Here is a 57,016-nt window from a genome sequence, read left to right on the forward strand (position 1 = left end):
CAAGCACTCCAACCACAAACCACCACTTGACAGCTATAGGAGCATCCCACCAACCACATCCCGCCCGCACGCGCGGCTGATCCGTGCCCAAGGTCCCCGCGACGGATCACTTTGTGCGCGCACCGACCACGTTTCGCTGACGCGAGTGATCGAGCCGTGCTCAAGGTGGTCGCGAGGGGCGGAGTGGCGCGTGGCTAGTCGCCGAGGGCGTCTCGCATGGGGACTAGTTTGGCGTTGGTTTCGGCTAGTTCGGCTGTGGGGTCGGAGCCGGCGACTATGCCGGCGCCGGCGAAGAGGCGCATGCGGCGGGGGTCTTCGGGGTCGGCTTGGCCGCAGCGGAGGGCTATGCACCACTCGCCGTCGCCGGCGGCGTCCATCCAGCCGACCGGGCCGCTGAAGCGGCCGCGCTGCATACCTTCGATCTCGCCGATGAGGTCGCGCGCCACGGGCGTCGGCGTACCGCAGACTGCTGCTGACGGGTGGAGGGCGGCGGCGAGGCCTAGGGCGGAGGCTCCGTTGTTGGCGACGCCGGCGACGTCCGTGGCGAGGTGCATCACGTTCGGCAGGTGCAGGACGAACGGGGTCTCCGGCACGTTCATCGACTTGCAGTGCGGCTTCAAAGCATCAGCCACCGACCGTACGGCGAACTCGTGCTCCTCCAGGTCCTTCGACGACCGCGCCAGCGACGCCGCCAACGCCAAGTCGTGCGCGTCGTCCCCGGTACGGCGAATTGTCCCGGCCAGCACGCGGGACGTGATCAGACCCTTCTCCCGCCGTACCAGCAGCTCGGGCGTTGCGCCGATCAGGCCGTCAACCGAGAACGTCCAGCAGTTCGGGTACGCCGTCGCCAACCGCCGAAGCGGCCACCGCAGATCGATCGGTTGTTCGGCGATCGCGATCAGGTCGCGGGCGAGCACCACCTTGTCGAGCTCACCGGAGGTGATCCGCTTGATCGCGTCGGCCACGATGCTCGACCAGTCCGTCCCGGACCGCGCTCCGTCGGCGAACGTGACGTCGTACACGGGGGAGGCCTCGTGCGTGACCAGATCGGGAGGTGCGGCGAGCGAACTCGCGGGTGAGATCGTCGTCACCCAGGTGGTACCGCCACGGCGTCCGACGATCACCTCGGGGACGACCAGCTCACCCGGATCCTCGTCGGTGAAACCGAACGACCCGAAGCAGACCAGTCCGGAGCCTGGTACGCCGATCTCGTCCCGTACGACGGCGGATCCGACCAGCTCCTGCCACCAGAGCACGGCGTCCCGAAAGCGGTTGCCACCGGCAACGTCGAGGCGTGCCGCGACTCCCCAGCCGATGTGACCGTCGCCACGTCGTACCCAGCTCAGCCCACCCTCGGCCGGCAGGTGATCGATCAACTGCGCTGCGACCCCGCGCACCGGCTGGCTCCGAACCACCAACTGCGGTGCGGACTGATGACCGGATCGGACCGGCTCAGACAGACTCACGCATCCACTCCTCGCTAGCGCTCAGGCCCCGGATCACGACGGCCGCTAATGCACCCACGAGAGGCAAGCGTACGACCGTCCGATGTCCAGCGAATTTCAGCGCCTGTCGCACCAGTGACGAACCTCGCGTCCCACATGCTCCCCGCGCCCCCTCTCATGGGTTCACCCATCAGCTTGTGGGTTCCCCCATTGCATGCGGGTGGGGAACCCACAAGCTCGTGGGTCAACCCATCGGATGGGGCGGGGGAGGGGGTGCGGGAGACTGGGGTGGTGACGCGTGCAGATCTGAGTAAGGACCCGGCTGCTGTGGCCGCCATGTTCGACAACGTGGCGGAGGGGTACGACCGGACGAACGCGGTCGCCACGATGGGGCTGGAGAAGCTGGTCTGGCGGCCGGCGACGCTGGCCGAGATCGCGCCGCGGAAGGGGATGAAGATCCTGGATCTGGCGGCCGGGACCGGCGCGTCGAGTATCAAGTTGCGCGAGGCCGGGGCCGAGGTGGTGTCGTGCGACTTCTCGGTCGGGATGCTGCGGGTCGGGAAGCGGAACCACCCCGAGCTGGACCTGATCGCGGGGGACGCGCTGCGGTTGCCGTTCGCCGATGACACTTTCGACGTGGTGACGATCTCGTGGGCCCTGCGGAACGTGAACGACGTCACCGTCGCACTGCAGGAGATGCTCCGGGTGACCCGGCCGGGTGGTCGGCTCGTCATCCTCGAGCAGTCGCATCCGACCTGGAAGCCGTTCCGGGTGGTCTACCTCGAGTACATGATGCGCGCCGTACCGGTGGTGGCGAAGGTGGTGTCGAGCAACCCCGAGGCGTACGAGTACCTGGCTGAGTCGACCCGGGCCTGGCTGCCGCAGGAGCCGTTGGCCCGGACGATCGAGGCGGCCGGGTGGACGCGAGTGCACTGGGCCAATCTGACCGGTGGTCTGGTCGCCATCCACCGGGCGGTGAAACCGGCTTAATTACGCAACGAAAACGGCGCGTAATTTGCTTGCTGGCAAGGGGGTTGGGGCGAGTTTCGTGTCCGCGTCAGGCAGTCCTAGACTGTCGGATGACCAGGCTTAGTGAATCCCTTCACGAGCCCTGAGCCAGCCTATAGAGCCCCCAACTTCCAGGTCGGGATGAGATGAGCGAGAGCGTGCCGAGCGGGCAGCAGTCGGAGTCAGCCGATGTGATCGTCGTCGGCGCCGGACCCGCAGGTTCCTCCGCGGCGTACCACCTGGCCAACGCCGGCCTCGACGTCCTGCTGCTGGAGAAGACCGCGTTCCCGCGGGAGAAGGTCTGCGGCGACGGGCTCACCCCGCGCGGGACCAAGCAGCTCATCAACATGGGCATCGACATCTCCGAAGAAGCCGGCTGGATCCGCAACTACGGGCTGCGGATCCAGGGCGCCGGACATGTCCTCCAGCTCGACTGGCCGGATCTGGCCAGCCACCCGAACTACGGCCTGACCCGGAACCGGATGGACTTCGACGACCTGCTCGCGCGGCAGGCGGTCAAGGCCGGCGCGCAGTTGCGCGAGCGGACCAACGTGACCGGCCCGATCCTCGACGACAAGGGTCACATCGTCGGGGTCACCGCGAAGCCGGTCGACGACAACGGCCGCCGGGACGGCGCCGACATCGAGTTCCGGGCGCCACTGGTGATGGCGGCCGACGGCAACTCGTCGCGACTGAGCATCGGGATGGGCCTGCACAAGCGCGACGACCGGCCGATGGGCGTCGCCGTACGGACGTATTTCACCAGCCCGCGGCACGACGACGACTACCTGGAGTCCTGGCTCGAGCTGTGGGCCGACGACCCCAAGCAGACCGGCCAGAAGCTGCTGCTGCCCGGCTACGGCTGGATCTTCGGGATGGGCGACGGCACCGTGAACGTCGGCCTCGGCATCCTGAACACCTCCGATGCCTTCGGCAAGGTCGACTACGCCGACCTGCTGAAGGCGTGGCTGAAGAACACGCCGGAGGAGTGGCAGTTCCGCGACGAGTTCCAGACCATCCCGATCCGCGGGGCGGCGCTGCCGATGGGCTTCAACCGGCAGCCGCACTACACCCGCGGGCTGATGCTGCTCGGCGACGCCGGCGGCATGGTCAACCCGTTCAACGGCGAGGGCATCCCGTACGCGATGGAGTCCGGGATGTTCGCCGCCGAGGTCGCCGCCCAGGCCCTGCACCGGCAGCCGAACCAGCGCGAGCGCGCGCTGTCGGCGTACCCGAAGGCGCTGAAGCAGGAGTGGGGCGGCTACTACTCGCTGGGCCGGGTCTTCGTGAAGCTGATCGGAAATCCGGAGGTGATGCGGCTCTGCACGAAGTACGGTCTGCCGCGCACCACCTTGATGAAGTTCACCCTGAAGTTGCTGGCCAACCTCACCGACCCGCGCGACGGGGACGTGATGGACAAGATCATCAACGGGCTCACGAAGGTCGCCCCGGCCGCCTGATCGGCGGGGCGAGTGAGCTGAGTCACTCCGGTACTGATAACACAGTGCTGGCTGAAACGAACTGAAAAAGACACCGACCACCGGCTGTAAGGAAGGAGCCCAGAGCGATGCACCCCTACGTCCCGATCCTCGCTCTCGGTGTACTCGCGGCGCTCTTCGTGCTGGGCAGCATCACCGTGAGCGCGCTGGTCGGCCCGAAGCGTTACAACCGGGCCAAGCTCGACTCGTACGAGTGCGGGATCGAGCCGACCCCGCAGCCGGTCGGCGGTGGCCGCTTCCCGGTGAAGTACTACATCACCGCGATGCTCTTCATCGTGTTCGACATCGAGATCGTCTTCCTCTACCCGTGGGCGGTGGCCTTCGACCAGATGGCGCTGTTCGGGCTGATCGAGATGGTCATCTTCATCGTCACCGTCTTCATCGCGTACTCCTATGTGTGGCGTCGCGGTGGACTGGAGTGGGACTGATATGGGTCTAGAAGAACAGCTTCCGGCCGGCGTACTGCTGGGCACCGTCGAAGGTCTGCTCGGCTACATGCGGAAGGCCTCGCTGTGGCCGGCGACCTTCGGTCTGGCCTGCTGCGCGATCGAGATGATGACCACCGGCGCACCGCGGTACGACGCGGCCCGGTTCGGCATGGAGGTCTTCCGGGCGTCGCCGCGGCAGGCCGACCTGATGATCGTGGCCGGCCGGGTGAGTCAGAAGATGGCCCCGGTACTGCGCCAGATCTACGACCAGATGGCGGGCCCGAAGTGGGTGCTCGCGATGGGCGTCTGCGCCTCGTCCGGCGGCATGTTCAACAACTACGCCGTCGTCCAGGGTGTGGACCACGTGGTCCCGGTCGACATGTACCTGCCCGGCTGCCCGCCGCGGCCGGAGATGCTGCTGGACGCGTTCCTGAAGATCCACGACCAGATCCAGCACAGCAAGCTCGGCGCGCACAAGAAGGCGCTGCAGGCCGAGCAGGAGGCCGCCGCCCTGACGGCCGCTCCGACGCTTGAGATGAAGGGCTTGCTGCGGTGAGCGACACGCAACCCGAGAACCTTCCGGCGACGTCTGACGCTGGTGACGCACAGACGCCGGGCGCGGAGGTGATCGACCAGCGCGAGGGCATGTTCGGTGTCCGCGGGACCGGCGACACCTCCGGCTTCGGCGGCCTGCGCCGCCAGGTCGCACTCCCCGGCGGTACGCCGAAGCCGTACGGCTCGTGGTTCGACGGAGCCGTCGACCGGCTCGAGGGGCTGGTCGGTGGTGACGCGCTCGAGAAGGTCGTCGTCGACCGCAACGAGCTGACCCTGCACGTGGCCCGCGAGCAGCTGGTCGCGGTCTGCCAGCAGCTGCGGGACGACGAGGCGCTGCGCTTCGAGTTCTGCTCCGGCGTCAGCGGTGTGCACTACCCGCACGAGACCGGTCGCGAGCTGCACGCGGTCTACCACCTGTTCTCGATCACCCACAACCGGCGGATCCGGCTCGAGGTGTCCTGCCCGGACGCCGACCCGCACATCCCGTCGATCGTCTCGGTGTACCCGGCCAACGACTGGCACGAGCGCGAGACCTGGGACTTCTTCGGCATCATCTTCGACGGGCACCCGGCACTGACCCGGATCCAGATGCCCGACGACTGGCCGGGGCACCCGCAGCGCAAGGACTACCCGCTCGGCGGCATCGACGTCGAGTACAAGGGCGCCGTCATCCCGCCGCCCGACACGCGGAGGTCGTACAACTGATGACCGAAACACACGCAGACCCCTACGCGACGACGCGCGACACCACCGAGGGCAAGGTCTTCACCGTCACCGGTCAGGACTGGGACTCGGTGGTGGCCGGCCTCGGCGAGGAGCCCGAAGAGCGGGTCGTGGTCAACATGGGGCCGCAGCACCCGTCGACGCACGGCGTGCTCCGGCTGATTCTCGAGCTCGACGGTGAGACGGTCACCGAGGCCCGCTGCGGCATCGGCTACCTGCACACCGGTATCGAGAAGAACATGGAGTTCCGCTCCTGGACCCAGGGCGTCACCTTCGTGACCCGGATGGACTACCTCTCGCCGTTCTACAACGAGACGGCGTACTGCCTGGCGGTCGAGAAGCTGCTCGGTATCGAGGACCAGATCCCCGAGAAGGCCAACGTGCTCCGGGTGCTCCTGATGGAGCTCAACCGGATCAGCAGCCACCTGGTCTGTATCGCCACCGGCGGTATGGAGATCGGCGCGCTGACCGTGATGACGATCGGGTTCCGCGAGCGCGAGATGACGCTGGACCTGTTCGAGCTGATCACCGGCCTGCGGATGAACCACGCGTTCATCCGGCCCGGCGGGGTCGCCCAGGACCTGCCCCCGGGCGCCCTGGACAAGATCCGCGAGTACATCACCTGGATGAACAAGCACCTCCCGGAGTACGCCGAACTCTGCAACGCCAACCCGATCTTCAAGGCGCGGCTGAAGGACGTCGGCTACCTGGACCTGGCCGGCTGTATGGCGCTGGGCATCTCCGGACCGACGGTGCGTTCGACCGGCTACGCGCTGGACCTGCGCAAGACCCAGCCGTACTGCGGCTACGAGACCTACGACTTCGACGTACCGACCTGGGACAGCTCGGACTCGTACGGCCGCTTCCGGGTCCGGCTGCAGGAGATGTGGGAGTCGCTGAAGATCATCGAGCAGTGCGCCGACCGGCTGGAGAAGATGGACGGCGACCCGGTGATGGTGGCCGACAAGAAGATCGGCTGGCCGAGCCAGCTGGCGGTCGGCAGCGACGGGATGGGCAACTCGCTCGACCACATCAAGCACATCATGGGCGAGTCGATGGAAGCCCTGATCCATCACTTCAAGCTCGTCACCGAAGGGTTCCGGGTGCCGGCCGGTCAGGCCTACGTGGCGATCGAGTCGCCGCGCGGCGAGATGGGCTGTCACGTCGTCTCCGACGGCGGCACCAAGCCGTACCGGGTGCACTTCCGGGACCCGTCCTTCGCAAACCTGCAGGCGATGCCGATCATGTGTGAGGGCTCACAGGTGGCCGACGTGATCGTCGCCGTTGCCAGCCTTGACCCGGTAATGGGTGGAGTGGACCGATAGATGGCCAACGATCACGCGACTGCGACCAACGTCCCGGTCCCCTACAGCACCGGTGACTCGAACATCACCGAGACCACCATCGCGGAGATGCGCGAGCTGGCCGCCCGGTACCCGGTCGGCCGCTCGGCCCTGCTGCCGATGCTGCACCTGGTGCAGTCGGTCGAGGGCCGGGTCACCCCGGAGGGCATCGAGGCCTGTGCCGACGTGCTCGGGCTGACCGGCGCCGAGGTGTCCGCGGTGGCGACCTTCTACACGATGTACAAGCGCCGCCCGGTCGGCGAGTACCACGTCGGGGTCTGCACCAACACGCTCTGCGCGGTGATGGGCGGCGACCTGATCTTCGAGCGGCTGAAGAGCCACCTCGACGTCGGGAACGACGAGACCACCGAGGACGGCAAGATCACCCTCGAGCACATCGAGTGCAACGCCGCCTGCGACTACGCGCCGGTGATGACGGTGAATTGGGAGTTCTTCGACGACATGACGCCGGAGTCGGCCACCCAGCTGGTGGACGACCTGCGGGATGGCACCGAGGTGAAGTCGCCGCGAGGCGCCACCATCTGCTCCTGGCGCGAGGCCGAGCGCGTGCTGGCCGGCTTCCCCGACGGCCGCGCCGACGAGGGCCCGACCGGTGGCAAGGCCTCGCTGGCCGGCCTCCGCCTGGCCCGCGAGCGCAACTGGACCGCCCCGAACGGCAGCAGCAACGGCAGCGCGCCGGCCCCGCTGGACGCCGTACCGGGTCCGCGTCCGGAAGACCAGCCGGGCAAGGAATCCCAAGCGGTCAACGGCGACGATTCGCGGAAGGAGAACTGACCATGCTGACCCCGGTACTGTCCGACAACTGGGACCAGATCAACGCCTGGCAGCTCTCGTCGTACCAGCGCACGGGTGGGTACGACGCCCTTCGTACGGCGCTGGCGATGCAGCCGGCCGACGTGGTCACCGCCGTCAAGGACTCCGGTCTGCGCGGTCGTGGCGGCGCGGGCTTCCCGACCGGGATGAAGTGGTCGTTCATCCCGCAGGACAACCCGAAGCCGAAGTACCTGGTGGTGAACGCCGACGAGTCCGAGCCGGGCACCTGCAAGGACATCCCGCTGATGATGGCCTCGCCGCACACCCTGGTCGAGGGCGTCATCATCTCGTCGTACGCGATCCGCGCGAGTGTCGCCTTCATCTACGTCCGCGGTGAGGTCCTGCACGTGATCCGCCGGCTGCAGCAGGCGGTCCAGGAGGCCAAGGACGCCGGCTTCATCGGCACCAACATCCTCGGCACCGGCTACGACCTGGACGTCGTCGTGCACGCCGGCGCCGGCGCCTACATCTGTGGCGAGGAGACGGCGCTGCTCGACTCGCTGGAAGGGCGTCGTGGTCAACCTCGGCTGCGTCCCCCGTTCCCGGCGGTCGCCGGTCTGTACGGATGCCCCACAGTGATCAACAACGTCGAGTCGATCGCTTCTGTTCCCGCCGTGATCAAGAACGGCGCGGACTGGTTCTCCTCGATGGGCACCGAGAAGTCCAAGGGCATGACGCTGTACTCGCTGTCCGGGCACGTCACCCGCCCGGGCCAGTACGAGGCGCCGATGGGTATCACGCTGCGCCAGCTGATCGACCTGGCCGGTGGTATCCGCGAGGGCCACGAGCTGAAGTTCTGGACGCCGGGCGGTTCGTCGACACCGCTGCTGACCGCCGAACACCTCGACGTCCCGCTGGACTACGAAGGTGTCGGTGCGGTCGGCTCGATGCTGGGCACCAAGGCCCTGCAGATCTTCGACGAGACCGTGTGCGTGGTCCGCGCCGTACTGCGCTGGACCGAGTTCTACAAGCACGAGTCCTGTGGCAAGTGCACCCCGTGCCGTGAGGGCACCTGGTGGCTGGTGCAGATCCTCGAGCGGCTCGAGAAGGGCCAGGGGTCCGAGGCGGACCTGGAGACCCTGCTCGACCTGAGCGAGAACATCACCGGCCGCTCGTTCTGCGCGCTGGCCGACGGTGCGACCGCGCCGATCACCAGCTCGATCGCGCACTTCAAGGACGAGTATCTGGCGCACTTCACCCACGGCGGCTGCCCGTTGGACCCGATGGCAAGCACCGTCTTCGCGACTGCTGGAGCTAACGCATGACGACCGCTGAAGTGGAGCGGACCGACCTGATCACCGTCACCATCGACGACATCGAGGTCAAGGTTCCGAAGAACACCCTGCTGATCCGGGCCGCGGAGCAGATCGGGATCCAGATCCCGCGGTTCTGCGACCACCCGCTGCTCGACCCGGTCGGCGCCTGCCGCCAGTGCCTGGTCGAGATCACCGACGCCGGCAACGGCCGCGGGATGCCGAAGCCGCAGGCCTCCTGCACGATCACCGTCGCCGACGGCATGGTGGTCCGCACTCAGGTGAGCTCGCCGGTCGCGGACAAGGCCCAGCACGGTCAGATGGAATTCCTGCTGATCAACCACCCGCTGGACTGCCCGGTCTGCGACAAGGGCGGCGAGTGCCCGCTGCAGAACCAGGCGATGACGAACGGCCGCGGCGAGACCCGCTTCCACGAGATCAAGCGGACCTACCCGAAGCCGATCAACATCTCGGCCGAGGTGCTGCTGGACCGCGAGCGCTGCATCCTCTGCGCGCGCTGCACCCGCTTCTCCGAGCAGATCGCCGGTGACCCGTTCATCGCGCTGATCGAGCGGGGCGCGCTGCAGCAGGTCGGCATCTACGAGAAGGAGCCCTTCGAGAGCTACTTCTCCGGTAACACCATCCAGATCTGCCCGGTCGGCGCGCTGACCAGCGCGGCGTACCGGTTCCGGTCGCGGCCGTTCGACCTGGTCTCGGTGCCGTCGGTGGCCGAGCACGACGCGTCCGGTGCCGCGATCCGCGTCGACTACCGGCGCGGCAAGGTGATGCGCCGGCTGTCCGGTGACGACCCGCAGGTCAACGAGGAGTGGATCTCGGACAAGGACCGGTTCGCCTTCAACTACGCGAGCACCGGTGACCGGCTGACCCACCCGATGATCCGCGAGGACGGCGTACTGCGGCCTGCTTCGTGGCCGGAGGCGTTGTCCTTCACCGCGGAGAAGCTGACCGCGGCTCGTGGCAACGCGGCCGTCCTGACCGGTGGCCGGCTGACCCTCGAGGACGCCTACGCGTACTCGAAGTTCGCGCGGGTCGCCCTCGGCAGCAACAACATCGACTTCCGGGCTCGCCCGCACTCCGCCGAGGAGGCCGACTTCCTGGCCGCCGCGGTGGCCGGTAGCGGCCTCGGTACGACGTTCGCCGATCTCGAGAAGGCCGGATCCGTGCTGTTCGCCGGGTTCGAGCCGGAAGAGGAAGCGCCGTCGGTGTTCCTGCGGCTGCGCAAGGCCGTCAAGGCCCACGGCACCAAGGTGTTCACGGTCGCCGCCTTCGCCTCGCGCGGAGTCGAGAAGCTGAACGGCGTCGTCGTACCGGCCGCGCCGGGCACGGAGGCCGCCGTACTGTCCGAGCTGAGCGGTGAGGCCAAGGCCGCGCTCGGTGCGGACTCGATCATCATCGTCGGCGAGCGGCTGGCCAGCGTCCCGGGTGGGTACTCGGCCGCGCTGCGGCTGGCGCTCGACACCGGTGCGCAGCTGGCCTGGATCCCGCGTCGCGCTGGTGACCGCGGTGCACTCGAGGCCGGTTGTCTGCCGGGCCTGCTGCCCGGTGGCCGTCTGGTCTCCGACGCGCAGGCACGCGTTGACCTGCAGGCCGCGTGGGGTGTCGACAGCCTGCCGGCCACGCCGGGCAAGGACCTGACCGAGATCCTCGCGTCCGCTGCGTCGCTGGATGCACTGGTCGTGGCGGGCGTCGAGGTCGACGACCTGCCGGACCCGGCTGCTGCGCTGGCCGCACTGGCCGCAGCGCCGTTCGTGGTCAGCTTCGAGGTTCGCAACTCGCAGGTGACCGAGCACGCCGACGTCGTCTTCCCGGTGGTTCCGCCGGCGGAGAAGGACGGCACCTTCGTGAACTGGGAGGGTCGCGAGCGGCCGTTCCCGGTGGTCCTCAAGGTGCCGGCCGCGATGCCGGATGTCCGCGCCCTGGCCGCACTGGCCCAGGAGATGGACCTCACGCTCGGATTCACCACGCCGGCCGGCGCCAAGCGCGAGTACGACGAGCTCGGTCGCTGGGACGGAGACCGCTCGCAGGAGCCGACGTACCCGGCCGGTCCGGCGCTCGGCGCCTTCGACTCCACCCGCCTGGCGACCTGGCGGATGCTGATCGACGACAGCCGCGCCTGCGACGGCGAGCCGCACCTGACGGCGACCGCGCGCAAGCCGGTTGCCCGGCTCTCGGTGACCACGGCACACCGCGTCGGCCTCGCCGACGGTGACGAGCTGGTGATCAGCACCGATGCCGGCTCGATCCGGCTGCCGGTCGCGATCACCCCGATGACCGACAACGTGGTGTGGCTGCCGACCAACTCGGCCGACTCGCACGTACGTCGTTCGCTGCACGCCGATCACGGATCGATCGTGACGATCGCCGGAGGAAACGCATGATCATGACTCCGCTGGCCGCGCCCCCGGACGCGGGCGTCGGCCATGACCCGTGGTGGGTGATCGGCCTCAAGGTGCTGATCATCTTCGTGCTGCTGGTCGTGCTGACGCTGTTCAACATCTGGTGGGAACGCCGGGTGGTGGCGCGGATGCAGCACCGGGTCGGACCGAACGTGCACGGACCCTTCGGTCTGCTGCAGTCGCTGGCCGACGGTGTGAAGCTGATGCTCAAGGAAGACCTGATGCCGAAGGGCGTGGACCGGTTCGTCTACGTCCTGGCGCCGGTGATCGTCGCCGTACCGGCCTTCCTGACCTTCGCGGTGATCCCGTTCGGGCCGACCGTGAAGATCCCCTTCACCGAGACCTACACCCGGTTGCAGCTCACCGACCTGCCGGTGTCGGTGCTGTACGTGATGGCGATCGCCTCGATCGGTATCTACGGCATCGTGCTCGGCGGCTGGTCGTCCAACTCGACGTACTCGCTGCTCGGTGGCCTGCGCTCCAGCGCCCAGATGATCTCCTACGAGGTCGGCATGGGCCTGGCGCTGGTGACGGTGTTCCTGTTCGCCGGTTCGATGTCCACTTCGGAGATCGTCGCGGCGCAGAGCACGCACCAGACGGTGAATCTGTTCGGCGTGGACATCCCAATCCCCGGTTGGTACGCGTTCCTGTTGTTCCCGTCGTTCGTGATCTACGTGGTCTCGATGATCGGTGAGACGAACCGGGCGCCGTTCGACCTGCCGGAGGCCGAGGGGGAGCTGGTCGCGGGCTTCCTGACCGAGTACTCCTCGATCAAGTACGCGATGTTCTTCCTCGCCGAGTACATCAACATGGCGACGGTGTCGGCGCTGGCGACCACGCTGTTCCTGGGCGGCTGGCAGGCCCCGTGGCCGATCTCGCTGTGGGACGGCGCGAACTCCGGCTACTGGCCGGTGCTGTGGTTCTTCGGCAAGCTGATGGCCTTCATCTTCTTCTACATCTGGTTGCGCGGAACGCTGCCGCGACTGCGCTACGACCAGTTCATGAAGCTGGGCTGGAAGATCCTGATCCCGGTGTCGCTGGGCTGGATCCTGCTGGTCGCCACCGTCCGCGCGGTCGGCCGGGAGACCACCTTCAGCCGGACCACGCTGCTGGTCGCGGCCGGGGTCGTGGTGGTGCTGGCACTGCTCAGCATGCTGCTCCCGGGCAAGCCGAAGGACGACAAGACGCCTGAGGTTGCCGACGGCAAGGACTTCGACGCGTTCGCCGGCGGGTTCCCGGTGCCACCACCGATCGTGGATACACAGACTGACAGTCGCAGCAAGGAAGGCAGTCGTGGCTAGTGTCAAAGAGTCCCTCTGGGACCCGGTAGCCGGGTTCGGGGTCACCTTCCGGACGATGTTCCGCAAGGTGTTCACCGAGGAGTACCCGTTCGAGAAGAAGCCGACCGCACCGCGCTTCCACGGCCGGCACCAGCTGAACCGCTGGCCGGACGGTCTGGAGAAGTGCATCGGCTGCGAGCTGTGCGCCTGGGCCTGCCCCGCGGACGCCATCTACGTCGAGGGTGCCTCGAACGTCGACGGCGAGGACTCCGCGCGGTACTCGCCGGGTGAGCGGTACGGCCGCGTCTACCAGATCAACTACCTGCGCTGCATCCTCTGTGGACTGTGCATCGAGGCGTGCCCGACCCGGGCGCTCACGATGACCAACGAGTACGAGCTGGCCGACACCAGCCGCGCCTCGCTGATCTACGAGAAGAAGGACCTGCTGGCCCCGATGCTTCCGGGCATGCAGGAGCCGCCGCACGCGATGCAGCTGGGCGCGACCGAGAAGGACTACTACCGCGGCCTGACCGGCGCGGCCGGCACCGATGGTGGTGACGCCAAGTGATCCCGATGGTCGTCGGTTCCCAGGTCGCGTTCTGGCTGCTCGCACCGGTGATGGTGCTGGCCGCGATCGCGATGGTGCTGGTCCGCAAGGCCGTGCACTCCGCGCTGCTGCTGGCGACGGTGATGATCTGCCTGGCCGTCCAGTACGCCGCTCAGGACGCACCGTTCCTGTTCGCCGTGCAGATCATCGTCTACACCGGCGCGATCCTGATGCTGTTCCTGTTCGTGCTGATGCTGGTCGGTGTCGACGCGTCCGACTCCCTGGTGGAGACGATTCGCGGTCAGCGGCTGCTCGCCGGTCTCGCCTTCCTCGGCTTCGGTCTGCTGATCGTCTTCGCGGTCGGCAACGGCATCTACGGCAACCCGATCGGCCTGGCCGACGCGCAGCCGGACGGTAACCCCAAGGGCATCGCGCAGCTGCTGTTCGGCAAGTACGTGTTCGCCTTCGAGGTCACCTCGGCGCTGCTGATCACCGCCGCGCTCGGCGCGATGATGCTGGCGCACCGCGAGCGGCTGACCAAGAAGCGCACCCAGCGCGACCACGCCGAGGAGCGGATCCGCAAGTACGCCGAGCAGGGGATCCACCCCGGTCCGCTGCCGACTCCCGGCGTACTGGCCCGGCACAACGCCGTCGACACGCCGGCGCTGCTGCCCGACGGATCGATCGCACCGACCTCGGTTTCGCGCGTCCTGCAGGCTCGTGGCACGGTGTTCCCCGAGGCCGAGGAGCGCGCGGACGTCGAGACCGTCCGCGAGATCACCGAGGGTGAAGATCACGTGAAGGAGAAGAACAGTGACGACTGAGCCGTACATCGTGCTCGCCGCGATCCTGTTCAGTATCGGTGCGCTCGGCGTACTGGTGCGCCGGAACGCGATCGTCGTGTTCATGTGCGTCGAGCTGATGCTGAACGCGGCCAACCTGGCGTTCGTCAGCTTCGCCCGCCAGCACGGCAACCTCGACGGCCAGATCGCCGCCTTCTTCGTGATGGTGGTGGCCGCGGCCGAGGTCGTGATCGGCCTGGCGATCATCATGGCCATCTTCCGCACCCGTCGTTCGGCCTCGGTCGACGACGCCAACCTGCTCAAGTACTGAGGTCTGAAACCGATGAGTCATGAGCTGACCTGGCTGCTGGTCGCGGTACCGGCGCTGTCCGCGGCGATCCTGCTGCTCGGTGGCAAGGCCACCAACGCCTGGGGTCACCTGCTGGGCACGCTGGCGCCGCTGGCCTCGTTCGCCTTCGGTGTCGTGCTGTTCGTCCAGATGCAGGGGCTGCACGGCGAGGAGCGGTCCGAGACGGTTCGCCTGTTCGAGTGGTTCTCGGTCGGGAGTGTGAAGGTCGACTTCACGCTGCTGATCGATCCGCTGTCGATCCTGTTCGTGCTGCTGATCACCGGTGTGGGTTCGCTGATCCACATCTACTCGATCGGCTACATGGAGCACGACGTCCGGCGGCGCCGGTTCTTCGCGTACCTGAACCTGTTCATCGCGGCGATGCTGCTGCTGGTGCTCGCGGCCGACTACCTGCTGGTGTTCGTCGGCTGGGAGGGCGTCGGTCTGGCGTCGTACCTGCTGATCGGGTTCTGGCAGCACAAGGACTCGGCCGCGGTCGCCGCCAAGAAGGCGTTCGTGGTGAACCGGGTCGGTGACATCGGCCTCTCGCTCGCGGTGATGAGCATGTGGGCGCTGTTCGGCTCGTCGGCCTTCACCACGGTGAACTCCGGTGCCGAGCACCTGAGCAGCACCTGGGCGACACTGCTCGGCCTGATGCTGCTGCTGGCAGCCTGCGGTAAGTCCGCGCAGGTGCCGCTGCAGTCCTGGCTGCTGGACGCGATGGAGGGCCCGACCCCGGTGTCGGCCCTCATCCACGCGGCGACCATGGTCACCGCGGGCGTCTACCTGGTGGTCCGCTCGCACGCGATCTTCGAGATGTCCGAGGCCGCTTCGACCGCGGTCGTCATCGTCGGTACGGTCACCGCGCTGGCCGGTGCGATCATCGGTACCGCCAAGGACGACATCAAGAAGGCGCTCGCCGGTTCGACGATGAGCCAGATCGGCTACATGATGCTGGCCGCCGGTCTCGGCCCGGCCGGGTACGTGTTCGCGATCTTCCACCTGATCACGCACGGCTTCTTCAAGGCCAACATGTTCCTCGGCGCCGGTTCCGTCATGCACGGGATGAACGACGACGTGAACATGCGCCACTACGGCGCCCTGCGGACGCCGATGAAGGTCACCTTCGTCACCTTCGCGTTCGGCTACCTGGCGATCCTCGGCATCCCGCCGTTCGCCGGCTTCTTCTCCAAGGACAAGATCATCGAGGCCGCGTTCGCGGACAACATCGTGATCGGTCTGTGCGCGCTGCTCGGCGCCGGGATCACCGCGTTCTACATGACGCGGGTGATGCTGATGACGTTCTTCGGTGAGAAGCGCTGGGACAAGGAAGCGCACCCGCACGAGTCGCCCAAGGTGATGACGGTCCCGCTGATCATCCTGGCGGCGCTGTCGCTGGGCGGTGGCGCGCTCTACTTCGCCGGGCACTGGATCGAGCACTGGCTGGAGCCGGTCGTCGGGGCGCACGAAGAGCACCACCTGCCGCTGCCGGCGATCGTGATGACGCTGATCACCCTCGCGGTGGTCGCCGTCGGTGTCGTGATCGCAGTGGCCAAGTACCGGCGGGACATCCCGCGGGAGGCCCCGGCCGGTTCGCCGCTCACGGTCCTCGCCCGGCGTGACCTGTACGGCGACGCTCTGAACGAGGCGGTCCTGATGCGCCCGGGCCAGTACCTCACCCGGACGCTGGTCTGGCTCGACAACCGCGGCGTGGACGGCCTGGTGAACGGGCTGGCCGCACTGTTCGGTGGATTGTCCGGCCGGCTCCGCCGGTTCCAGACGGGCTTCGTCCGTTCCTACGCACTCAGCATGGTCTTCGGCGCCGCATTCGTGGTCGTCGCCCTCCTCGCGGTGAGGTTGTCGTGAAAATCGGTTGGCTGACCCTCTTACTGCTGCTGCCCTTCGTGGGCGCCTTGGCCACCATGCTGGTGCCCAAGGCGAAGGCGCTGCTGTCCAAGCAGGTCGCACTCGGCTTCTCGCTCGTGACGCTGGTGCTGACGGCGATCGTTGCCGTCGGCTACCACCAGAACGGCGCCGAGAAGTACAACGAGACGCACACCTGGATCAAGGCGTTCGGCGCGAACTACGCGCTCGGTCTGGACGGTGTCGGCATCGTCCTGGTGGTGCTCACCGCACTGCTGACGCCGATCGTGATCGTCGCCTCGTGGAACGACGCGGACAACGGCCGCTGGTCCTCGAAGTCCTTCTTCGCCTGGATCCTGGCGCTGGAGGCCTTGTCGATCGGTGTCTTCTCGGCGACCGACGTGTTCCTCTTCTACGTGCTGTTCGAGGCCACGCTGATCCCGATGTACTTCCTGATCGGCGGCTTCGGCGGTCCGCAGCGCTCGTACGCCGCGGTGAAGTTCCTGCTCTACTCGCTGCTCGGCGGACTGCTCATGCTGGCCTCCGTGGTCGGCCTGTACGTACTGTCGGCGCGTGCCGGCGACCCGTCGTACCTGCTGAGTGACCTGATCAAGCTCGACATCAGCCAGAACACCGAGCGGTGGCTGTTCCTCGGCTTCTTCTTCGCCTTCGCGGTGAAGGCGCCGATGGTGCCGTTCCACACCTGGCTGCCGGACGCCGCCGGTGAGGCGACCCCGGGCACCTCGGTGCTGCTGGTCGGCATCCTGGACAAGATCGGCACCTTCGGGATGATCCGGTTCTGCCTGGGCCTGTTCCCGAACGCGTCCGAGTGGGCCACCCCGGTGGTCCTGGTGCTCGCCCTGATCTCGGTCCTGTACGGCGCCCTGGTGGCGATCGGCCAGACCGACATCAAGCGGCTGATCGCGTACACGTCGATCTCGCACTTCGGCTTCATCGTGATGGGCATCTTCGCGCTGACGTCGCAGGGCCTGACCGGGTCGACGCTGTACATGTTCAACCACGGACTCTCGACGGCCGCGCTGTTCCTGGTCGCCGGGTATCTGATCTCCCGGCGCGGGTCCGCGCGGATCGCCGACTACGGCGGGGTCGAGAAGGTCGCCCCGGTGCTGGCCGGCACGTTCCTGTTCGCCGGTCTGTCCAGCCTGGCGCTGCCCGGTCTGTCGCCGTTCATCTCCGAGTTCATGGTGCTGGCCGGGACGTTCAGCAAGCACAAGGTGATCGCGGTGATCGCGGTGCTGGGCATCGTGCTGGCGGCGCTCTACATCCTGCTGATGTACCAACGCACGATGACCGGGCCGGTGCGTGACGGTATCGAGAAGCTCAAGGACCTGAACGCGCGGGAGATCCTCGCGATCGCCCCGCTGGTGGTCCTGATCATCGGCCTCGGCATCTTCCCGAAGCCGGTGGTCGACATCATCAAACCCGCGGTCGAATCGACCATGCAGCGCGTCGGTGTGACCGACAAGGCGCCGGAGATCCCCGTGACGGAGGGACAGAAGTGATCGGCCTGATCCTGCCGGCGGCGGACTTCGTCGCGCCGAAGATCGAGTACAACGAGCTCGCACCGATGCTCGTGGTGTTCGGTGCGGCCTGTGTCGGCGTCATCGCCGAGGCGTTCCTGCCGCGCGCGTTGCGGCACCTGGCGCAGGTCGCGATCACCGTCGTGGCGATCCTCGCCGCCGGCGTGTGGACCGCGATGCTGATCAACGAGAACAAGGAACTGATCGCGGCCCAGGGCGCGATCTCGGTCGACGGCCCGGCGCTGTTCACCTGGCTGATCCTGCTCGCGCTGACACTGATCAGCGTGCTGCTGTTCGCCGAGCGCTCGCTCGACGGTGGGCTGTCCGCGTTCGCGAGCCAGGCGGCCGCCGTACCGGGGTCCGAGGCCGAGCGGGAGGGTACGGCGGCTCGGATCGAGCACACCGAAATCTTCCCGCTGACGCTGTTCGCGGTCGGCGGCATGATGCTGTTCGCGTCGGCCAACGACCTGCTGCTGCTGTTCGTCGCGCTCGAGGTCTTCTCGCTGCCGCTGTACCTGCTGTGCGGGCTGGCGCGTCGTCGCCGGCTGATCTCGCAGGAAGCCGCGATGAAGTACTTCCTGCTCGGTGCGTTCGCTTCCGCGTTCCTGCTGTTCGGGATCGCGCTGCTCTACGGGTACGCCGGCACGATGTCGCTCGGCGGGATCGCCGACGCGCTCGCGCAGGACACCGGCGCGGAGTCGATCCTGCTGGCCGGTACCGCGCTGATCGCGGTCGGCCTGCTGTTCAAGGTTGGCGCCGTACCGTTCCACTCCTGGACGCCGGACGTGTACCAGGGTGCGCCGACGCCGGTCACCGGGTTCATGGCGGCCTGCACCAAGATCGCCGCGTTCATCGGGCTGATGCGGGTCTTCTACGTCGCCCTCGGCGGTTCGCGCTGGGACTGGGCGCCGATGATGTGGGTCGTCGCGATCCTCACCATGGTGGTCGGTTCGATCGTCGCGATCACCCAGACCGACGTGAAGCGGATGCTGGCCTACTCGTCGATCGCGCACGCAGGCTTCCTGCTGACCGCGTTCGTCGGCCTGGCGCAGGCCGGGAGCGGCGTGCACACCGGGGTCACCTCGACCCAGGCGGTGCTCTTCTACCTGGTCGCCTACGGCTTCTCGACGATCGGCGCCTTCGCGGTCGTCACGCTGGTCCGCGACGCGGGCGGCGAGGCCACTCACCTGTCCCGCTGGGCCGGGCTCGGCAAGAAGTCGCCGCTGCTGGCCGGGATCTTCGCGTTCTTCCTGCTCTCCTTCGCCGGCATCCCGCTGACCGCGGGCTTCACCGGCAAGTGGGCGGTCTTCAGCGCAGCGTGGACCGGTGGGGCGTGGCCGCTGGTGGTCGTCGCCGTCCTGTCGTCGCTGGTCGCCGCGTTCTTCTACGTCCGCGTGATCGTGCTGATGTTCTTCTCCGACCTGCCGGCCGACGCGCCCGACGTGGCGCTGCCGGGCTGGCAGACCACGACCGCGGTCGCCCTCGGTCTCGCCGCCACAGTGATTCTCGGCCTGGTCCCCGGACCGGTCCTCGAACTGGCGGCCCGCGCGGGTGAGTTCATCCGTTGAGTCCGACCCCGCTGCCGGCCGAGAGCCTGGGCTTCGCGTTCGCCGATGAGGCGCTCGAAGCCCGGGTCCGCGCTGGGCTGGAGGCCGTGGAACAGGCGCTGCGCGACTCCACCGAGTCCGAGGCGCCGTTCGTCACTGCCGCCGCCCAGCACGTCATGGTTGCCGGCGGCAAGCGGTTCCGGCCGCTGCTGGTGCTGATCGGCGCCGAGTTCGGCTCGGCACCGGCAGCTCCTGAAGTAGTGAAGTCTGCGGTCGTGGTCGAACTGACCCACGTCGCCACCCTGCACCACGACGACGTGATGGACGAGGCCGCGCTCCGCCGCGGCTCGGCCACCGCGAACGCCCGCTGGGACAACTCGGTCGCGATCCTGTCCGGCGACTGGCTCTTCGCCCGCGCCTCCGACCTGGTCGCCGACCTCGGCCCCGACGCCGTCCGGATCCAGGCCCGCACCTTCGGCCGCCTGGTCGAAGGCCAGATCCGCGAAACCCTCGGCGTCACCGAAGGCCAGGACCCGCTCAAGCACTACCTGTCCGTCATCGCCGACAAGACCGGCTCCCTGATCGCCACCTCGGCCCTCTTCGGCGCCCGCTTCGCCGGCGCCTCCGAGGAGATCCAGGAGTCCCTGCGCGCGTTCGGCGAGGAGATCGGCGTCGCCTTCCAGCTCGCCGACGACATCCTCGACATCGCCGGCGACTCGGGCCAGTCCGGCAAAACCCCCGGCACCGACCTCCGCGAAGGCGTTCCCACCCTCCCGGTGCTCATCTTCCGCGCCCAGGCCGACCCCACCAACCCCGATGACGCGCGCCTCCTCGAGCTCCTCGACTCGGACCTCTCCGACGACGCCCGCCTCACCGAAACCCTCGACCTGCTGCGCGCCCACCCCGCCTTCACCCAAGCCGAAGACGACGTCCGCCGCCGCGCCTCCGACGCCCGCCGCCTCCTCGCCTCCCTCCCCGAAGGCCCCGCCCGCCAAGCCCTCGACTCCCTCTGCGACCTGGTAGTAACCCGCTCCGTCTGAGCCCACCCGCACCAGCGCCCGTCGTACGGGTTGCTGCTGCGCACTTTGTGCCCCCACCAACCACTCTGCCGCCGCCGAAACGGTCGACGGGCGCCCAAGGTCGCCGTACAGCACGACCTTGAGCACCGCTCGACCATCCGACGGCGTGGATCGTGGTCAGTGGGTGCCCAAGGTGGCCGATCGCGCTGACGTTGAGCACGGATCGACCGTCTGAGGGTGCGGATCGTGGTTGGTAGGTGCCCAAAGGTGGGTCGCCGTGTCTTTGGGCACGAGATGCGTCTTTGGGTATCCACCAACCGTTTCGGCGGCGTGGAAATGGTTGGTGGGTGCACAAAGACGCGCTGCGTGCACAAAGGTGGGGCGGCGTGTCTTTGGGCGCGGGGGTGCGGGGGCGGGCGCGGGGGCGGGCGTGGAGTGGGCGTGGAGTGGGCGCGGGGGTGGGCGTGAGGTGGGCGTGGGGGGGTTAGCGGTGGGTCCAGGTGGGGCTTTCGGCGTAGTGGTTGTCGTAGAGGTCGCTGGTCGCTGCTACTTCGGACCAGTCGGTGGTGCCTTGGTAGGCCTGCTCGAGGAGGCGGTAGTAGCCGAAGCGGGGTTTGGCGTGGGTGAGGACGAAGAGGACTTCGGTGGGGGTGCTGCCGGCGGCTTCGAAGGCGTGGGTGGTGCTGGGCGGTACGACGAGGAAGTCGCCTTGGTCGAGGAGGATCAGCTCGTCGTCGAGGAGGACGCGGAGCCGGCCGGCCAGGACGAAGAAGAGCTCGGACGCTTCGTGGTGCTGGTGCGGGGGAGCGCCTTCCTTGCCGGGCCGGAAGGTGGAGCGGTGGCTGGTGAGCTGGCCGCCGGTCTGCGGTACGTCGGCCAGCAGGGTGACGCCGCTGGCGGACAGGACCTCGCCGTCGGTGGCGCGGACGAGGACGGGCTTGGTGAAGGTCATCTCGGAACTCCTTGGATTGTGGATGTTCAATATCCAGAATTAGGGTAAACGCTCAGGACTTGAGGTTGGCGAAGCGATGGCGGGTGTTGTCCGGCGCGTCGGGATAGTTCTGTACGACGCGCTCGGCGACCGCGGCGATCGTCTGGCCGGCGAGCTCGCGGCGGTAGGTCAGTTCGGCGGCTCGCATCGCCTGCGAGATCTCGCAGACCTTGCGGTAGTCCGCCTTCGGGTCAGCCCCTGGTCCGACCCGAAGGATCTCGGTGCAACGGAACGCGTCATCGGCTCCGTCGATGGCGACCACGATGTCGAGCAAGCTGATCTTCCGAGGGTCCCGGGCGAGCTGGAAGCCGCCCTTCGGTCCGGAGACCGAAGAGAGGATCCCAGCTCGCGTCAGCGCCTGGAGTTGCTTGTTCAGGTACGCCGTCGGGAGGTCGTAGAAGGCGGCGAGGTGCTTGGCGGTGACTGCCTGGCCGGGTAGCCAGCTGAGGTTCACGCAGCTGTGCATCGCCCACTCGACGCCTTCGTTCATCTTCATAACCTGGATATTAGGTGTCCAGGTTAGCTGTGGTCAAGCTAGGAGCCGACGCGACCGCCGTCGCGGCGCCAGACGCAGGCGATCGCGGGGCGCGGGAACTTGTCGGTGTGCGGCCAGGTGGAGGTGGGCTTCTCGAACGTGGCGTCGTCGGTCTCGCCCGGGTGCTGGACGGCGACGAAGGCGGTCTTGTCGTCCTCGGAGACCAGCGGCCCGCAGGCCTCGGACCCGAACGGCACCGAGAGGAACTGCTTCACCTGTCCACGCTGAGGCCCGGCCACCGGGACGGTGAAGATGCCGTCGTTCGAACCGAGGACGTTGCCGTCGGTGGAGATCCACAGGTTGCCGGAACCGTCGAAGCTGACGTTGTCCGGGCAGGAGATCGGGCTCACCTTGGACTTGTCGTAGCCGCCGAAGTAGGTCTCCTGTGCGGTCGGGTCGCCGCAGACCAGGAACAGGGTCCAGAAGAAGCCGGTCTTGGCCGCGTCGTCGCCCTCCTCGGTGATCTCGAGGATGTAGCCGTTGCGGTTACCGGCCTTCTCGATCAGCGGGCCGTCGAACTTCTCGCGGACGTGCGAGACGGTGATCGGGTTGGCCTCGTCGGCCGGGAACGCTCCGCCGCGCTTGTCGTTGTTGGTCAGCGCGGCGTAGATGCGGCCGTTGACCGGGTTGCGCTCGACGTCCTCGGGGCGGTCCATCCGGGTCGGCGAGACCTTGTCCGCGGCCAGCCGGGTGTCGATCAGTACGTCGGCGACCGACATCCCCTCGACGTACGACGTGGTGTGGCTGGTCAGCGCGATCCACTGGCCGGTGCCGTCGTGCAGGCCGTCGTCGTTGCCGTCGCCGGTGAACTTGGCGACGTACAGGGTGCCGGCGTCGAGCAGGCCGAAGTTCTTCTTCCGGTTGTCCGGGTCGTACTTGCCTTCGGAGACGAACTTGTAGATGTACTCACCCTTCTCGTCGTCCCCGGTGTAGACCGCGATCCGGCCGTCGGCGGTGATCGTGGTGGTCGCACCCTCGTGCTTGAGTCGACCGAGCATCGTCCGCTTGCGAGGCGCCGAGCGCGGGTCGTACGGGTCGACCTCGACCACCCAGCCGGAACGGAAGACTTCGGTCGGGGTCTTGGTCAGGTCGAAGCGCGGGTCGACGAGACTCCACTGCCGCGCCGATTTGGTGACGGTGGTCGGAACGCCGTACCGCTTGTACGACGCCGCGTACTCCGCCGGGGTCGTGCCCGAGACGTCGTAGTACCCGTTGAAGTTCTCCTCGCCGGACAGCACGGTTCCCCACGGGGTGACGCCGCCGGAGCAGTTGCCGAAGGTGCCGTAGGCAACCTTTCCGACGCGCTTGTCCTCGGCTGCCGGGCCGGTCACGTCGAACTTGGTGGCCGCGGTGATCCGGCGGTTGTAGCGGGACAGGTGCTTGTCGCGGCGCCACTGGCCGGTGTGGCCGACGCGCTCGATCTGGACCACCGACATGCCGTGGGCGGCGATGCCGATCTTGGCCTGGGTGGCCAGGTCGTACTTGCCGGTCGGGAACATCAGGTACTCGTCGGTGTACTCGTGGTTGCAGACCAGCAACGACTTCCGCTCGTCGCGCAGCGGCACGATCATCGTGTAGTCGTTGTTGTAGCCGAACTGCTTGGCCTGCGCCGCCGCCGACTGCTTGTGCGCGTCGAACTTCGCGGCGCCGTACTCGACCGGGTCGCCCCAGGCGATGATCACGCCCTGCTCGTAACCGCGCGGGATGACGATGTCGTCCTTGCGGTTCGGCGGTACGGCGGCGTGGGTCAGCTTGCCGTGACCACCGCCGAACCCGGGGAAGTCACCGTTGCCCTTCGGGAAACCGCCGTACACCTGCTGGTCCGCGGTGGCCGGGAGGTTGGTGGCCAGGGTCGCGACGCCGGCGGCCGCGGCGCCCGCGGCACCGGCCTTCAGCATGTTGCGGCGGGTGAAGGCGGAGCGCACCACGGACTGGATGTGCTCGTTGCCGGACGTGTTCGGCTGGGCGTGGTCGCACTGGTTGGCGCACTTGAGTTCACAGGTGCGGAACGAGCGGGATCCATGGCGAGTACCGAGCTGACTGAGCAGCGGCAGAAACTTGGTCACGTCGGGGACCCTAGGGAGCGCAGACAGTCGCTGGGTGAAGGTCAGATGAACGCCGGACGGCTTAGGCTTCCCTTAGTAGCAACGGGAAGTCGAATGCTTACGCTGCGGAGGTGGCGAGCGCGGCCCGAGCCAGCGCGAGCGTCTTCCGGCGCCGCCGCATCCCGTCGAAGGTGAAGATCGCCAACGCCAGCCAGACCAGCCCGAATCCGGCCCAGCGCATCGGCGACATGTGCTCGTGGAAGAGCGTGACACCGCAGATGAACTGCAGGATGGGCGCGATGTAGTTCAGCAGACCCAGCGTTGTCAGCGAGGACCTCGTCGCGGCTGCACCGAAGAACAGCAGCGGTACGGCGGTCAACGGGCCGGTCAGCAGAACCAGGACGAAGTACCCGGTGCCGTCCTGGGTGACGGTCGACTGACCCTGCACACCCAGTACGACGATCGCCGCGATCGCCAGCGGTACGACGGTGGCCGACTCGATCGCCATCCCCTCGATCGCCCCGGCGTCGGCCTTCTTCTTGACCAGCCCGTAGAAGCCCCACGAGAACGTGAGAATGATCGCGATCCACGGCGGCCGGCCGTTCTCGATCGCCAGCCCGAGGACCGCGATGAACGCGATCGTCAGCGCGACCCACTGCAGTGGCTGCAACCGCTCCTTCAGGACGACCACGCCGAGGAAGACCGCGAACAACGGGGTGATGAAGTACCCGAGCGAGGTCTCGACCACGTGACCGTTGATCACGCCGAAGATGTACGTCCCCCAGTTGACCGAGATCAGCAGCGCGGCACCCATCAACGCCCACCGCTTCCGCGGTTGCCGGAGCAACGCCTTCACCTGGCCGAACTTCCGCAGTACGGCGACCAGGCCGACGATCGTGAGCAGCGACCAGACCACCCGATGAGCCAGCAACTCGATCGCGCCGGACCGATCGAGGAGCCGCCAGTACAGCGGGAACAGGCCCCACATCAGGTAGGCGGTGAACCCGTAGATGAACCCTTTTCGCTGCTCCGGCACCTTTCGCACTCTAGATCGATCGTCATTTGCATCCAACTACTTTGCTCATGACTTGAGACGATGCGGTTGGATAGAAGGGTGAACCTGAGGAGGCACGCGTGGGTGTGAGGACCGGACTGGTCTCGGTGACGTTCCGTCAGTTGCCGGCCGACGAGGTGGTGGAGGTCGCGGCGCAGGCCGGCCTGAAGGCGATCGAGTGGGGTGGTGACGTCCACGTCCCCCTCGGCGACCTGGTCGCCGCCCGTCGCGTGAAGAACCTGACCGAGCTGCACGGCCTCCAAACCGTCGCCTACGGCTCCTACCTCCGCGCCGGCGCCGCCGACCGCGAACAGATGCGCGCCACGGTCGCCACCGCCGAAGCCCTCGGCGCCTCCCGCATCCGCGTCTGGGCCGGCACAGTCGGTACGGCGGAAGCCGGGGTCGGCGACCGCATGGCGGTCACCCGCGGTCTCGCCGAACTGGCGGACGTGGCCGCCGGCTCCGGAATCGAGATCGCCCTCGAGTTCCACCGCAACACGCTGACCGACGAGGTCGACTCCACCATCACGTTGCTGATGGACGTCGGTGCGCCGAACCTCACGACGTACTGGCAACCCCCGGTCGGCATGGCCGACGAAGAGTGCCTCCAGCAACTGGACGCCCTCCTACCCTGGCTAACCACAGTCCACGTCTTCTCCTGGGACCCCGACGGCACCCGCCGCCCCCTGGCTACCCGCGAGTCGCTGTGGCGCCAAGTCCTGGCGAAGTTGGCGGCCGACCCGCGCGAGCTGAACGCCCTCCTCGAGTTCGTCCCCGACAACGACCCGGAACAACTCGTCAAGGACGCCGCCAACCTGCACGCCTGGCTCTAGACGGGCAGATAGATCCCGATGAAGACCGTTCCCTTGGTCGGCTTGCCTTTAGTCACCTTCATCTCGGCCTGACCAGGCGGCCCGGCGGCGAAGGGGACCAGCGAGCGGCCCAGGTCTCCGTGCTGCGCCGCGGCGACGCTGATCCCGGTGGCGCGCTCCCTGCAAGACATCTCGCCCTCGGCAGGTCCGGCGATGCCGAGCTTCGAACTGCCGTAGACGATGACGAACGGCTGATCCGCCGGAGTGTCGATGGCGACCTTGCCCGCCGGACCGCGCGCCTGCCGGATGTCGGCGAGCCGGTACTCGTAGCCACCGAGCTCGATGCGTTCGGCGAGCCCGACACCGTCGACGGATCGCTGCTTGCCCTGCGAGTAGACGCCGACACCCAGCCGGACGTCAGCCGGCAGCGGGGGCGCCTGTTTCCCCGCCACGGGGACGATCTGCGACGTGACGTCGACCCGCTGCCCGGCCGGTGGGGACGCGACACCGTGGCTGGTGCCGGCGACCGCGTCGGTCGAGGAAGCTCCACAGGTCGCCTCCGAGACCAAGGTGCCGTTCAACGAGGTCGCGACCTGGTACGGCGGGAGGCTCGTCCCCGCGATGCCCTTGTTCGCGCTGCAGAACTCGTGCAGGACCAAGGGGGCGCCGGTCGAGGTGAAACTGAAGCTGACCTGCTTCTGACCGGCCTGGCCGACGGTGGCACCGAGCAGCGTGTCGCCGCCGAAGTGCTTGCGGTAGACGATGCCGCCGGACTGGAAGTCGTCCGGACCGACGGCCGGGACGCGCGTCGGGGCGGCATCGCTCGCAGCCGGTGCGTCTGCGGCGGCGTAGATACCGAGTTGGAGCTGGTCCACGGTGTCGGGCTTTCCGCTGTCGGTGCCGACGACCTGCGCGGTGACTGTCGTGGCCTTCCCGACGGGAGCGTCCAGCCAGAGCGCCGAAGTGGGCTCGAACGAACCGAGTGGCAAGGTCTCGGATTCGGTGCTGCCGTCCCGGCAGGGCGCGCTTCCGGCGTACCAGTCGCCGATCCAGACCCGGACCTCCTTGGGGACCGCGTAGCCGGCGGAGTCGCAGGATGCGTAGATGCTGATCTTGGTCGTGGTCGGGATCCAGGCGAAGGAGACCTTGTTCTGGCTCGGGTCGCCGACCCATGCCTTGAGCAACTTGTCGCCGTTGACCATGCCCGGAACCGTTTTGCCGTTCTGGATGTAGTCCTGTGGAACGTTCTCGGCCGGGTCCGGGGTCGACGTGTTGAGGACGCCGGGAACGACAGCGACGGCCAGGGCTGCGATGGCCGCAACGGAGGCGAGGGCGGTCGCCGTACGGCGTTGTTTGGTACGGCGGATCTTGTTGTGGATGCCGGGCAGGAGGTCGGGCTGCCGGGCGGCGGATTCTTCGGCGCGGGTGTCCAGTTCGCGGCGGAGGTCTTGGAGGTTCATCGGGGGGTCTCCTGGGTGGCAGGGGCGCCGGACAGGAGGGCGGGGTCCAGGCGGAGTTTCGCTACTGCCTTGCTGGCTTGGCTTTTGACGGTGCCGACGCTGGTACCGAGGAGGCGGGCGGTCTCGGCCTCGGTCAGGTCCTCGTAGTAGCGCAGGACGATCACGGCGCGCTGGCGGCGGGGGAGCCGTTGCAGCGCTGCCCAGAGATCACCCTCGTACTCGGGGCCGGCGGTGGAATCCGTCTCGGGGAGTTCGTCGCTGGGGATCTCGTGGTTCCAGCGGCGGCGCCACCAGGAGGCGTAGGTGTTCACCATGATCTTGCGGACGTACGGCTCGGGGTTGTCGCGTTCGATCCGGGACCAGGCGAACCAGGCCTTGGCGAGGGCGGTCTGGACGAGATCCTCGGCCAGCGCGTGGTCGTGGGTGAGCAGGTACGCCGTCCGCAGCAATCGACCGGAGCGGGCGGCGACGAAGGCGTCGAATCCCTCGCTGGATGTCACCGGCGGCCCCGTTTCCCCGGCACGCAGCGTAAGCGTGCTGTCCTTGATGGTCACATCTTGCCTGACCACGTGTCCTCGGGATTTGGTTGCCTGTTCGGCACAAAGTTCCCAACGAACCCTGGCCAACCGGTGGATCTTGCCGCAATGCTGTCGGCAGACAAGTCACTTCACCGCCCCGGAGGTTGTCATGTCCCAGCTCATCGGCCGGCCGTTGCCACGGTTGGTCTCCCTGCTCCTGCTGTTCGCGGCGATGCTGACCGCGACCGTCACCACCCAGTTCGTCACCGCCACCGAGGCTCACGCCGACGGCTGCTACACGTGGAGTCGTGCCCTCAGCCAGGGCATGACCGGCGCCGACGTGAAGCAGTTGCAGATCCGCGTCGCCGGATACCCCGGGTACGGCGCTCACCTCGCCACCGACGGCGAATTCGGGCCCGCCACGAAGGCCGCCGTACAGCGATTCCAAACGGCGTACGGGCTGGTATCGGACGGTGTGGCCGGCGACGCGACCTTCAACAAGATCTACGCGCTACAGGACGACGACTGCACGCCGATCCACTTCACCTATGCCGAGCTCGACGACGGGTGCGGCGGCTCCGGGTACGACGGCGGTCCGCTCGGTGAGGCGGCCACGAAGGCCAACGCACTCCAGACCATGTGGCAGCTCGAGGCCATGCGGCACGCCATGGGCGACCAGGCACTCAATGTGACCAGCGGATTCCGCAGTACTCCGTGCAACAACTCGGTCGGTGGTGCCAGCAACAGCCAGCACCTCTACGGCCGTGCCGCGGACCTGGTCGGCTCGCACTCGCTGTGCGCGCTGGCCAAGCAAGCCCGCAACCACGGCTTCGGCGGCATCCTCGGCCCGGGTTACCCCGGCCACAACGACCACACCCACCTCGACATCCGCACCACGAACTTCTGGGACGCCCCTACCTGCGGCATCTAGAGCAGTTGGCTGACCGTGTGAATCACTAGCCCCACAAGGGCGCCGACGACGGTGCCGTTGATCCGGATGAACTGCAGGTCGCGACCGACGTGCAGTTCAATCCGGGCCGACGCCTCGCGGCCGTCCCAGCGGGCGATCGTGTCGGAGATGACTGAGACGATCTCGTTGCCGTACGTGCGGATGACGTAGCTGACGGCTTCGGTGGCGCGGGCGTCGACCTTCTCCCGCAGTACGTCGTCGTCCTGCAACCGCTGACCCAGATCCTGGATGACCTTCACCCCGCGGACCCGCAGCGTGCTCGCGGGGTCCTGGATCGAGTCGATGAGTGCCGTGCGCAACGAATCCCAGACCGCGGTGAGGCTGGAACCCATGTCGGGGTGGGTGAGCATCCGGGCCTTGAAGGCCTCGAATCGTTCCATCGTCTCGGGGTCGTTCTGCAGGTCGACCGCGAGCTTCTGCAGCAGCCGGTCGATCGCCTTCCGGGCGGCATGGTCCTGGTTGTCCCGTACGTCGGCCAGCCAGGCCAGCGCCTCGCGATGAATCCGGTCCACCACGAGTCGGTCGACCCACATCGGCGACCACCGCGGTGCGCGCGGTCCGACCACATCGGCGAGCAGCTCGCGGTTGTCGCTCAGCCAGTCGTGAGCCTCGATCATCAGCAGGTCGAAGAGCGCGTGATGAGCCCCGTCGTCGACGACCGACTCCAGGAAGTGGCCGGCGATCGGGCTCAGCGGCTCCTGGACGAACCGCGGCAGCAGCGATCCCCGGACGAACGCCGTCACATCGTCGTCCCCGAGTTTCGGCAGCGCGGCCCCGATCGTCCGGGCGCCTTCCGCGACGATCCGCTCGGCGTGGTTGCCGGCGGCCAGCCACTCACCGGCCCGGCGGCTCACGTCCGCCGACTTCATCTTCTCCGCGACGACCTCCGCGGAGAGGAAGTTCTCGGTGACGAACTGCTCGAGACTCTCGGCCAGACTGTCCTTGCGGGTCGGCACGATCGCGGTATGCGGAATCGGCAGCCCGAGCGGCCGCCGGAACAGCGCGGTCACCGCGAACCAGTCCGCGAGCGCACCGACCATCGCCGCCTCGGCTGCCGCGTTCACATAGCCCCACGCGCCCTCGCGGTGCAGCGTGATCACGTAGATCACCGCAGCCAGCACCAGCAACGACAGCGCGACCAGTCGCATCTGCCGCAGTCCCCGCCGCCGGACCAGGTCGGCGGCGCCCAACGTCACTGTCGCCATACCCCGATCCAACCAGGTGATACCCAGCGATCCGGTCAGGCGTTGACCTGGTTCGCCCCTGATTTCGCCGTACGGCGGTCCATTCGCCCCGAGATGATGGCGAATAGGAGCCCGGCGACGGCCAGCGCTGCGCCGACGCGACTCGGCCATTCGTAGCCGTAACCGGCCGACAGGACGAGGCTGCCGAGCCAGGCGCCGAGGGCGTTGGCGATGTTCAGCGTGGAGTGATTCAGCGACGCAGCCAGCGACTGACCCTCGTGGGCGACATCCATCAGGCGGGTCTGCAGTGCGGGGATCAGGATGCTCGCTGAGCACCCCATCAGGAAGACCGCGATCAGCGCGGTCGGCTTGGTGTGCGCCATCCACCCGAATACGCCGAGTACGACGGTCACCGCGATCAGGCCGCCGTACAGGCTCGGCATCAACGCGCGGTCGGCCAGCCGGCCGCCGATCAGCGTGCCGCAGGTCATCCCGACGCCGTACGTCGCCAGCACGATCGTGACCGCGGCCTCGGAGAAACCGGCCAGTTCCGTCATCGTCGGGGTGATGTACGAGTAGGTCGCGAACATGCCGCCGAACCCGACCATCCCGACCAGCAACGCCATCCACACCTGTGGGCGGGCGAGTGCGCTCAATTCGCTGCGTACGTTGGTGTCGGTGCCCACCGGCTGTGGTGTCACCCAGAACCACACGGCCACCAGGGTGAGCAGTCCGAGCACACCAACCGCCAGGAACGGCACCTGCCAGCCGAACTCCTGACCGAGGAGCGTCGTGGCCGGGACCCCGACGATATTTGCCACCGGCAACCCGACCATGATCATCGAGACCGCCCAGGCCCGCCGGTTCACCGCAACCATCGAGGTCCCGACCACCGCCCCGATCCCGAAGAACGCCCCATGCGGGAGGCCAGTCAGGAACCGGGCCGCCATCAAAAGCTCGTAGCTGTTGGCCACCGCCGACAACACGTTGCCGACGACAAACATCGCCATCAACCCCAGCAACATCCGCTTCCGCCCGATCCGCGCCCCCAGCGCCGCGATCACCGGAGCGCCGACGACCACCCCGATCGCGTACGCCGAAATCACGTGCCCGGCGGTCGGAATCGAGATCCCCACCCCATCCGCGATCTGCGGCAACAACCCCATCGTCACGAACTCGGTAGTCCCGATCGCAAACCCACCAGTCGCCAACGCAAACAACGCCAGCCCGGTATGCCGCCGTACCGTCCGATCGTCAGCAGTCGCGGCATCAGTCACACCTGAGTCTCCCAAACCCAGGCCCGCATCTCCCACAAACCTGCCACTCATCTGTCAGCTTCCACCCACGCCGGCCCCGCACGCTGAAGCCACTGGCGACCGGCGCCCGCGACCGAAGCCAGTCTGCTCGCCTGACCCGAGTGTGAGGACCGTGTCGCCGGAAATCGATATCCGGCGACAATCTCCCCACACTCGCGGCCAATGTGCACGGTGGCTTCACTGGTGGGGTGGGGTGGGGGCGGTGAGTGAATTCACCGTGGGGGATTGGGGGCTGAGGAACGGGTGGAGTGGTTCCTGACGGATGGCATGGTGTGGGAGCATCCGGCATGGCCAACTTCGGTGATTTTCAGCTGCAGATCTACCTGCAGGGGATGCTGCAAGGGACCACGCCGGAGATCACCACCGACCTGGCTCGGCTGGAGTCGCAGGCCGCCGGGACGCTGTCGGCGGAGGCGATGGGCTACATCGTGCCGAGCGCGGGGAACGGCGCGACCGCGCGCGCCAACCTCGCGGCCTTCGACCGTTGGCGGTTGGTGCCGCGGATGCTGCGCGGGAGTACCGAACGCGACCTGAGCTGCACCATCCTCGGTACGGCGATGCCCGCGCCGGTGCTGGTCGCACCGATCGGTGTTCAGACGCTCGCGCACCCAGAGGGCGAGCTCGCCGCGTCGCGCGCCGCCGACACCCTCGGCATCACCTACACGCACTCGACGCAGGCGAGCCACGCGATCGAGCAGATCGAAGCGAAGAGCAAGTGGTACCAGCTGTACTACCCGACCGACCGCGACGTCTGCCTCAGCCTGCTGCAACGCGCCAAGGCGAGCGGGTACGACGTACTGGTGGTGACCCTGGATACCGGCACGATCGGGTGGCGTCCGGCGGATCTGGATCGCGGGTTCCTCCCGTTCCTGAAGGGTGAGGGGCTCGCGAACTACTTCAGCGACCCGGCCTTCCAGTCCAAACTCGCCAAGCCCATCTCGGAGGACCCCGGGGCCGCGGTGATGCAGTGGGCGCAGATGTTCCCGAATGTCGGCCTGAGCTGGGACGACCTCGGTTTCCTCCGCGACAACTGGGACGGCCCGATCGTCCTCAAGGGCATCACCGCCGTCGAGGACGCCAAACTCGCCCATGAACACGGGGCCGACGGCATCGTGGTCTCGAACCACGGCGGCCGCCAGGTCGACGGCGCGATCGCCGCCCTGGACGCGCTGCCCGCGATCGCGGACGCGGTCGGTGAGCAACTGACCGTCCTGTTCGACTCCGGCGTACGGACGGGTGCGGACGCGGCCAAGGCGCTCGCCCTCGGCGCCAAAGCAGTCCTCCTCGGCCGCCCCCTGCTCTACGGCCTAGCCCTGGCCGGCCAGGCCGGCGTCGAACACGTCCTCCGCTGCTTCCTCGCCGAACTGGACCTGACCCTGGCCCTCTCCGGCTACGCCAACCACCGCGAACTCAACCGCGACTCGGTAGTCCGCGCGTGAAAGCAGTCATCTTCGACCTCGACAACACCCTCTTCGACCACACCGGCTCCGCCGACGCCGCCGTACGAGCCTGGATCCCCGAACTAGGCGGTACCCCGTCGGATGCCTTACTGGCCGACTGGTTCGCCATCGAGGACCGCAACTTCAACCGCTGGCTCACCGGCGAACTCACCCACCAAGGCCAACGCCGAGCCCGCCTCCACGACTTCCTCCCGCTCCTCGGTCACCCCGTTCCCCCCACCGAGTCCGCCCAGGACGACCTCTTCGCCCGCTTCCTCGACCTCTACCGCACCAACTGGTCGGCCTACCCCGACGCCCGCCCCGCCCTAGAAGTTGCCCACAGCAATAACTGGCGCGTCGGCGTCCTCACCAACGGCAGCACCCAGCAACAGAACGCCAAACTAGAAGCCATCGGCCTGGCCGACCTGGTCCACGTCGTCTGCACCAGCGAGTCCCTGGGCGTCAGCAAACCCAACCCCCAGTCCTACCTGAAAACCTGCGCCCTCCTAGGCACCCACCCCACCGAAACCCTCATGATCGGCGACAACCCCGACCTAGACGTAGCCGGAGCCCAAGCCGCCGGCCTAACCGCCCACCACCTGAACCGCCCAGCCGGCGCCCTCCTCACCGACCTCCTGCCGCGGACCTGGCGACAGAAAGACGAGATCGCCGAGGTCCTGCGCCCGCTCCCGGACGAGGACTGGGCAACCGATCGCGAGCTCATCGACCAGGCTGTCATCGACCCGCACGAGAGATAACCAGCGGACCGCCAACACTCACCAACCCGCAACTCGGCCGCGCCCCCACGCCTGAGCGAGCCCCACAACCACCCCCACCGAGAGGTTACTGAGTGGGGGCGGTCCGGGCGGCAGCTGTAGTACTTTGCCCGGGTGACGAGCACGTGGGATTCCGCCGCGGAGTGGGCCGAGCATGACATGGCGCTCCCCGAGGACTCGAAGTCCGCCCTCCGGGGATTCGCAGCGGCCGCCTTCGGCCGCGATCTCGTCGAGCGATCCCGCGGAGCCGAGCCGCTCCTCGCAGACGGCCCGGCTGCGCGTACGCCCAACACCGACTGACTCCGGACCCCCGCGCCATCACAAGTGAGCGCGACGGGCGCGGTTGAGCGGCGGGTGTGCACTCGGCATGCAGTTGTGATGGCCTCTGGGTCCGCCCCAGCCGGGGGCCGCAGGAAACCGCCGTTTGGGGTTAGTCGACGGTCCAGGTGTCGGTGCCGGTGATTAGTTGTTGGAGGTCGCCGGGGCCTTGGGCTTCGGTGGCGGTGGTGATTTGCTGGCGGACGAGGTCGTCGTACGCGGGGCGGTCTACCTGGCGGAAGATGCCGATGGGGGCCTGGTGGAGGACGCCGGCGTCGGTGAGGCGGGAGAGGGCGAAGGCGTAGGCGGGGTCTTCGGTGTGGGCGTCGTGGACGACGAGGTCGGACTCGCCTCCGGGGAGGTCGGCGACCTCGCGGACGGCCAGGGAGGCGAAGCCGTCGCGGACTACGCCGAGGTGGCCGTCGACACCGAAACGGATGGGTTCGCCGTGGACGAGCGGGATGATCGCGTCGTCGCGGGTTTCGGGGTTCTTGAAGGCGTCGAAGGCGTTGTCGTTGAAGATCGGGCAGTTCTGATAGATCTCGACGAACGACGTGCCGCGGTGTTGGGCGGCTGCGCGCAGTACCGAGGTGAGGTGCTTGCGGTCGGAGTCGACGGTCCGCGCCACGAACGTCGCCTCGGCGCCCAAGGCCAGGGAGACCGGGTTGAACGGGGTGTCCACCGAACCCATCGGGGTCGACTTGGTGACCTTGCCGGGCTCGGACGTGGGGGAGTACTGGCCCTTCGTCAGACCGTAGATCCGGTTGTTGAACAGCAGGATCTTCAGGTTCACGTTCCGTCGGAGCGTGTGGATCAGGTGGTTGCCACCGATCGACAGCGCGTCGCCGTCACCGGTCACCACCCAGACGCTCAGGTCGGGCCGCGCCGTCGCGAGACCGGTCGCGATCGCCGGCGCGCGTCCGTGGATCGAGTGCATGCCGTACGTCGACAGGTAGTACGGGAACCGTGACGAGCAGCCGATCCCGGAGACCATCGCGACGTTCTCGCGCTTGATCCCGAGCTCCGGCAGGAACCCTTGGAAAGCAGCCAGTACGGCGTAGTCGCCGCACCCCGGGCACCAGCGAACCTCCTGGTCGGAGACGTACTCCTTGCGGTTCTGCGGCTCGGTCGCGGCCGGAACCCCGCGCAGCCCACCGGGCAGACCCGGCAGACCGAGGTCGACGGTGCTCATCGTGCTCCCTCCGACTCGTGCAGTTGGCCGTTCGACCGGCCGTTGGGCTCGGCGCGCAGCGCTTCGCCGTGGGTCAGGCTGGCGGCGGCGCTACCCATATGACGGGCGTCGTCGTCGATACCTTCGGTCTCCTCGACCAGGTTGCCGATCACCTCGGCCAGCTCCGCGGCGCCGAGCGGCATCCCCCGGACCTGCGCGTAGGACACGACATCGACCAGGTACTTCGCCCGCAGCAGCATCGCCAGTTGGCCGAGGTTCATCTCCGGAACCAGGACCTTCTCGTACGACTTCAGCAGGTCGCCGAGGTTCGACGGGAACGGGTTCAGGTGCCGCAGATGCGCCTGCGCGATCTTCCCGCCGACTCGGCGCACGCGGCGCACGGCGGCCCCGATCGGCCCGTACGTCGATCCCCAGCCGAGCACCAGCACCTTCGCCGTACCGTCCGGGTCGTCGACCGCGATCGGCGGGACGTCGATCCCGTCGATCTTCGCCTGCCGGGTGCGGATCATCAGGTCGTGGTTGGCCGGGTCGTAGGAGATGTTGCCGGTCTTGTCCTCCTTCTCCAGACCACCGATCCGGTGATCCAGCCCCGCCGTACCGGGAATTGCCCAGGCGCGCGCCAGCGTCTCCGGATCACGCAGATAGGGCAGGTACGTCGGCTTGCCGTCGGCGCCCGTCGCATTCGGCTCGACCGTGAAGGAAGGGTCGATCGTCGGCAGCGACTCGACCGCCGGGATCTGCCACGGCTCCGAACCGTTGGCCAGATAACCGTCGGACAGGACGATCACCGGCGTCCGGTAGGTGACCGCGATCCGGGTCGCCTCGACCGCGATCGCGAAACAGTCCGCGGGGGACTGGGCCGCGAGCACCGGCAGCGGCGCCTCGCCGTTCCGCCCGAACATGACCTGCAGCAGATCCGCCTGCTCAGTCTTGGTCGGCATCCCCGTCGAGGGACCCGCGCGCTGGATGTCGCAAACCACCAGCGGCAGCTCGAGCATCACACCGAGACCGATCGTCTCGGACTTCAGCGAAATCCCTGGCCCCGACGACGTCGTCACGCCGAGCGCGCCACCGAACGACGCACCGAGAGCAGCGCCGACACCGGCGATCTCGTCCTCGGCCTGGATCGTGGTCACGTTGAACCGCTTGAGCTTGGACAGCTCGTGCAGTACGTCGGACGCCGGGGTGATCGGATACGCGCCGAGCACCATCGCCAGCCCCGCCCGCTGGGCACCCGCCACCAGGCCGTAGGCCAGCGCGAGGTTGCCGGAGATGTTGCGGTAGTTGCCGGTCGGCATCACGGCCGGCTTCACCTCGTAGCGGACCGAGAACTCCTCGGCCGTCTCACCGAAGTTGTAGCCCGCCCGGAAGGCCGCGATGTTCGCGTCGCGGATATCGGGCTTGCCCGCAAACTTGGTCTCCAGGAACGTGATCGTCGACTCGACCGGCCGCTGGAACAGCCAGGAGACGAGACCTAGCGCGTACATGTTCTTGGCCCGGGACGCGTCCTTGCGGGACAGCCCGAACTCCTTGACCGACTCCACCGTCATGCCGGTCAGGTTCAGCGCGACCACGTGGTACGCCTCGAGCTCACCGCTCTCGAGCGGGTTCTCGTCGTACCCGATCCGCTTCAGGTTCCGGGCGGTGAAGTCCGCGGTGTCGACGATGATCGTCGAGCCGCGCGGGACATCCTTGAGGTTCGCCTTGAGGGCGGCCGGGTTCATCGCGATCAGGACGTCGGGTGCGTCACCCGGCGTCAGGATGTCGTGATCGGCGAAGTGGAGCTGGAACGACGACACTCCCGGCAGAGTCCCGGCTGGTGCCCGGATCTCGGCGGGGAAGTTGGGCAACGTCGACAGATCATTGCCGAACGATGCCGTTTCCGCTGTGAACCTGTCCCCCGTGAGCTGCATCCCGTCGCCGGAGTCGCCGGCGAAGCGGATCACCACGCGGTCGAGCTGCTTGACCTCGATGGTCACTGTTCTGTTCATCTCCAAGTCGGCACTTGGGCCGGCGCACCGCCTTGTGAGCGGCAACCGGTCCCCCCAGGGCAGGGCGGTAACCCCAATATTAGTTCGCCCTTAGAACGGAACCACGCGGAAGCCCTGCCGGTCCACAGCCTGGGACGGGGTGTTAAAAGCCCGGTATCTGTGCGGCCCAGAAACCGGTCGGTATCACGCTGAGCAGCCGCTCGGTTGCGGAGGTGGAGCACCAAGAGGCAGGGTGTCTCCATGGTTCGTCGTCCCGCGGTTGCGCTCACCTGTCTGCTGCTCGCTCTGACCGCCTGCGCGGCCCCGGCGGCACCCTCCAGCGGCGCACTGACCCTGTCCGGAGCCGACCAGTCCGACGGTACGGCGTCCGCCGTACTGCCCGCGTCTGCCGCGGCAGCGACCCGCGGTGTGAAGCTCACCGGGATCAAGACGACCAACGCGACCACCGGGGTCATCACGGTGACCGGCACGATCACACCGGCCCCGGCCAAGGGCACGCGGATCCGGCTGCACCAGTGGATCCCGACCACGAAGAAATGGCAGGAGATCGGCCACGGCTTCTCGGTCGGCACCGGGGTGACGATCAAGGTCACCCAGCCCGGGTCGATCCGCGACTACCGCCTCAACGTGTACGCCCAGGCGCCGTACCCGGCCGCGACTTCGAAGCCGATCACCTTCAAGCACTATGTATGGCGTGGGTTGTTCAAGCGGGGTGTGCTGGCTTCGGGTGGCAAGGCGAACCCGCAGTTCACCGTGATCCCGCCGAGCGAAGGACCGCGGCGTTCGGAGGCGGACCTGCTTGCGGACAAGGGTGGGTACGTCTGGGGCGAGGTCGACTCGACCGGCTGCCGGCACTTCAAGTCCTGGCTTGGCAATCTGACCGACGGCACTGCGCGGCTGTCGATCCACAACGGTCCGCGGGCGAAGGCGATCGCCTCGGTCCGGCAGTTGCAGGAGAGCGAGGGCAACTTCGACGCCAAGATCGACGGCGTCACCCGGCTCCGCCTGCAGGCCACCGACGTGAAGTCCGGCTACGGCCCCTACATCTCGGTCGACTCCTACCTGCTCTGCACGAACTAAGCTGCGACCTGTGTCGGAGAGCTATGGCGTTGTCGCGGCGATCGTCGTCCTCGGTCTGCTCGGGCTGATCGGGGCGTTCGCGCTGAACAAGGCGCTGACCGTCAGGTACCCGACCGAGGGCAAGCTCACGACGTACGAATCGGGTGTCGACCCCGTCGGCGAGGGCTGGGCGCAGGTCCACATCCGGTACTACCTGTTCGCCTACCTGTACGTCATCTTCGCCGTCGACGCGGTCTACCTGTTCCCCTGGGCGACCGTGTTTGCGACCCTCGGGGTCGCCACGCTGATCGAGATGTTCGTCTTCCTCGCCTTCGTCGCAGTGGGTTTGCTCTACGCATACCGCAAGGGCGTTCTGCGCTGGACCTGAGCCGATTTTCGTCACTCTGTGTATTCGTTGACCGAGGAGTCTCGATTCTCCGGAAGTGACGGATCGTCACCTTTCAAATCCACTCAAACCGTTGCTTGATCACCGCTTGTCATTGCGCCGGGCAACAATTGTGATCGTGATCGCCCTGCTGATAACGCATTGCGTCCGGGCTGTCGCCAACAGGTCGAATCGCGGTTATCGTGATTACGCCGGGGTACCACACAGTGCGAGGGTGGTGAGGCGATGAGTTGGCAACTCTGGGTGGCGATCGGCATCGTCGCGGCCGTCCTGCTCCTGCTCGCGGCGACCCGGATGCGGCATGCACAGCACGTCTTCGACGACATCACCCAGGTCGAGCGTCCAGTCCCTCCAGCCACCGCCGACGAGCTCGCCGACCACCGGTCCCGCCGCGTCGCCCACGAATCCGGCCGGCACCGAAAGCACGGTTGACCCACCCCACAGGCGGTCTCGGCCGCCGAATTCGGGAGCGCCCGGTCCCCACACCGGGTCCCGCCCAGCACCGCTCATGATCGGTGGCCGCACAGCGCCGATCGTGAGCGGTGCACTCTGGGTGGTAGGTCAGTCGTTCGTTGAAGCCACCGTCCGTGCTGGGTCAGACGCTTGTTGTAGGCAACAGATTGTGTTCAGTCCAGCAAGCCGTCTCGCCGGGCGACTGCGGCGGCTTCGGTGCGGGAGCGAACGCCGAGCTTGCCGAGGATGTTCGACACGTGCACGCTGACCGTCTTCTCGCTGATGTAGAGCTCGCGGGCGAGCTGCCGATTAGTCCGCCCTTCGGCCAGCAGCTTGAGCACCTCGGTCTCGCGCGCGGTCAACGCACCCCCGCCCAGCCCAGGCCCTTCGGTCCCGCCGAGCTCATCGAGGAGCGGCTTGGCGCCCAGCGCCTTCGCCGTCTCCGCGGCCAGGAGCGCCTGCTCGTTCGCCTCGGAGACCTTGCCCGCCGCGCGCAGTGCGTCGGACAACCGCGCCCGTGACCACGCCTGCTCGTGGACGTACCCGTACCCGAAGGCCTCGGTCGTCCGCCGCCACACCGCGACATGCTCCTCGGGCAACGGCGGATCGATACCCGTCAGCCAGCGCAACCGCTCCCACTCGGCCTCCAGCCGCGACAGCCAGGCGAGCCCTTCGACACCCAGCAACCGGCCGGGTGGCATGCCCTTCTCGGCTGTCGTCTGACCACCCGCGACCAGCTCGGCGCCGCGGGCGACCAGCTCCTTGGCCGCAGACGGCTCGCCGACCGCGCGGTGGCAGAGCACCTGCAGCCCGATGGCCGAGAACCGGATCCGGGCGGTGAACAACTCGGTCTGGTACACGTCTTCGGACAGCGCTGTGATGTCCTCGATCAGCTTCTCCGCATCGGTCGGCCGATCGAGCTGGCGGTACGCGTCGACGGCTGGCTGGAGCCCGTTGATCGGCAGCAGCAGATCCAGCTCCCACCACTTCCGCAGCGTCTCCAGCTCCTCGGCCACCGCGGTGTCCCCGCGCCCGCCCCGAACGTTGAACTCGATACCTCGCAAAGCGGCCGCCGACGCTGCCGGCGTACCGGAGTCGACCCGCGTGGTCTCCGTCGCTGCGTCCCACTCGCCGAGCGTGAACTGCGTCAGCGCCAGCATCCGCCGGGCGTCGAACCCGTACGCCGCCCACTGTCGCCCGAGCTCGCCGGCTCGCTTGCAGGTGGTGGCGAAGGTCGCCTTGGCCGCCTGCAGATCGCCCTCTTCGTACTGGATCGAGCCGAGCAGGAACCGGCTGCGCACCTCGGCCGCCGCGTCACCGGCCAGCTCGGCCCGCACTGCAGCCTCTTCCATCTGGCGCGCCGCGGTCGCCGGATCACCGGCCCGGCGGCGCAACTGGGCCAGCGTGATCCCGGCGTCCCCGGCTGCAGACTCCACGCCGGCCTCACGGGCGATCTCGAGTGCCTTGTGTGCCCAGCGCTCGGCCTCCATCGACCGACCCAGTCCGGCCGACACCCGTGCGTACAGCGTGGCGACCTGGGCCTTGAACACGGTGGACGGCTCGTCGGCGACCAGCTTGAGCGCCTGGGTGGCCGCTTCGTTCGCTTCCTGATCCTGGTCGATGACCAGCGCGATGTCAGCCAGCGGAAGCAGCAGCTGGGCGCGCTGGACCTTCGGTGCGTCCGCCGGCAGCTCCACGAGCGCCTTGCGGAGCAGCTTGAGCGCACGCAGGTGCTGCGACGACAGCGTGGCCGCCATCGCGGTGTCGGCGATCAGCCAGGTCTTGTCGATCGTGTTGTCCTCGGCTGCGTTCGGGAACAGCTCCAGCGCCATCTCGTAGTGCTTGAGCGCCTCCTGCGGCGCCGCGACCGAGATCGCCTCCTGACCGGCCCGGACCCGCGCCTCGAACGCAGTCGCCAGATCATGTGAGCGCGTGGCATGGCCGGCCAGCTCAGCCGCCGTACCAGCGACGGTCTGATCCTTCAGCGCCTGGACATACGCCGCGTGCTGGCGAACCCGCTCGCCCGGCAGCAGATCGTCGTACACGGCCTCGGCCAGCAGCGCGTGCCGGAAGTAGTAGCTGGCATTGCCCGGTACGTCGATGATGTGCGCGTCGATGAGCTCGCGCAGCGCGAGGTCGAGCTGGTTGTCGGGCAGCCCGGCAACCGTGGTCAGCAGCGTGTGCGGGACACGTCGGCCGGCCACTGCGATTACCCGCGCGACCTGACGAGCCTCGTCGGACAGCGGGTCGAGCCGAACCAGCAGCAGATCAGCGAGATCAGGCGGTACGGCGGCGCTGTCGCCCATCGACGACGCGGCCACCAGCTCTTCGGTGAAGAACGCATTCCCGCCGGCCCGATCGAGGATCCGCCGTACGTCGCTCTCCGGGAGCGGTTCGGTGAGCAGGGAATCGAGCAGTGAGCGCGACTCGGTGGCGTCCAGCGGCAGCAGGTTGACCCGGCGGACGCGCGGGTTGCGCGACCACTCGGCGATCGGGCGGCGGAGCGGGTGCCGCCGGTGCAGGTCGTCGCTGCGGTACGAGACCACGAGGGTGAGGCGCTGCGCGGTCAGCCGGGTGATCAGGAAACCGATCAGGTCCCGGGTGGAGTCGTCGGCCCAGTGCGCGTCCTCGACGATCACCAGCAGCGGCTCGCTGGTCGACAACGCGGTGAAGGCGCCGAGGACCGCGTCGAACAGCGCGGCGCGATCCAGCGGGCCGTCCTGCGGCACCGGCTGGGCGCCGATCAGGCGGTGGGTGGGCAGCAGCCGGCCGATCGCCGGGAAGTTCTTGAGCACGCTCTCGACCAGATCCGGCCGGTCGCCGGCCAGCCGGCCGAAGATCTCCGAGAACGGCAGGTACGGCAGGCCGGCGTCACCGAAGTCGGTGCAGTGCCCGACCAGGACGCCGAAACCGCGCTCGTGGGCGCCGGTCGCCACCTCGTCCAGCAGGCGGGTCTTGCCGACGCCCGCGTCACCGGACAGCAGAACTGCGCCGGCGCGACGCGTTTTGGCGTCGTCAACGGCACTGAGGAGGGCAGCCATCTCGGTCGAGCGGCCGACGAGGGGTGTCGAGGTCCAGGGCACGGAGTCCATCTTCGCCCCTGGCACCGACACAAATCGACGGCATCCCGTCCGGAGAGCGCCTCCAGCAACAAAAACGCCGTCCCTGACCTGGACTATCGGGTCAGGGACGGCGACCTTCGCGCTCATGCGGCTTTGGTGAAAGAGCGGCGGGCGTGCCGCGGAGCGGGCTTGGCGGCCTGCTCCGGGCGGTGCCGGAGGCTCAGCTTGCGGAACTCACGCTTGGTGCGCTCCTGGCGGTAGGCAGTCTCTGCCTTGATCGTCTGCGGTGTGATGAACATGGTGTACCTCCCCTCAGGCTTTCCGGCCGAACAGGTGGGTCAGGGTCCGGCGGGCTCCGGTGGTGTTCCGGTGCTGCCGGAAGTCACGGGCGAGGCGCTCACGGCGGTAGTCGACCTCGGCCTTGACCGATGCGTTCGTGTACATGGGGTTCTCCTTGGTGTGGTGCCGGCGTCCTGCCGACATCAGTAACTCTGTTCTTCTGAGGTAGCTCCGCACATCGGAACTCCTCCCTATCCCGGCTCCCTAGGGGGTCCTAGGGAGTCCGGACCGGCACCTAGGAGGTGCCTGGAGGGGTGTTCACATGACGGGGTGGGCGCGGAGTTCGGGGGCGCAGGGCTCGGGCCGCTGCGTCTTCGGCTTGCGCTGGAACCAGAGCGGGCGCTGGTAGGAGCGCCGCAGCTTCTCCTGGCGGTACCGGGTCTCTGCCCGGACCGATTCTGGTGTGTAGAAGGACATGCCCAGACAGTGCTCGTCTGAGGGGGAGGGCCGCATCGGCACAACTCCCTATGCAGCGCTCAGGAGGTTCCGTAGTCCAGGCTGAGCTCGAAGTAAGAGGGGTCGAGCAAGCACTCTGCGTACTCGGCGAAGCGGTCGTCCGCGGTCCAGCTCGTCCGCTCGGTGTGCAGGAACCAGGAGCCGGTACGACGCTTGAGCAGCTTGGCCTCGGCCGTGTCGAGCGCGCGGCCGCGGAGCCGCTGCTGGCAGTGGTCCGGGTGCAGTCCGGCGCGGGTCAGGGTGAGGGCGATCGAGTCACTCACCAGGCCGCGTTTCGGCAGCTCACGCAGGCTGTCCAGCGCTGGGATCCAGCTGCGCTCCCAGGCGATCGGTTTGTGGCCGGTGAGCTGCAACCGCTCGATCACAATGAGTTTCTCGGTGCGGTCGGAGCGGTGGGCGGTGTGTTCGTGGGCGATGCGGATGGTGCGGAGCTCGACGTCGAGGTCTCGGTCCGCGGGGGAGTGCGTCCAGCCGAGGCGGCCGTCGAGAGGGCGGCCGTCGAACACCACGAACGAGCCCTTGCCGGTGCGGGTGCTGATCAGACCTTCCTCGGTCAGCTCCGACAGTGCCGCGCGGACCGTGTTCCGGCTGACCCCGAACCGGCGCGCCAGCTCGACCTCACCGGGCAGGCGCGCGCCACGCCGTACCAGCCCGGCTTTGATCTCCCGGGCGAGCACGGCGGCTACTCGCTCGTGCTTGAGGCCCTCCGGCATTAAGCGACGGCCTCCTGGCGGCGGACGGAGCGGGCGCCTGCGAGGAGCTGGACTAGGAAGCCGAGGGCCAGGGCAACGAGGACGCCGAGGTTGGCGTAGGCCCAGTCGCCGTCCTTGGTGCCGAGGCCGAACGGGCTGAGCAGGTAGCCCTGCCAGGTCAGCCAGGAGGCGAGAGTGTTCGTGACCAGGCCCCAACCGATGCCAGTGGCAACGAGCATGGTGAGCACGGGCAGCCAGCGGATGTCGCCGTACCGGCCGATCGGGTCATAGAGATCGCGCTCGGCGTAGTCGCGGCGCCGGGTCGCGAGATCGGCCAGCATGATGCCGCACCAGGCCGCGATCGGGACGCCGAGCGTGATCAGGAAGCCTTGGAACTCACCGAGGAACTCGTCGCCGAAGAACACCACGTAGATGGTTCCGGCGATCATCACCACTCCGTCGATGAGCGCGGCGGCCCAGCGTGGGGCCGGGAGGCCGATCGACAGCAGCGCCAGGCCGGACGAGTAGATGTCGAGCACGGCGCCGCCGACCAGGCCGAGTACGGCGACGATCACGAACGGGACCAGGAACCACGTCGGCAGTGCTGCGGCCAGCGCGCCGATCGGGTCGGCGCTGATCGCCTTGCTGAGGTCTTCGGAGGAACCGGCCAGCAGGAGACCGAAGAAGAGCAGCACAAGCGGCGCGACCGAACCACCGAACGTCGTCCAGCCGACCACGCTTCTGCTCGACGAGCTGCGCGGCAGGTAGCGGGAGTAGTCGGCGGCCGCGTTCACCCAGCCGAGGCCGAAGCCGGTCATCAGGAACACGAGCGCCCCGATCACCTGCTGCGTCGAACCGCTAGGGAGTGCGGAGACGGCGCTCCAGTGGATCTTGTCCGCGACCAGCGCGATGTAGACCACGGTCAGGACGCCGGTGACCACGGTGATGATCGTTTGCGCTCGCATGATCAAGTCGAACCCGAGAACACCGCAGACCACGATCAGTACGCCGACAACGAGCAGCGCGACGACCTTCGTCACCGTGCCGCCGCCCCAGCCAAGGCGCTCGAACACGGTCGCCGTGGCGAGCGTGGCGAGGATGGTCAGCACTGTCTCCCACCCGACCGTCAGCAGCCAGGACACCAGCGACGGCAGTTTGTTGCCCCGCACCCCGAAGGCCGCCCGGCTCAACACCATCGTCGGTGCCGAACCCCGCTTGCCGGCCAACGAGATCAGCCCACACAGCAGGAACGAAAACACAATCCCCACCGCCCCGGCCACCACCGCCTGCCAGAACGAGATCCCGAACCCCAGCGCGAACGCCCCGTAACTAAGCCCAAGCACCGAAACGTTAGCCCCGAACCACGGCCAGAACAGCTGCCCCGGCCGCCCCTTCCGGTCCGCGTCCGCAATCACGTTCAGCCCGTTGCTCTCCACGCCAAAGCTGCGGGACTCCACCTGCTCAGACACGTTGCCTCCAGCCGGAATGAACCTGTTCAGTCCTGTTCAATCAAGGTAGTCGACAATGGGCCGCATGCGAAGCGCAGCGGTGGACGGATTCGAGCTCGACTACGACCGATCCGGCGAAGGCCCAGCAGTGGTCCTCCTCCACGGCTGGCCCGGCGACCGAACCGACTACCGCCTACTAACCCCACTCCTGACCGACCGCGGCTTCGAGGTCGTCGTACCGGACCTTCGCGGCTTCGGCGGCTCGTACGTCGCCGGTATCGATCCCACGCGGTTGGACTCACCTGCTGCTGTCGACCCCACGCAGTTCGGTGCGGCTGGGCAGGCTCGGAGTGTCATCGGGTTGATCGAGGAGCTCGGGCTGGATCGTCCGGTGCTCGCCGGGTACGACGTCGGCAGTCGGGTCGCACAGGCGATTGCGCGCACGCACCCCGAGTTGATCGACGGACTGGTGGTCGCGCCGCCGTTGCCGGGGATTGGGAAGCGGGTGTTCTCCGAGCAGGCTCAGCGCGAGTTCTGGTACCAGTCGTTCCACCGGCTACCGCTGATCGAAGAGCTGATCGACGGCAAGCCCGACGCCGTTCGGTCGTACCTGAACCACTTCTGGCAGCACTGGTCCGGCCCTGGATTCGTACCGGACATCGACCACCTCGTCGAGGTGTACTCGGTCCCAGGCGCGTTCACCGCCTCGCTGAACTGGTACCGCGGCGGCTCCGGCGCAGTCGCGATGTCCGCAGCCGAGACGGCACCCGCGTCGTACGACCGGATCAACGTGCCAACCGTCGTACTGTGGCCCGAGTTCGACCCACTGTTCCCGCGCGCCTGGTCGGACCGGCTGGACGACTTCTTCAGCGATGTCCGGCTGCGGACTGTCGACGGCGTCGGACACTACGCGCCGCTGGAGTACCCGGAAATCCTCGCCGAGGAGATCGCCGGACTAGGCTGACCCCATGTCCCAGACCGACCTGCCGCTGCCGGCCGTGCGCCCGGCCGTGGGTGCGCTGGCCAAGCTCGCGCCCACCCCGGTCCGGTACCTGCTGAACTGGGGCCGGAAGTACTCCCTGTGGGTGTTCAACTTCGGCCTGGCCTGCTGCGCGATCGAGTTCATCGCGGCGTCGATGGGACGGCACGACTTCATCCGGCTCGGCGTCATCCCGTTCGCCCCCGGACCACGGCAGGCCGACCTGATGGTCGTCTCCGGCACGGTCACCGACAAGATGGCACCGGCCATCAAGCGCCTCTACGACCAGATGCCGGAGCCGAAGTACGTCATCTCGTTCGGCTCCTGCTCCAACTCCGGCGGCCCCTACTGGGACTCCTACTGCGTCACCAAGGGCGTAGACCAGATCATCCCCGTCGACGTCTACGTCCCCGGCTGCCCGCCACGCCCCGAGGCCCTCCTGCAAGGCATCCTCAAACTCCAGGAGAAAATCGCCGGCGAGAAACTCACCGACCGGTACGACGAACCGTCCGCCGCCGCGCTCACCCGCGACCTGGTGCCGCCGCAATGAGCACCGGCGCTGGTGTCAGCGACGCCCTGAACGCCCTCACCACCGCCGGCATCGAAGCAGTCGCCGCAGACAGCTTCGGTCCCACGACCATCGACGTACCGGCCGCCGCCTGGGTAGCCGCGCACGAGGTGCTGCGGGACGGGGTCGGCTTCACCTTCTTCGACTTCCTATCCGCCTCCGACGAACTCACCGACGGCTTCCGCATCGTGACGCACCTAGCCGACTTCTGGGGCGGCGCACACGTAGACCACGTCCTGGTCCGCACCCTCATCCCACGCGACAACCCGCGCCTCCCCACCCTGTCCGACCTGTACGCCGGCGCAAACTGGCACGAGCGCGAGACCCACGAGATGTTCGGCATAACCTTCGAAGGCCACCCGAACCTGGTCCCCCTCCTGCTCCCCGACGGCTTCGAAGGCAACCCCCTCCGCAAAGAATTCATCCTCGCCGCCCGAGTAGCCAAACCCTGGCCCGGCGCCAAAGAACCCGGCGAATCCGACCACGCCCCCACCCCCGGCGCCCCCTCCCGCCGCCGCACCCTCCCACCCGGTGTCCCCGACCCCGACTCCTGGGGCCCCCGCCCACCCGGCACCCCCGACCCAGACCCCCTAGCCCCCGCCCAAGCCGCCGCCACCCCCGCCCGCCCCCGCCGAGCCGCCGCAGACCGCCGAACCCGCAAATCAGCAGACCCCACCCCACCCGTGGACACGCCTGCACCGGCAGATGCCGTCCCGCCCACGGATGTCACCCCACCCGTGAACGCAGTTCCGCCGACTGCCGTCACCCCACCCGTGGACGCAGTGTCGGATGCGGAGAACGCTTCGGCCGCGGATGCGGATGGTGCTTCGCCTGGGGACGCGGTTCCGCCTGCCTAGGGTGCCTCGCCCGCGGCTGCCACTCCGCCGACGGATGTCAGCCCACCCGTGAACGCGGTTCCGCGGACCGGTGTCACCCCGCCCGCGGATGTGGTGTCGGGTCCGGAGGATGCGGATGCGGGTCCACCCGCGGGGAGCTGATTGCCTGGGGATGCTGCTTCGTCCGTGGATGCCACTCCGCCTGTGGACGCGGTTCCGCCGACTGGTGCAACCCGCACGCAGATGCGGTGTGCGGATGCGGCTGGGGATGCGGTTCTGCCCGCGGGAGCTGGGGTCCGGATGCTGCTTCGTCCGCGGATGTCAGTCCGCCCGTGAGCGTGGTTGTGCCGGTTGGTGTTGCTCCGCCCGTGGATGTGCTGCCGGCCGTGGAGGACGCGGAGCTTGCGGATGCTGCTTCGGAGGCGGAGGCGGAGGCGGAGGCAGGGGCGGCTAGGCCCCGGATTCTGCTGCGGACACGCGTGTGGATGCGGACACGCCTGTGGATGCGGCCGCCTGGGGAAGCGGCTGGGCCTGCGGATGCGGCTGCGCCTGGGGATGCGCTCCCTCCCGCCCCACTCCACCCGCGGGCCCCGACCACTCCTCCACCCTGACGATCACCCCAGCCCACCCGCACCCATTTCGCTGGCTGGGCAGCCATATTGGGGGTCCTACACCCAGAATCACGGTGCTTAACCCTTGATTTGGGTGCCTAGCCAGCCAAACCGGGCTCTCCTGCTCGAGGGGTGGGCGGTGCGGCACGGTGGGCTTCGGTCGTGCCTCGGGCACGGTGGCTTCGGTCGCGGTGGTTGGGCTGGTGGGGAGGCACGAAGCACAGGAAGTGTCGCCTCCGGGCGCTTGCGGTGCTGCGCGGGCGGGGGTCGTGCCGACGGAGCGGTGGTCGGTGGGCGGACCTGCGCCACTCACTAACCGCTTCTGAGCCGGTGAAGCAGGACCCGCTGAGCGTGCACCGCACCACGGGTGCTGAGTTGGACAGTGGTGGCGGTCCGCTAGCCGCTGACCTGGATAGTCATCCCCACGGTGGCTTCGTTCGGCGCGCCACAACGAGCGGCCCGCCTCGACTGTGGGAACAGTGTCGCCGGTAATCGATGGACAACGGCACGCCTGTCGCAGTCGACGGCAGACGAACCTTCAGCCCTCCGCGGGCTGACCCTGCGACGGCTGAGGATTTGTTGGTATGACGATTACTGCGGCTGAGTTGGCCGCGTACACCCTCGAGCGGCAGCATCCGTTGACGCGGGCGTGGGTGGACGACGAGACCCGGTTGCAGTTGTTGACCATCCAGCACGAGGACCCGGACGTCCTGCTCGCGAACTCGATGGAGATCGCACAACTCCGCACCGACCGCTTCGCACCCGGCCACCCTGCCGAGTCGATGCTCAACTACTGGCTCCCCGCCGGGGATCTCCACGCGATGTTCAGTATGCGGTTCGAAGGCGGCGACGCCACCAAACCGTTCGTGGACGCCACCCCGATGACGCGCTCACCGCACCCCGGCGACTTCCCGGCGCTCGCAGCAGCAGCTCTCGACCTTTACGGCATGCACAACCCGCGCTACCTCCGCCTCTGGAGCGCCGATCCCGAACTCCCCGGCACTGAGCCCGACCGCCGCTTCCTAGCCGCCCCGATCCGCGACCTCGGTCCCACCGACGTACCGCCCGGCCTCGCCCTGCGCCAGACCGCAACCGTCGACCACTACGACGAAGCCCAGCAGGCGTACGCAGACGTCGACGCAGCCCACCCGCATCACGTCGAGGAAGCAAGCATCCAGGACCTCGAAGACCTCCAGGATGCCGCCGACACCGGCCTGCTCTTCGACGTCATGGTCAACGACGAATGGGCCGGGTACGCCGCCGCCGTCGTCAAACCCGAGGACTCCCTTGGCCTCCCCGCCTACGTCGTCCGCGAACTCATCATCACCAAGAAACACCGAGGCAACGCCTACGGCCACCACCTCAGCCACCTCCTGGCCGCCGCCCTCCCCGACCCCACCCACATCCTCATCGGCACCATCCACTCCGCCAACCACGGTGCCCGCACCGCAGCCCGAACCGCCGGCCGCCATGACATCGGCGGCTGGCTCCGGCTACCACTCGTCTGACCGCGTAGCTAAGAACACGTAGTAGTCGCCCCGCCCGCGGATCCGCCCGTGTGCGAACGCTCCCACCCGCCGACCGACACGCACCTCTACGTGTCCTTCCCGACGCCAAGGCCGCGCGGCGGGACGTGTCCGAGGGCGCGTGCCCGGACGGCGGGCTAGCGATCGGCAGGAAAGTCGGCGGCGTGCTCGCGTGCCCAGGTGGCGAAGGTCAACGCGGGGCGGCCGGTCAACGTGGCGACTGTTGTGGTGACGGGTTCAGGGGAGGAGACGAGTGATGCCCAATAGGTGACTGCGCTGTCGGCCAGCAAAGGGTCGGCGCCTTGTGCGAGCATCGCGTCGCGAGCCGCAGAATCGGTCAACGCCTCGACCCGGATCGGCCGACCGATGACACCAGCGATCGTGGCGACCTGGTCTTCCTGGGTGATGGCTTCGGGCCCCGTCAGCTCATAGATCTGACCGATGTGATGGTCACCCAACAGAGCCAGTACGGCGACCGCCGCGATATCGCGCTCGTGGATCAGCGACCGCGCAGCCTTCGGATACGGGAGTTGTACGGCGCCAGCCCGGATCTGCTCGGCCCACGCGAGCGTGTTCACGGCGAACCCGCTCGGCCGCACGAAGGTCCAGTCCCGATCCTTCAGCAGCTCCTCGATTTCGCCCCAGAACCCACCCCCACCCAGCGTCGACAGGTACACGACTCGCCGCGGCAACTCCGCGACAACGGCCGCCGCACCTTCCGACGAGAACCACGGCCACAGCAGGAAGGCGGCGTCCGCCCCGACAGCGGCCCGTCGTACGGCGGCTGGGTCTTGCAGATCACCGGCCACCAGTTCGACGTCCGCGGGTAGATCCGCGAGGTCCGGCGTACGGACCAAGGCGCGGACTGTGACGCCTGCGGCGCGGAGGCCGGTGACGATGTGGCGGCCGGTACGGCCGGTGGCTCCGATGACCAGAACTGTGCTCATGACGCCCACCTTCGGACCTCAACGGTGGTTCAGGTCAAGCGGGAGTCGATAGGGTGGCGGGCATGCTGGAGTTCGTGGTGCGGGTGGTCGGCGTGATCGTCGCCTTCCTGGTGGCGCCGCTGGTGGTCGGTCAGGCCGAGCACAAGGTGATGGCGCACATGCAGTCACGGCTCGGGCCGATGTACGCCGGGGCTTTCCACGGCTGGGCGCAGTTGGTCGCGGACGGGGTGAAGTTCGTCCAGAAGGAGAGCGTGGTTCCGGCGGCCGCGGATCGGCGGGTGTTCGAGTGGGCGCCGTTTGTCGCGATCCTGCCGTACATGGCCGCGCTGGCGGCGATCCCGATCGCGCCTGGGATTGTCGGCGCGGATCTGGAGTCCGGGTTGTTCTTCGTGCTCGCGGTGATGAGTGTCGGGGTGCTCGGTTCGCTGATGGCGGGGTGGGCGAGCGGGAACAAGTACAGCCTGCTCGGCGGTCTGCGGGTCGCGGCACAGCTGATGAGCTACGAGCTCCCGTTCGTGCTGTCCGCGGCGAGTGTCGCGGTCGCGGCCGGTTCGCTGAGTCTGACCGGGATCGCCGACGCCTGGAACCCGTGGTGGCTGCTCTGGCAGCTTCCCGGCATGGTCGTCTTCTTCATCGCCGGCCTGGCCGAGCTCCAGCGCCCGCCCTTCGACATGCCGGTCGCCGACTCCGAGGTCATCTTCGGCCCGTACACCGAATACACCGGCCTCCGGTTCGCCCTCTTCCTGCTCGCCGAGTACGCCGGCATCGTCATCCTCTCGGCCCTCACCGCCGTACTGTTCCTGGGCGGCTGGTCCGGGCCCGGCCCCGATTCGATCGGCTGGATCTGGACCATCCTGAAGACCGCCGTGGTCGCCTTCGTGGTGATCTGGGTCCGCGTCTCGTTCCCCCGCATGCGCGCCGACCAGCTCCAGAAGCTCGCCTGGCAGGTCCTGGTACCGGTGGCGCTGGCTCAGCTCGCCATCACCGGCATCGGCGTCGTCCTGACCTAGGACCCTCAACCAACGCGCTAACGACAGGACGTATAGGTATGCGGCGGCGCTCGCGCGGCTCGGCCACACGGGCGCCGCTGTCTACGTAGACGACTACCTCCTGTCCTTAGAGTCACTCAGGGAGTGGCGAGGGCTTCGGTGGGGGAGAGGCGGGCTGCGCGGATCGCCGGGTAGAGACCGGCCAGGCCGCCGATGACCAGGGTGGCGGCCACTCCGCCTGCCAGGGCCCAGGGTGGGATGACCGTTAGCCAGTTCTGGTACGACGCGTAGGCGGCCGTGACCGCGGATCCGAGGAGCGCCCCGCCGATCCCGCCGAGGGCGGAGAGCAGCAGGGACTCGGTCAGGAACTGGGTGCGGATCTGCCCGCGGGTTGCGCCGAGTGAGCGGCGGAGGCCGATCTCGGCGCGGCGTTCCAGGACCGAGATCACCATGATGTTGGCGACGCCGACCCCGCCGACCAGGAGTGCGACCGCGCCGAGGCCGAGTAGTAGACCGGTGAAGGCCTGACCGGCGGCCTGTTTCGCCGCGAGGGCGTCGGACGGTCGGGACACCTCGACCTCGTTCGGGGCCTCCGGGTTGGCCGTTGCCCCGAGCACCGATCGGACTGCCTCGACCTGGGCGTCGTCCGAGCGGGTGTAGATCGTGGTTGCGTGTCCGTCGAAGGCCAGCGAACTGGCGGCGGCCGGCCAACCCATCAACGCGGCAGCGTCCAGTTCTGGTGCCAGCGCGGCCGGTTCGAGGATGCCGAGCACGGTGAACCAGGTGTTGCCGATCAGCACCTGGACCTCCGGACCCGCGCGGGTGATCCCGAGCCGCTCGGCGGCGCCGGCGCCGAGCACGGTCGCCGGGTAGCGGCCGGTCGCGGCGTCGATCCACTTGCCACTGCGAAGCGTTGCGCCGATCGTGTCGAGCAGATTCGTCCGGGCGGCGTACGCGATGATGCCGTTCGTCTCGATGGCCGGGATCTTGTTGCTCCGGTACACCGAGGCGCCGTCGACCGTCCCGACCGCCGACTCGGCCCGGACGGGCGCGATCCGGCCGACCATCTCCTCTGCGGTCAGTGGCAGCTGAGCCTGCTCGCCGGTCAGCCGGGTTCCCGGCGCGACCGTGAGCAGATTGGTGCCCAGGGCATCGAGTTGACCGTCGAGTTCGGCGCGCGAGGACGACGAGATGCCGACCACCGCGATCATCGCCGCGATCCCGATCGCAATCCCCAACGCGGAGAGGAAGGCCCGCATCGGCCGGGTCCGCAACCCGACCGCACCAACCCGTACGACGTCGCGCACCCCCAGCCCCGCCGGCCGCAACTCGCTCACTCCCCGTCCCGCACGGCTCATGTCGCATCCTCCAGGATTAGGCCGTCGCGCATTCGGACCTGGCGTGGCAGGGCGGCGGCGATGTCTCGGTCGTGGGTGATGACGACGACCGTGGTGCCGCTTGCGTGTAGGTCTCGCAGGAGCTCCATCACGCCGGCACCGGACGCCGAGTCGAGCGCCCCGGTCGGTTCATCAGCCAGCAGTACGGCGGGTTCGCCTGCGACCGCTCGTGCAACGGCGACGCGTTGTCGCTCGCCACCGGATAGCTCATGGGGTTCGTGGTCCATCCGGTGGGCGAGGCCGACCCGTTCCAACGCGGTCGCGGCCCGCTTGCGTCGTACCGATGAGCGGAGTCCCGAGTAGAGAAGACCGTCGGCCACGTTGTCCAGGGCACGTCGGCCGGACGCCAGGTGGAACTGCTGGAACACGAACCCGATCCGGGTCGCCCGCAACGCGGACAGACCCGAGTCGGAGAGTCGCGCGACGTCGTACTGATCGATCCGGACCGTGCCGGAGCTCGGTCGGTCGAGGGTGCCGAGGACGTTCAGCATCGTCGACTTGCCGGAACCGGACGGGCCGACGATCGCGACCAGTTCGCCGCGGTCGATCCGCAGGCTGACTCCGCCGAGGGCGGTCACCCCGCCCGGGTACACCTTGGTCACCTTGCTCAACTCGATCATTTCGGGATCCCGACTACCGTGCCAGCCTTGATTCCGGCGCCGCTGATCTCGACCTGACCGCTGGCGAACAGGCCGGCCTTCACCGGCACGTACCGCGACGACGTACCGTCGGTGACCTCGACGCCGAAGCCGCCTTCGCGCAGGGCGACCAGCGCGGCGACCGGGACGGTCAGCACGTTCTTGCGTTCCGAGGCGGTGAAGGTGACGTCGACGGAGGCGAGCGCCCAGGCCGCGACCGCCTTTTGGTTGTCGATGGCAACGATCACCTCGACCTTGGTCTCCGGATCCTTGTCCGGGCTGGCGGCCGGGATGATCACCGTCGACACCTTCTCCACCTTGCCCGGTACGGACTTCCCGTCCGGCAAGGTGAGGTCGACCTTCGACTGTGGCTTCGCGAGCCGCTGGTCCGCAGCGTCCAGCTGAACCGTCACGGCCTTCCGAGTGCCGGTGTAGGTGAGCACCGGCTGATTCGGACCGAGCGGTGCGCCCTCCTCGGCCTGCACACTGTCGACCCGGATGTGGGCGGGTGCGAAGAGCACAGCCCCCAGCTCCACCACACCGGTCTCGTCCAGGCCGAGGTCCTCCTGCCACTCCTCGACAGCCTCGGCCGTGTTGGCGGTGTACTCGTCATCAACGGTGAAACCGTCATAACCCATCGCCAGCAGGTTCTGCTCGAGCTGCCGGACATCCGGTCCCTCGCTCCCGTCCGCCAACCGCCGGTACGACGGCAGAGCGCCGTACAGCAACGTGGTTGGCTTGTTGTCGACGCTGTAGACGGTGCTGCCGCGCCGGAGCTCCTGACCGCTGTCAGGCAGGCTGGTGATTGTTCCGGCGATCCGGTTGACCGCAGTGGCCGTCGTACCGAAGCCGAGCTCGCCGTCTTCGGTCTCAGTGTCCTTGAGCGTCTGCTGAGTGACCTTGGTGGTGTTGACCGGCAGCGGCTGCGCGGTCTGGTTCGCAGCCTGGCTGGTGTCGCCCCGGTTCACCAGGAACGCGCTCATCGCTCCGCCGGCAGCCAGGACGACCACAGCGGTCAGCACTCTGCGCATCAGCGCGCCGCCAGGATGCTCTGGCACGCGTCCTGTGCCTTCTGGAAGTCGGGGTCGTCACCGACCTCCGGGCCGATCATGACGCCGCGCTGACCCGGCTTCGGGTCCGGGAACTTCTCCACGCCGTTCTTCCGCATGCACTCGGCGTACTTGCGCCCGTTCTCCTCCTGCTGCGGGTCCGGTGCGCTGTCGGCCTGCGGGTTGTACTGCCGGCACGCCTCCATGGCCTTGTCGACCTGCTCCCGGGAGACACCCGACTCCGGGCCGAACTTCAGCAGCGGTCCTTTGCCAGGCTCCGGGTCCGGTACGTCCAGCCCGTTCTCCCGCAGGCACTGGGTGAACTTGACCGCCATCTCGTCCCGGCTCAGGCTGGGCGGCGCACTGGTCGGTGCGGTGGCCTGCGACTGGGCGCCGGAGCCGGACGCGACCTGCGTGTCCGGTGCGTTCCCTCCACAACCAGTCAGCATCAGTACGACGGCCGCCAGCGCCGCGGTGGCCAGGGTGGTCTTGCGCATGACATCTCCTCGTGTTCGGTTGATGTCGACAGCTTTCGCGGCAGGCCGTTTCCCGGCTGTTTCCGAGAGCGATAACGCGGAGGAAACCTGGTCGTCGGGGATCATGGGCACTGTGCGCGTACTGGTGGTCGAGGACGAGCCGCTGCTGGCAGCAGCGATCGCGGAGTGGTTGCGCGACGACTCGCATGCGGTCGACGTGGCGGGAGACGGTGCCGCTGCGCTCGAACGGCTGACCACGAACGAGTACGACGTACTGGTGCTGGACCGCGACATCCCCGTCGTACACGGTGATGAGGTGTGCCGGCAGGTGGTGGCGTCCGGGTCGATGACTCGGGTGCTGATGCTGACTGCGGCGGCTGCGGTCACGGACCGGGTCTTCGGGCTCGGGCTCGGTGCGGACGACTACCTGACCAAGCCGTTCGCCTTCGCCGAGCTGGCGGCACGGGTGCTGGCGCTGGGTAGGCGGAGTCATCCGGCCGATCCGCCGGTACTGCGGCGTGCAGGCGTCACGCTGGATCCGGCGCGGCACGAGGTGTTCCGGGACGGTCGCTATGTCCCGCTGTCCAAGAAGGAGTTCGCCGTACTCGCGGAGCTCCTCAGAGCCGACGGTGCGACTGTGTCGGCCGAACAACTGCTGGAGAAGGCATGGGACGAGCACGTGGATCCGTTCACCGGAGTGGTGCGGCTGACCATCCTCAAGCTGCGCCGGAAGCTGGGCGAGCCCGGGCTGGTGGAGACGGTCACCGGCGTTGGCTACCGCATCCCCTGACGCTGCGGGGTCGGCTGACGCTGCTGTACGGCGGCCTGTTCCTGGCGGCCGGCGCACTGCTGCTCGGACTGACGTATGTGTTGTTCAGCAACAACTTCGGGCAGCAGTACCGAGTGATCGTGCAGGGGACCTATCTCACCCCGCCACCGGGAGGGCAGGCGCCGCTGCCGAACCAGGTGTTCACCACGACTAAAGACGGTGCTGTGATCACCGGTGCGGCTGCTGAGCAGGCGATGCGGGAGCAGCGTGAGCAGGTGCGGCGGGCGGCTACCAAGTCGCTTGTGACCCAGGGGAGCATCGCACTGGTCGCGGTTGGCGCGCTGGCGGCTGGTTTTGGCTGGCTGGTTGCCGGGCGAGTGCTGGCGCCGCTGCATCGGGTCACGGATACAGCCCGGCGCATTGCGGCGTCACCGGCGGCGCTGCACGAGCGGATCGCTCTGCGCGGGCCTGATGACGAGGTGAAGAACCTGGCGGACGCGTTCGACACCATGGTTGAGCGGCTGGACCATTCGTTCGACGGTCAGCGGCGGTTCGTCGCCAACGCGTCCCATGAGTTGCGGACGCCGCTCACTCTCGGACGCGCTCTCGTTGAAGTGGCGATGCATCGGCGGACTGCTTCCGCGGATGTGCAGGAGTTGGGGGAGAGCCTGCTCACGATCAACGCTCGGCATGAGCAGCTGATCGACGGGCTGCTGATTCTGGCCGACTCGGAGAAGCAGTTGACCACGCTGTACCCGGTCAATCTTGCGGACGTCGTCGACCACGTTGCCGGTCAGGTCGGTGCGGAGGCTGCCGCGACCGGGGTCGAGGTCATCCGCGGTCCCGGCGACGCGCCGACCCGGGGTGACGCGCTGCTGCTGGAACGCCTCGTCCACAACCTGGTGGAGAACGGCATCCGCCACAACCTGCCCTCGGGCGACAGGTGGGTCCGGGTGATGTCGCGGACCGCGGGCGACCAGGTGCAAGTCGAGGTGACCAACACCGGGCCGGAGATCCCGCCGTACGAGGTGGAGGCGTTGTTCAAGCCGTTCTACCGACTAGGTTCCGAACGACTAGTCGGTGGAAAGGGAGCAGGACTGGGCCTGTCGATCGTCCGCTCCGTCGCCGAAGCCCACGGCGGAACCGTCACCGCCGTACCCCACCCCGCAGGCGGTCTACAGATCACCGTGTCCCTGCCCGCCGACCCGAGCTAGAGCAGTCGAGGGGAGCTCACCCGCGACTCGGCCGACGCCTGCCCAGTCCGCCATGCGGATCAGGACCT

Annotated in this window: 55 protein-coding genes (1 of these 55 cut by a window edge); 32 read left to right on the forward strand and 23 right to left on the reverse strand. The window is 68.0% G+C overall.

Annotation, left to right across the window (positions count from 1 at the left end; translation table 11 throughout):
* Positions 1–194 precede the first annotated feature (194 nt).
* Entirely contained in the window at positions 195–1,466 is a 1,272-nt protein-coding gene (locus ABD231_RS01270) for an isochorismate synthase (protein WP_344144206.1), read from the reverse strand.
* 270 nt (positions 1,467–1,736) lie between these two features.
* Here ABD231_RS01270 and ABD231_RS01275 point away from each other — a divergent pair, with 270 nt between their 5' ends.
* The 17 genes from ABD231_RS01275 to ABD231_RS01355 all read left to right on the forward strand — a co-directional run bounded on the left by ABD231_RS01275 (position 1,737) and on the right by ABD231_RS01355 (position 20,454).
* Positions 1,737–2,435 (forward strand): demethylmenaquinone methyltransferase, encoded by a 699-nt coding sequence (locus ABD231_RS01275; RefSeq protein WP_344144208.1) that lies wholly within the window; start codon positions 1,737–1,739, stop codon positions 2,433–2,435.
* 164 nt (positions 2,436–2,599) lie between these two features.
* On the forward strand, positions 2,600–3,913 hold the full coding sequence (locus tag ABD231_RS01280; RefSeq protein WP_344144210.1) for a geranylgeranyl reductase family protein: 1,314 nt from the start codon (positions 2,600–2,602) through the stop codon (positions 3,911–3,913).
* A gap of 107 nt (positions 3,914–4,020) precedes the next feature.
* The gene (locus ABD231_RS01285) at positions 4,021–4,380 is read left to right on the forward strand and encodes an NADH-quinone oxidoreductase subunit A (RefSeq protein WP_132411643.1); all 360 of its coding nucleotides are present in this window, start codon (positions 4,021–4,023) and stop codon (positions 4,378–4,380) included.
* Between the two features lies 1 nt (position 4,381).
* Positions 4,382–4,936, forward strand: a complete 555-nt coding sequence (locus ABD231_RS01290; RefSeq protein ID WP_344144213.1) for a NuoB/complex I 20 kDa subunit family protein — start codon at positions 4,382–4,384, stop codon at positions 4,934–4,936.
* The gene (locus tag ABD231_RS01295; protein ID WP_344144215.1) at positions 4,933–5,640 is read left to right on the forward strand and encodes an NADH-quinone oxidoreductase subunit C; all 708 of its coding nucleotides are present in this window, start codon (positions 4,933–4,935) and stop codon (positions 5,638–5,640) included. Before ABD231_RS01290 ends, ABD231_RS01295 begins: the two co-directional genes overlap by 4 nt.
* Complete coding sequence (locus ABD231_RS01300; protein ID WP_344144217.1) at positions 5,640–6,983, forward strand: NADH-quinone oxidoreductase subunit D; 1,344 nt, start codon at positions 5,640–5,642, stop codon at positions 6,981–6,983. The genes ABD231_RS01295 and ABD231_RS01300 overlap by 1 nt, the downstream gene beginning before the upstream one ends.
* Positions 6,984–7,796, forward strand: coding sequence for an NADH-quinone oxidoreductase subunit NuoE (gene nuoE / locus ABD231_RS01305; RefSeq protein WP_344144219.1), 813 nt, complete (start codon positions 6,984–6,986; stop codon positions 7,794–7,796).
* A gap of 2 nt (positions 7,797–7,798) precedes the next feature.
* On the forward strand, positions 7,799–9,100 hold the full coding sequence (gene nuoF / locus ABD231_RS01310) for an NADH-quinone oxidoreductase subunit NuoF (protein ID WP_344144222.1): 1,302 nt from the start codon (positions 7,799–7,801) through the stop codon (positions 9,098–9,100).
* A complete protein-coding gene (locus ABD231_RS01315; RefSeq protein WP_344144225.1) occupies positions 9,097–11,487 on the forward strand; it encodes an NADH-quinone oxidoreductase subunit G in 2,391 nt (796 codons plus the stop codon). Before nuoF ends, ABD231_RS01315 begins: the two co-directional genes overlap by 4 nt.
* Complete coding sequence (nuoH, locus tag ABD231_RS01320) at positions 11,484–12,806, forward strand: NADH-quinone oxidoreductase subunit NuoH (protein WP_344144228.1); 1,323 nt, start codon at positions 11,484–11,486, stop codon at positions 12,804–12,806. Before ABD231_RS01315 ends, nuoH begins: the two co-directional genes overlap by 4 nt.
* Complete coding sequence (gene nuoI / locus ABD231_RS01325; RefSeq protein ID WP_344144230.1) at positions 12,799–13,353, forward strand: NADH-quinone oxidoreductase subunit NuoI; 555 nt, start codon at positions 12,799–12,801, stop codon at positions 13,351–13,353. Before nuoH ends, nuoI begins: the two co-directional genes overlap by 8 nt.
* Positions 13,354–13,358: 5 nt before the next feature.
* Positions 13,359–14,156, forward strand: coding sequence for an NADH-quinone oxidoreductase subunit J (locus ABD231_RS01330; RefSeq protein WP_344145569.1), 798 nt, complete (start codon positions 13,359–13,361; stop codon positions 14,154–14,156).
* Entirely contained in the window at positions 14,146–14,445 is a 300-nt protein-coding gene (nuoK, locus tag ABD231_RS01335) for an NADH-quinone oxidoreductase subunit NuoK (RefSeq protein WP_132171174.1), read from the forward strand. Before ABD231_RS01330 ends, nuoK begins: the two co-directional genes overlap by 11 nt.
* 12 nt (positions 14,446–14,457) lie before the next feature.
* Positions 14,458–16,329, forward strand: coding sequence for an NADH-quinone oxidoreductase subunit L (gene nuoL, locus ABD231_RS01340; RefSeq protein WP_344144234.1), 1,872 nt, complete (start codon positions 14,458–14,460; stop codon positions 16,327–16,329).
* Positions 16,326–17,849, forward strand: a complete 1,524-nt coding sequence (locus ABD231_RS01345; protein ID WP_344144237.1) for an NADH-quinone oxidoreductase subunit M — start codon at positions 16,326–16,328, stop codon at positions 17,847–17,849. Before nuoL ends, ABD231_RS01345 begins: the two co-directional genes overlap by 4 nt.
* Positions 17,850–17,914: 65 nt before the next feature.
* Positions 17,915–19,435 (forward strand): NADH-quinone oxidoreductase subunit NuoN, encoded by a 1,521-nt coding sequence (gene nuoN / locus ABD231_RS01350; protein WP_344145571.1) that lies wholly within the window; start codon positions 17,915–17,917, stop codon positions 19,433–19,435.
* A complete protein-coding gene (locus tag ABD231_RS01355) occupies positions 19,432–20,454 on the forward strand; it encodes a polyprenyl synthetase family protein (protein WP_344144240.1) in 1,023 nt (340 codons plus the stop codon). Before nuoN ends, ABD231_RS01355 begins: the two co-directional genes overlap by 4 nt.
* Positions 20,455–20,917: 463 nt before the next feature.
* Here the strand turns inward: ABD231_RS01355 and ABD231_RS01360 are convergent, their stop codons facing one another.
* The 4 genes from ABD231_RS01360 to rarD all read right to left on the reverse strand — a co-directional run bounded on the left by ABD231_RS01360 (position 20,918) and on the right by rarD (position 25,040).
* A complete protein-coding gene (locus tag ABD231_RS01360; RefSeq protein ID WP_344144243.1) occupies positions 20,918–21,385 on the reverse strand; it encodes a cupin domain-containing protein in 468 nt (155 codons plus the stop codon).
* Positions 21,386–21,437: 52 nt separating this feature from the next.
* Positions 21,438–21,920, reverse strand: a complete 483-nt coding sequence (locus ABD231_RS01365) for an RrF2 family transcriptional regulator (protein ID WP_344144245.1) — start codon at positions 21,918–21,920, stop codon at positions 21,438–21,440.
* A gap of 38 nt (positions 21,921–21,958) precedes the next feature.
* Complete coding sequence (locus ABD231_RS01370; protein ID WP_344144247.1) at positions 21,959–24,025, reverse strand: PhoX family protein; 2,067 nt, start codon at positions 24,023–24,025, stop codon at positions 21,959–21,961.
* A gap of 97 nt (positions 24,026–24,122) precedes the next feature.
* On the reverse strand, positions 24,123–25,040 hold the full coding sequence (rarD, locus tag ABD231_RS01375) for an EamA family transporter RarD (RefSeq protein ID WP_344144250.1): 918 nt from the start codon (positions 25,038–25,040) through the stop codon (positions 24,123–24,125).
* Positions 25,041–25,138: 98 nt separating this feature from the next.
* Between rarD and ABD231_RS01380 the strand changes: the two genes are divergently transcribed.
* Complete coding sequence (locus ABD231_RS01380) at positions 25,139–25,891, forward strand: sugar phosphate isomerase/epimerase family protein (protein WP_344144252.1); 753 nt, start codon at positions 25,139–25,141, stop codon at positions 25,889–25,891.
* Here ABD231_RS01380 and ABD231_RS01385 read toward each other — a convergent pair.
* Positions 25,888–27,330, reverse strand: a complete 1,443-nt coding sequence (locus ABD231_RS01385) for a hypothetical protein (RefSeq protein WP_344144254.1) — start codon at positions 27,328–27,330, stop codon at positions 25,888–25,890. The two genes, ABD231_RS01380 and ABD231_RS01385, sit on opposite strands and share 4 nt — an antisense overlap.
* On the reverse strand, positions 27,327–27,830 hold the full coding sequence (locus tag ABD231_RS01390; RefSeq protein ID WP_344144256.1) for a SigE family RNA polymerase sigma factor: 504 nt from the start codon (positions 27,828–27,830) through the stop codon (positions 27,327–27,329). The genes ABD231_RS01385 and ABD231_RS01390 overlap by 4 nt, the downstream gene beginning before the upstream one ends.
* Before the next feature lie 187 nt (positions 27,831–28,017).
* Here ABD231_RS01390 and ABD231_RS01395 point away from each other — a divergent pair, with 187 nt between their 5' ends.
* A complete protein-coding gene (locus ABD231_RS01395) occupies positions 28,018–28,779 on the forward strand; it encodes a D-Ala-D-Ala carboxypeptidase family metallohydrolase (protein WP_344144258.1) in 762 nt (253 codons plus the stop codon).
* Here ABD231_RS01395 and ABD231_RS01400 read toward each other — a convergent pair.
* Positions 28,776–30,023: a DUF445 domain-containing protein gene (locus ABD231_RS01400; RefSeq protein ID WP_344144260.1), complete on the reverse strand. Its 1,248-nt coding sequence runs from the start codon at positions 30,021–30,023 to the stop codon at positions 28,776–28,778. The two genes, ABD231_RS01395 and ABD231_RS01400, sit on opposite strands and share 4 nt — an antisense overlap.
* A 35-nt stretch (positions 30,024–30,058) precedes the next feature.
* Positions 30,059–31,279 (reverse strand): MFS transporter, encoded by a 1,221-nt coding sequence (locus ABD231_RS01405; RefSeq protein WP_344144263.1) that lies wholly within the window; start codon positions 31,277–31,279, stop codon positions 30,059–30,061.
* 326 nt (positions 31,280–31,605) lie between these two features.
* Between ABD231_RS01405 and ABD231_RS01410 the strand changes: the two genes are divergently transcribed.
* From ABD231_RS01410 to ABD231_RS01420, 3 genes are all read left to right on the forward strand, one after another.
* Positions 31,606–32,757: an alpha-hydroxy-acid oxidizing protein gene (locus ABD231_RS01410; RefSeq protein WP_344144265.1), complete on the forward strand. Its 1,152-nt coding sequence runs from the start codon at positions 31,606–31,608 to the stop codon at positions 32,755–32,757.
* Positions 32,754–33,515: an HAD family hydrolase gene (locus ABD231_RS01415; RefSeq protein ID WP_344144267.1), complete on the forward strand. Its 762-nt coding sequence runs from the start codon at positions 32,754–32,756 to the stop codon at positions 33,513–33,515. Before ABD231_RS01410 ends, ABD231_RS01415 begins: the two co-directional genes overlap by 4 nt.
* Before the next feature lie 132 nt (positions 33,516–33,647).
* Positions 33,648–33,833, forward strand: a complete 186-nt coding sequence (locus tag ABD231_RS01420; RefSeq protein ID WP_344144269.1) for a hypothetical protein — start codon at positions 33,648–33,650, stop codon at positions 33,831–33,833.
* A gap of 130 nt (positions 33,834–33,963) precedes the next feature.
* Here the strand turns inward: ABD231_RS01420 and ABD231_RS01425 are convergent, their stop codons facing one another.
* Positions 33,964–35,043: a 2-oxoacid:ferredoxin oxidoreductase subunit beta gene (locus ABD231_RS01425; RefSeq protein WP_344144271.1), complete on the reverse strand. Its 1,080-nt coding sequence runs from the start codon at positions 35,041–35,043 to the stop codon at positions 33,964–33,966.
* Positions 35,040–37,034 carry a 2-oxoacid:acceptor oxidoreductase subunit alpha gene (locus tag ABD231_RS01430; protein WP_344144273.1) on the reverse strand — a complete coding sequence of 665 codons (1,995 nt, stop codon included), beginning with the start codon at positions 37,032–37,034 and terminating at the stop codon, positions 35,040–35,042. Before ABD231_RS01430 ends, ABD231_RS01425 begins: the two co-directional genes overlap by 4 nt.
* Positions 37,035–37,274: 240 nt before the next feature.
* Between ABD231_RS01430 and ABD231_RS01435 the strand changes: the two genes are divergently transcribed.
* The 3 genes from ABD231_RS01435 (at position 37,275) to ABD231_RS01445 (ending at position 38,931) form a co-directional block, all read left to right on the forward strand.
* The gene (locus ABD231_RS01435; RefSeq protein ID WP_344144276.1) at positions 37,275–38,114 is read left to right on the forward strand and encodes a hypothetical protein; all 840 of its coding nucleotides are present in this window, start codon (positions 37,275–37,277) and stop codon (positions 38,112–38,114) included.
* Positions 38,115–38,124: 10 nt separating this feature from the next.
* On the forward strand, positions 38,125–38,481 hold the full coding sequence (locus ABD231_RS01440) for an NADH-quinone oxidoreductase subunit A (protein ID WP_344144278.1): 357 nt from the start codon (positions 38,125–38,127) through the stop codon (positions 38,479–38,481).
* Positions 38,482–38,724: 243 nt separating this feature from the next.
* On the forward strand, positions 38,725–38,931 hold the full coding sequence (locus ABD231_RS01445) for a hypothetical protein (RefSeq protein WP_344144280.1): 207 nt from the start codon (positions 38,725–38,727) through the stop codon (positions 38,929–38,931).
* Between the two features lie 194 nt (positions 38,932–39,125).
* On the opposite strand, the gene ABD231_RS01450 is transcribed toward ABD231_RS01445, so the two are convergent.
* From ABD231_RS01450 to ABD231_RS01475, 6 genes are all read right to left on the reverse strand, one after another.
* Positions 39,126–42,044 (reverse strand): helix-turn-helix transcriptional regulator, encoded by a 2,919-nt coding sequence (locus tag ABD231_RS01450; RefSeq protein WP_344144282.1) that lies wholly within the window; start codon positions 42,042–42,044, stop codon positions 39,126–39,128.
* A 113-nt stretch (positions 42,045–42,157) separates the two neighbouring features.
* The gene (locus ABD231_RS01455) at positions 42,158–42,313 is read right to left on the reverse strand and encodes a hypothetical protein (protein ID WP_344144284.1); all 156 of its coding nucleotides are present in this window, start codon (positions 42,311–42,313) and stop codon (positions 42,158–42,160) included.
* A gap of 13 nt (positions 42,314–42,326) precedes the next feature.
* The gene (locus tag ABD231_RS01460; protein WP_344144286.1) at positions 42,327–42,458 is read right to left on the reverse strand and encodes a hypothetical protein; all 132 of its coding nucleotides are present in this window, start codon (positions 42,456–42,458) and stop codon (positions 42,327–42,329) included.
* A gap of 153 nt (positions 42,459–42,611) precedes the next feature.
* Positions 42,612–42,770 (reverse strand): hypothetical protein, encoded by a 159-nt coding sequence (locus ABD231_RS01465; RefSeq protein WP_344144287.1) that lies wholly within the window; start codon positions 42,768–42,770, stop codon positions 42,612–42,614.
* Between the two features lie 59 nt (positions 42,771–42,829).
* Positions 42,830–43,522, reverse strand: a complete 693-nt coding sequence (locus tag ABD231_RS01470) for a GntR family transcriptional regulator (protein WP_344144290.1) — start codon at positions 43,520–43,522, stop codon at positions 42,830–42,832.
* Positions 43,522–44,970, reverse strand: coding sequence for a purine-cytosine permease family protein (locus tag ABD231_RS01475; protein WP_344144293.1), 1,449 nt, complete (start codon positions 44,968–44,970; stop codon positions 43,522–43,524). Before ABD231_RS01475 ends, ABD231_RS01470 begins: the two co-directional genes overlap by 1 nt.
* Before the next feature lie 64 nt (positions 44,971–45,034).
* Here ABD231_RS01475 and ABD231_RS01480 point away from each other — a divergent pair, with 64 nt between their 5' ends.
* From ABD231_RS01480 to ABD231_RS01495, 4 genes are all read left to right on the forward strand, one after another.
* A complete protein-coding gene (locus ABD231_RS01480) occupies positions 45,035–45,913 on the forward strand; it encodes an alpha/beta fold hydrolase (RefSeq protein WP_344144296.1) in 879 nt (292 codons plus the stop codon).
* 4 nt (positions 45,914–45,917) lie between these two features.
* Positions 45,918–46,478 (forward strand): NADH-quinone oxidoreductase subunit B, encoded by a 561-nt coding sequence (locus ABD231_RS01485; protein WP_344144299.1) that lies wholly within the window; start codon positions 45,918–45,920, stop codon positions 46,476–46,478.
* Positions 46,475–47,353 carry an NADH-quinone oxidoreductase subunit C gene (locus ABD231_RS01490; protein WP_344144302.1) on the forward strand — a complete coding sequence of 293 codons (879 nt, stop codon included), beginning with the start codon at positions 46,475–46,477 and terminating at the stop codon, positions 47,351–47,353. The genes ABD231_RS01485 and ABD231_RS01490 overlap by 4 nt, the downstream gene beginning before the upstream one ends.
* A 1,174-nt stretch (positions 47,354–48,527) precedes the next feature.
* The gene (locus ABD231_RS01495) at positions 48,528–49,451 is read left to right on the forward strand and encodes a hypothetical protein (RefSeq protein ID WP_344144305.1); all 924 of its coding nucleotides are present in this window, start codon (positions 48,528–48,530) and stop codon (positions 49,449–49,451) included.
* A gap of 155 nt (positions 49,452–49,606) precedes the next feature.
* On the opposite strand, the gene ABD231_RS01500 is transcribed toward ABD231_RS01495, so the two are convergent.
* Positions 49,607–50,416, reverse strand: a complete 810-nt coding sequence (locus ABD231_RS01500) for an SDR family oxidoreductase (RefSeq protein WP_344144308.1) — start codon at positions 50,414–50,416, stop codon at positions 49,607–49,609.
* 62 nt (positions 50,417–50,478) lie between these two features.
* Here ABD231_RS01500 and ABD231_RS01505 point away from each other — a divergent pair, with 62 nt between their 5' ends.
* Positions 50,479–51,426 carry a complex I subunit 1/NuoH family protein gene (locus ABD231_RS01505; RefSeq protein ID WP_344144311.1) on the forward strand — a complete coding sequence of 316 codons (948 nt, stop codon included), beginning with the start codon at positions 50,479–50,481 and terminating at the stop codon, positions 51,424–51,426.
* A 116-nt stretch (positions 51,427–51,542) separates the two neighbouring features.
* Here the strand turns inward: ABD231_RS01505 and ABD231_RS01510 are convergent, their stop codons facing one another.
* Genes ABD231_RS01510 through ABD231_RS01525 form a run of 4 tightly spaced genes read right to left on the reverse strand, consistent with a single transcriptional unit; the run spans position 51,543 to position 54,986 of the window.
* Complete coding sequence (locus tag ABD231_RS01510) at positions 51,543–52,763, reverse strand: ABC transporter permease (protein ID WP_344144314.1); 1,221 nt, start codon at positions 52,761–52,763, stop codon at positions 51,543–51,545.
* Positions 52,760–53,422 (reverse strand): ABC transporter ATP-binding protein, encoded by a 663-nt coding sequence (locus ABD231_RS01515; RefSeq protein ID WP_344144318.1) that lies wholly within the window; start codon positions 53,420–53,422, stop codon positions 52,760–52,762. The genes ABD231_RS01510 and ABD231_RS01515 overlap by 4 nt, the downstream gene beginning before the upstream one ends.
* Complete coding sequence (locus ABD231_RS01520; protein WP_344144321.1) at positions 53,419–54,498, reverse strand: efflux RND transporter periplasmic adaptor subunit; 1,080 nt, start codon at positions 54,496–54,498, stop codon at positions 53,419–53,421. The genes ABD231_RS01515 and ABD231_RS01520 overlap by 4 nt, the downstream gene beginning before the upstream one ends.
* Positions 54,471–54,986, reverse strand: coding sequence for a hypothetical protein (locus tag ABD231_RS01525; protein ID WP_344144324.1), 516 nt, complete (start codon positions 54,984–54,986; stop codon positions 54,471–54,473). The genes ABD231_RS01520 and ABD231_RS01525 overlap by 28 nt, the downstream gene beginning before the upstream one ends.
* A gap of 112 nt (positions 54,987–55,098) precedes the next feature.
* On the opposite strand from ABD231_RS01525, the gene ABD231_RS01530 reads away from it, so the two are divergent.
* Together ABD231_RS01530 and ABD231_RS01535 are read left to right on the forward strand one after the other, a co-directional pair.
* Positions 55,099–55,755, forward strand: a complete 657-nt coding sequence (locus tag ABD231_RS01530) for a response regulator transcription factor (RefSeq protein ID WP_344145573.1) — start codon at positions 55,099–55,101, stop codon at positions 55,753–55,755.
* A 35-nt stretch (positions 55,756–55,790) separates the two neighbouring features.
* The gene (locus ABD231_RS01535; protein ID WP_425554147.1) at positions 55,791–56,948 is read left to right on the forward strand and encodes a sensor histidine kinase; all 1,158 of its coding nucleotides are present in this window, start codon (positions 55,791–55,793) and stop codon (positions 56,946–56,948) included.
* Positions 56,949–57,007: 59 nt separating this feature from the next.
* On the opposite strand, the gene ABD231_RS01540 is transcribed toward ABD231_RS01535, so the two are convergent.
* A protein-coding gene (locus tag ABD231_RS01540; RefSeq protein ID WP_344144327.1) for a helix-turn-helix domain-containing protein crosses the window boundary here: on the reverse strand, positions 57,008–57,016 show its final stretch. It continues 897 nt past the right edge of the window; the window shows 9 of its 906 coding nt (coding positions 898–906); its start codon lies off the right edge, out of view; it ends in the stop codon at positions 57,008–57,010.

It is taken from the genome of Kribbella yunnanensis, assembly GCF_039529655.1.
GTDB lineage: Bacteria > Actinomycetota > Actinomycetes > Propionibacteriales > Kribbellaceae > Kribbella > Kribbella yunnanensis.

Bases quoted from the DNA above. Each gene is read 5' to 3' on its own strand.
- ABD231_RS01385 (WP_344144254.1), bottom strand. From the start codon at position 27,330: ATGAACCTCCAAGACCTCCGCCGCGAACTGGACACCCGCGCCGAAGAA.
- nuoL (WP_344144234.1), top strand. From the start codon at position 14,458: ATGAGTCATGAGCTGACCTGGCTGCTGGTCGCGGTACCGGCGCTGTCC.
- ABD231_RS01280 (WP_344144210.1), top strand. From the start codon at position 2,600: ATGAGCGAGAGCGTGCCGAGCGGGCAGCAGTCGGAGTCAGCCGATGTG.
- ABD231_RS01315 (WP_344144225.1), top strand. From the start codon at position 9,097: ATGACGACCGCTGAAGTGGAGCGGACCGACCTGATCACCGTCACCATC.
- ABD231_RS01515 (WP_344144318.1), bottom strand. From the start codon at position 53,422: ATGATCGAGTTGAGCAAGGTGACCAAGGTGTACCCGGGCGGGGTGACC.
- ABD231_RS01285 (WP_132411643.1), top strand. From the start codon at position 4,021: ATGCACCCCTACGTCCCGATCCTCGCTCTCGGTGTACTCGCGGCGCTC.
- ABD231_RS01360 (WP_344144243.1), bottom strand. From the start codon at position 21,385: ATGACCTTCACCAAGCCCGTCCTCGTCCGCGCCACCGACGGCGAGGTC.
- ABD231_RS01430 (WP_344144273.1), bottom strand. From the start codon at position 37,034: ATGAACAGAACAGTGACCATCGAGGTCAAGCAGCTCGACCGCGTGGTG.
- ABD231_RS01410 (WP_344144265.1), top strand. From the start codon at position 31,606: ATGGCCAACTTCGGTGATTTTCAGCTGCAGATCTACCTGCAGGGGATG.
- ABD231_RS01480 (WP_344144296.1), top strand. From the start codon at position 45,035: ATGCGAAGCGCAGCGGTGGACGGATTCGAGCTCGACTACGACCGATCC.
- ABD231_RS01525 (WP_344144324.1), bottom strand. From the start codon at position 54,986: ATGCGCAAGACCACCCTGGCCACCGCGGCGCTGGCGGCCGTCGTACTG.
- ABD231_RS01445 (WP_344144280.1), top strand. From the start codon at position 38,725: ATGAGTTGGCAACTCTGGGTGGCGATCGGCATCGTCGCGGCCGTCCTG.
- ABD231_RS01395 (WP_344144258.1), top strand. From the start codon at position 28,018: ATGTCCCAGCTCATCGGCCGGCCGTTGCCACGGTTGGTCTCCCTGCTC.
- ABD231_RS01465 (WP_344144287.1), bottom strand. From the start codon at position 42,770: ATGTCCTTCTACACACCAGAATCGGTCCGGGCAGAGACCCGGTACCGC.
- ABD231_RS01455 (WP_344144284.1), bottom strand. From the start codon at position 42,313: ATGTTCATCACACCGCAGACGATCAAGGCAGAGACTGCCTACCGCCAG.
- ABD231_RS01300 (WP_344144217.1), top strand. From the start codon at position 5,640: ATGACCGAAACACACGCAGACCCCTACGCGACGACGCGCGACACCACC.
- ABD231_RS01425 (WP_344144271.1), bottom strand. From the start codon at position 35,043: ATGAGCACCGTCGACCTCGGTCTGCCGGGTCTGCCCGGTGGGCTGCGC.
- ABD231_RS01500 (WP_344144308.1), bottom strand. From the start codon at position 50,416: ATGAGCACAGTTCTGGTCATCGGAGCCACCGGCCGTACCGGCCGCCAC.
- ABD231_RS01365 (WP_344144245.1), bottom strand. From the start codon at position 21,920: ATGAAGATGAACGAAGGCGTCGAGTGGGCGATGCACAGCTGCGTGAAC.
- ABD231_RS01330 (WP_344145569.1), top strand. From the start codon at position 13,359: ATGGTCGTCGGTTCCCAGGTCGCGTTCTGGCTGCTCGCACCGGTGATG.
- ABD231_RS01505 (WP_344144311.1), top strand. From the start codon at position 50,479: ATGCTGGAGTTCGTGGTGCGGGTGGTCGGCGTGATCGTCGCCTTCCTG.
- nuoE (WP_344144219.1), top strand. From the start codon at position 6,984: ATGGCCAACGATCACGCGACTGCGACCAACGTCCCGGTCCCCTACAGC.
- nuoF (WP_344144222.1), top strand. From the start codon at position 7,799: ATGCTGACCCCGGTACTGTCCGACAACTGGGACCAGATCAACGCCTGG.
- nuoN (WP_344145571.1), top strand. From the start codon at position 17,915: ATGCTCGTGGTGTTCGGTGCGGCCTGTGTCGGCGTCATCGCCGAGGCG.
- ABD231_RS01450 (WP_344144282.1), bottom strand. From the start codon at position 42,044: ATGGACTCCGTGCCCTGGACCTCGACACCCCTCGTCGGCCGCTCGACC.
- ABD231_RS01485 (WP_344144299.1), top strand. From the start codon at position 45,918: ATGTCCCAGACCGACCTGCCGCTGCCGGCCGTGCGCCCGGCCGTGGGT.
- ABD231_RS01435 (WP_344144276.1), top strand. From the start codon at position 37,275: ATGGTTCGTCGTCCCGCGGTTGCGCTCACCTGTCTGCTGCTCGCTCTG.
- ABD231_RS01470 (WP_344144290.1), bottom strand. From the start codon at position 43,522: ATGCCGGAGGGCCTCAAGCACGAGCGAGTAGCCGCCGTGCTCGCCCGG.
- ABD231_RS01490 (WP_344144302.1), top strand. From the start codon at position 46,475: ATGAGCACCGGCGCTGGTGTCAGCGACGCCCTGAACGCCCTCACCACC.
- nuoH (WP_344144228.1), top strand. From the start codon at position 11,484: ATGATCATGACTCCGCTGGCCGCGCCCCCGGACGCGGGCGTCGGCCAT.
- ABD231_RS01495 (WP_344144305.1), top strand. From the start codon at position 48,528: ATGACGATTACTGCGGCTGAGTTGGCCGCGTACACCCTCGAGCGGCAG.
- ABD231_RS01460 (WP_344144286.1), bottom strand. From the start codon at position 42,458: ATGTACACGAACGCATCGGTCAAGGCCGAGGTCGACTACCGCCGTGAG.
- ABD231_RS01290 (WP_344144213.1), top strand. From the start codon at position 4,382: ATGGGTCTAGAAGAACAGCTTCCGGCCGGCGTACTGCTGGGCACCGTC.
- ABD231_RS01510 (WP_344144314.1), bottom strand. From the start codon at position 52,763: ATGAGCCGTGCGGGACGGGGAGTGAGCGAGTTGCGGCCGGCGGGGCTG.
- ABD231_RS01400 (WP_344144260.1), bottom strand. From the start codon at position 30,023: ATGGCGACAGTGACGTTGGGCGCCGCCGACCTGGTCCGGCGGCGGGGA.